Origin of the sequence: Flavobacterium taihuense, from assembly GCF_019351435.1 — a bacterium.
Taxonomy (GTDB): domain Bacteria; phylum Bacteroidota; class Bacteroidia; order Flavobacteriales; family Flavobacteriaceae; genus Flavobacterium; species Flavobacterium taihuense.
The window spans coordinates 57,672-109,436 of the sequence record NZ_JAHWYN010000008.1 but is presented as its reverse complement, the minus strand read 5'-3'; the positions used below and the strand labels follow the sequence as shown (position 1 = coordinate 109,436).

The window sequence follows — 51,765 nt, the reverse complement described above, 5'->3', positions numbered from 1 at the left end:
ACGTAACGGCTCCATTGGCTGACGTTGCCGCACTTTCCGATGTAACGGGCGAATGCTCTGCAACGGTTACCGCACCTACAGCCACCGACAACTGCGCAGGAGTCATCACCGCGACAACGCTAGACCCGGTTTCCTATTCCGCACAGGGAACCTATACCATTCATTGGACTTATAATGACGGCAACGGGAATACTTCTGCGCAAACGCAGACAGTAATTGTCAAAGACGTAACGGCGCCATTGGCTGACGTTGCCACGCTTGCCGACGTAACGGGGGAATGCTCTGCAACGGCTACCGCGCCTACGGCCACCGACAACTGCGCAGGAGTCATCACCGCGACAACGCTAGACCCGGTTTCCTATTTCGCACAGGGAACCTATACCATTCATTGGAATTATAGTGATGGCAACGGGAACACTTCGGCGCAAACGCAGACAGTAATTGTAAAAGACGTAACGGCGCCTACGATAATTTGTCCCGCAGATATAGCGTTGTCAACTTGTATGAGTACGGCAACATGGTCCGTGCCAAATACTTATGATAACTGTTCTGCCGTTACAGTTTTACAAACAGCTGGGCCTGCACCAGGGTCATCTAATTTTGGTATTGGTACTACTGTGATTACTTATACAGCAACAGATACGGGTGGTAATACAACAACTTGTTCGTTTAATGTTATAAGAGCTACAGCATTAAGTGCTAGTATTACAACTGATAAATCTATGCTTTACTTTGGTTATACAGGTGATCAGACTGCAAATATAACAGCAACACCATCAGGAGGAACTGCTCCATATATTGTAAAAATTACTATGGTAAACGGTGCAACACCTATAGTGGCTCCTGCTGCAGTGCGAACAAATGGTCAACTGATCTGTGGTTTTATTAATGCATCAGGTAAGGAGGTTTGGACACCGGGATTATCTACAAATGTTGGTCTTTCGACAGGTATTAGTTGTTCAACAAATTCTGTAACTGCTTCATCTACTTCATATTCTATTAACGGCAGTTATTCCGTAAATGTGGCGCTTTTGGCCGATGCACGATTCTTAGCAACGGTAATAGATGCCAATGGCTGTACTTATACAACTCCTTATGATTTAGCAGCAAGAGTGGATGCAGAAGATGTACGTTGTTTCGCTGGTAATAGTGGTGTGGTTAAAGTAGCGATATGTCATCAAACAGGAAGTGCTAAGAATCCTTGTACGGCGATTTGTGTTGATCAGTCGGCAGTGCAGGAACATCTTAATCACGGAGATTTTTTGGGTAAATGTACGAGTACTTGCAAGGCTCCAGCATCTAATGCAAAAACACCTCATTCTGACAAAATACTTGTTGAAGCAACAGCTACAGATATAGAACCTGTTGAATTTGTCGTAAAAGTTTTCCCTAATCCAACCGACAATCAGTTTACTTTAGTTTTGGAAGGTGGCAGTTCTGAAAAAATTGAGGTATTGGTTTATGATATGCTTGCGCGTAAGGTGAAAAGTATCGAAAAAAATAAGAATCAAGCAATTATTTTCGGAGAAGAGTTCCCTGTCGGAGAATATATTGTCTTAATAAGACAGGGAGACAATGCAAAAACATTGAATCTGATAAAAAAATAAATTGCTTAATGAGTTTTAAGTTAAAGCCTTCCGGATTTTATTTTGGAAGGCTTTTTTTAAAAGGAGATTGTTAGTTTGTAAAGAACGAAGTGTACTCATATAGAATTGAATGGTAAAAGATGTTATTCTTTTTAGTTTTGAAAAATGCTTGTGAAATGAAAAGGTATTAGTTATAACGAAATAATCTGATCGAATACTGATGCCGCGTAAAGGGTAGAAGCAGGCTACCGAAGTAGCGCGGATGACCTGACCGCATAAGAGAAAGGGGCGAATAAAGACAACGATGAGTAAGCCCCTTTTACTTATGGGGTTACGCTCACATGAATTTTGGGGAACTGATCAGGTAAATAATGTTTTTATTTTTCGAAAATTACTGTACTTGCTGTGGCGCCTAGATCTAATAGGTTGTTTGTGATATTTTTTACAAATTCGGTGGGACCGCATACGTAAAAGTTTTGACCGAAGTCTGAAATGGTTTCGATTAGAAAATTGCGATCTATTCTTTTTTCTTGAAATCCGACTACATTTTCTCGGGTATAGATATTTAAAAAATCTCTCTTTAGCATTTTTTTTAATTCTTCGGACATAATTACATCTTCCGATGTTTTGTTGCTGTAAATGAGTTTGTTGCCTAGTATGTGTTGTTTTTTGTACAAATCACGAAAGATAGAAATGAATGGGGTAATACCTGCACCTCCAGCAATAAAAGTTCCTTTTCCTTTGTATTGTATAGCCCCGAAAACATCATGTAGAATCAATTCGGCTCCAGTATTAATGCTTCCTAGCTTATTGGTCACTCCTTCATGGTCTTTGTATATTTTAATCATGAATTCGAGATAATTCTGTTCCCTTAAATTGGTGAAAGTAAAAGGGCGTAATTTTTCGTTCCATTCAGGTAGATTTATGGAAACACTGGTAGCTTGCCCCGGAATAAAATCATATCCTGTGGGTTTTTCTAGGACAAAGCATTTTACATCATGTGTGATATAAAAAGCTTTCAATATTTTAACGATTGCGGTATTCATTTCGTTATTGGGTTGTTTTTTTTTCGTCGATTAGTTTTGTAAAACTTTTTGCTGCACTTGTAAAGTCAGATGGAATCAGAATTACTGTAGTAGTATTATTGTCAATACCTATTTCAGCCAGCATTTGCATACGCCTTAATTCAAGTGCAATTGGACTTTCCTCCATTTTTTTTGCACCTTGGGTTAGTTTTATTGAAGCTTCTAACTCGGCTTCCGCTTTTACGATTCTCGCTCTTTTTTCCCTGATGGCTTCTGCTTCACGCGCCATGGCTCTTTGCATAGCTTCTGGGATTTCGACATCTTTCATTTCTACCATTTCGATTTTAATTCCCCATGGCTCGGTTGCTGTATCTACAATTTTTTGCAGCGTTCCATTGATTTGTTCTCTTTCTCTCAATACTTCGTCAAGAGAGTGTTGTCCGATGATGTTTCTTAATGCGGTGACTGAAAATTGATAAACAGCTTTATTGTAGTCGGCTACTTTAATAATTGCATTTTCAGGATTGGTTATTTTGAACCATAGGACTGCATTTACTTTAATCGTTACGCTGTCCTTTGTTATGGTTTCTTGTTGTTCGAGGTCGACAGTTTTTGTCCTGATATCAACCCGTTGTTGTCTCTCTATGAAAGGAATAATCCAATAAATACCAGGGCCTTTTATGTTTTTGAAGCGGCCAAGTCTAAAAACTACTGCACGTTGGTATTCTTGTGCAATGCGAATTCCTCCTATAACGAACATTGCTAATAAGATTTCGGCAATTTGTATAGATGTCATAAGTATTTGTTTTTTTAGCGTTATGTTTATTGTATGTTGTATGTGTTGTTTTAGAGGGCCTAAAAGACTAGTCAGTCTTTTTAAAATTTATAATATGATAATGGTTTTTATTTTTCTCCATAAATAACAAGTGCGCTTGAGTCAATAATGACTTGGTCGTCCGGATATTTTTGATTTATTAATTCATATACTTCTTTTTTTATTTTTCCCTTCATTGCCTCGTCTGCTTTACTAAGGGCAGCAACTACAGGGGCGGCAATATCATTCATTAGATTCCAGTACACATCTATCGTTTTGCAATTTAATTTCCCTGTAACTTCATTTTCAGAAATATTTTTTAAACCTGCCTGTGAAAATAAGTTTGTCATGAATCCTTCTTTTGCACAACGAAACATTCCTGGTGCCCCAGGAGGAGGTGGCGGTATTTCTATATTTTTATTGATAGTTCCCATGGTAGCCGTTACCCAGAAATTTTTTTCGGGAATATTCCAAACGGCAGTGGCAATTTTGCCTCCAGGTTTAAGGACTCTTGTCATTTCTTTTAGGGCTAATGACATATCAGGAAAAAACATAAAGCCAAAACGACAACTAATAGCGTCAAAAGTATTATTTGCAAATGGGAGCTCACTTACGTCGCACACCATGGTTTCAAAATTTTTTATTCCTCTTTTTTTTGCATTTTCCTGAGCTACTTCAAGCATTCCTTCAGCTAAGTCTGTAGAAATTACTTTACCACTGTTCAAATGCGATGCAATTGTGAGACCAGGCTCTCCTGTTCCCGCAGCGACATCCAAGACGATATCGTCGTCTTTTAAATTGAGTAGTTTAATTATTTCATCTCCCATTGGTTTTAGAAAATCCATTGTGAGTTCGTCCCATTTTTTCCAGCCAGATGAAAACTTATTCCAAGTTTCTCTCTGTTGGTTCCTGATTTGTTCGATTTCTAGTTCCATAACAGTTTGATTTATTGTTTTTAATTATATCGTCAGCGACATAACTTTGTAGGAAAGAAATGAGAAAGATTGAAGAGTGATTATTGTTCTGAAATGGGGTAATAAATTTAGGAATATAATGGCAGTGTATCTGTTAAAATCATCATATATTTTTTAATAAATGGAAGGGTGATTTATATAAAAAAAAAACACTCTAAAATAAATTCTAGAGTGTTTTTAGTATTTGAAAATTGAGTTTTATAGGAATTCTCCGTGTTGAGAAATATCTAATCCTAATTCTTCTTTTTCTTCAGTAACTCTTAACGGAGTTATTTTATTTACAATGAAGAATAAAGCATAAGAAATTGTGAAAGCAAATATTGAAACCAGAACCAATGCTTTCAATTGTATTAAAAACAAAGTTGGGTCACCAAAAATTAAACCTTGGTTATCACCTACAATTGGGTTTATGGCTTTTGATGCAAAAACTCCAGTCAAGAGCATACCTACCATACCTCCAACACCATGACAGGCAAATACATCTAAGGCATCGTCAATTTTTCCTTTTGGAAATTTGCTTACGACAAGGTTGCTTATAACACTTGCAATAATACCGATTGCCATAGCATGAGGAATGCTTACAAATCCTGCTGCGGGCGTAATGGCAACTAGTCCTACTACAGCTCCGATAGAAGCACCCATAGCCGAAAGTTTGTGTCCAAGAATTTTGTCTAAAAAGACCCATCCCATGGCAGCGGCAGCGGCAGCTACAGTTGTAGTTCCCAATGCTTGAGCAGCAAGACTACCAGCTCCTACGGCAGATCCTGCATTGAAACCGAACCAACCGAACCATAATAAACCAGTACCTAGTAATACATAAGTAATACGAGCTGGGTTTGTTTTTTGTACTTTTCTTTTTCCTAAGAAGATAGCTCCAGCCAAAGCAGCCCAACCAGCACTCATGTGAACTACAGTTCCACCGGCAAAATCTAATACTCCCATTTTGAAGAACATTCCGTCAGGATGCCAAGTCATGTGGCATAATGGCGCATATACAAATAGTATAAACAATACCATAAATAATAGGTAAGCCCAGAAACGTACTCTTTCAGCAAAAGCACCTGTGATTAAAGCTGGAGTGATGATAGCAAATTTTGCCTGAAATAAAGCAAATAAAATAAAAGGAATAGTTGGTGCTAATTCCCAAGCTGTGTTTGCACTTACTCCATTAAAGAACAGATTTGAGGATGGGTCACCTATAAAGCCTCCGATTGAAGGTCCAAAACATAATCCAAATCCAATTACAACCCATAGTACGGTTACTATAACCATAGCCATAAAGCTTTGTAACATGGTACTAATAACATTTTTTTTGCCTACCATTCCACCATAAAAGAATCCGAGTCCTGGCGTCATTAATAATACAAGCGCTGTGGCTACAATCATCCAAGCCGTGTCTCCTGTGTCTAACTTTAATTCTACAATGTGTGCTCCTAATGTTGGTGATTCAACAAGGAAATGAATTGAAAAAATGGATAATACCAGCATTGTGATTAGTATCACACTTAAAATAATTTTTCGCATAGTTTTTGGTTTTAATTTTTTATAAAAGTATTAAATGATTGACTACCCTCCAAAAATTATGGGTGTATATGGTTATTTTTATGAATATTGTATTAACAGCCTGTCTATTTTGAGGGGTGTTCAATTTTTAAAGTAAAAATATAGAATGTGTTAATAGGGATTTAAGTTTTTTTTAAGATTTTTTTTTTAAATGACTGCATTTTTATGAAATAATCGCCTATTTTGGTAGTTGGACGAGAGTTTTGTTAATGATAGCTTAAAAAATCGTTTATAATGATTTGTTTTTTAGAAGCGATTTGGTTTTGTCTTCTTAAGGAGGTTTGAAGAAGTTTGAGGGTAAATTTTCGTAAAGTTGTTTTTTTTTTCATCGGAAGTAAATTTGTTAAATTTATTAAAAATTTGTTAAATATTAAAAAATTAGATTAGTGTTTATTTGATTTTATAGGTTTGTCTATATGATGTGTATGAGCGTTTTTTAATTGGAATTGAATCAAAGGGGATTGCTATTAACATGATGGTTTGGCAGAATGCAAAAAAAAACACCCTAAAAAATAGAGTGTTTTGGTTTTGTAATTAAAAGATGTTATAAATATTCTCCGTGTTGTGAGATGTCTAATCCTAATTCTTCTTTTTCTTCGGATACTCTTAAAGGAGTTATTTTATTAACAATATAGAAAAGAAAGTAGGACATTGTAAAAGCAAATATAGAAACGCCAACTAAAGCAATCATTTGGTGAGTGAATAATTTAGTTTCGCCAAAAGCAAGTCCTTGATCGATAACAGCAGGATTGATGTCTTTAGATGCAAAAACGCCTGTCAAAACCATACCAACCATTCCGCCAACACCGTGACAAGCAAATACATCTAAGGCATCATCAATTTTTCCTTTTGGAAATTTGCTTACCATAATGTTACTGACAAGACTTCCAAGAATCCCGATGGTGATTGCGTGTGGTATACTGACATATCCAGCAGCGGGCGTGATAGTCACCAGTCCTACTACAGCACCAATACAGGCGCCCATAGCCGAAAGTTTGTGTCCCATGATTTTATCAAGAAATACCCACGCCATTGAAGCTGATGCAGCTGCTACGGTTGTTGTCCCTAATGCTTGTGCAGCAAGCCCATTTGCTCCCATGGCAGATCCAGCATTGAAGCCGAACCAGCCAAACCATAATAAACCAGTTCCTAATAATACATAAGTGATACGAGCTGGGTTAGCTTTAGGTACTTTTCGTTTTCCAAGGAACATTGCACCGGCAAGAGCTGCCCATCCTGCGCTCATGTGTACAACTGTTCCTCCTGCGAAATCCAATACTCCTAAATTGTATAACAACCCATCAGGATGCCAAGTCATGTGAGCTAACGGAGTGTATACAAATAAAATGAATAAAACCATAAATAAAAGGTAGGCCCAAAAACGAATGCGTTCTGCGAATGCTCCTGTTACAATAGCTGGAGTTATAATGGCAAATTTTGCTTGAAATAAAGCAAATAATAAAAAGGGAATTGTCGGTGCTAACTTCCATGAAGTACCAATGCCTACACCCTGGAATAATAGATTTGGCAGTGGATTTCCAATTATGCCTCCTATTGATGGCCCGAAAGATAGCCCGAAAGCAATTAAAACCCATAGAACTGTTACGATGATCATGGCCATGAAACTCTGAAGCATGGTACTAATGACATTTTTTTTGCCGACCATGCCTCCATAAAAAAAGCCTAGTCCAGGGGTCATTAATAAAACCAATGCCGAAGCAACTAGCATCCACGCCGTATCTCCAGTATTGAATTTTGAAATTTCGGAAAGGTTTGTTGGGTTCTTTGTTAAAAAGTAATTAGAGCAATAGGATAGTACCAAAATCGTGATGAGAATCACACTTAAAACTATTTTTCGCATTTTAGATTAAATTTTTATTTTTTTTATGCAAAAATAAAAAATCATTTCAATCACCATCTTAAAATGGGTATTGATATGTCATTTTTATCATTTTTATATTTTGACCCCTAAAAATTTGGGGTAGGTGATGCAAAATGTACTTAAAAATAACAATAATTTAATTTAATACGTTTTTAAGGTGTTAATTCAATCATGTGCTTTTGGGAATTGTAGCTGTTTATTTCGATTACTGGATGTATTATCAGTTTTGAGTTATAAATATAATAAGTCTGTCGTTTATTGTTATAAAATTATAGCTCTATTGATTGAATTTGGGGAAGTTTATTCTTTTTTGTCTTAATCACTACAGCACAAATCGAATGTCACCTTCAGAATCAGCACGTAGTTGTGTAAAAATATTTAATTGTTGTATCATTATGTCTAAATCCTCTTTGGTATGATGGGCACTAATGACAATCCTACTTAATTTTCCTGATGTTGTTGGATAAGGAAATGAGGTTGGAATAATGTTGTTTTCCAGCAGTAGTTGTAGTAATTCCTCTTGGTCAAAATAGATGGCAGGATAGGTGGAGGTAAAAGTAAAGGCCTTGTTGGGAATAAGATTTTCAGCAACATAATTTAAATTGTCGTTTAGTTGTTTTCTCTGTAAATGATAGATATTTTGAGCATTTACAAAAGTTTCCAAAAAAGCTGGATTCATTCCAGAAGCACCAACAAAGTTTTGTTGTTTTTTTATTTCGTCTATAAATAAAGAATCTCCTGCAATAACCCCACCCGAAAGACCCATGGCTTTTCCGAGGGATGCGATACTAATTTTTTGATGAACATTTGAAGGAAGTTCGTATTGATTTAAAACGCCTTGTCCTTCGTTGCCTAGAATTCCGATGCTATGTGATTCATCAAGTAGCAAGGTTATGATTTTAGAACTTGGAATATCTTTTAGTATCCTCAAATCAATGGGAGTAACCTCTAGTGAGGGAATAGCATCAGCTACGATTCCGATTCTTGAAACAGTAGGGTCTAAAAGAAATGGATTCAGTTTCCCGTTTTGAATCAAAGGAAGTGAAAAAGGATGTAATAAAGCGGGATGCGTATTAGGGAAATGAAAAACCAAATCGGTGATATGTTGTAATTGTTCAAGAACCAATTTTCCAGCAAGCATACCTGATGAAACGGTAACAGCTGCTTCGGTTCCTATTTGTTTGGCTAGTAAATCTTCGGCAATTTTATAAATTCCTAGTTGAATGTTGGCCGAACGGGAACTCCCATAACTTGTTCCCCATTTTTGAAGACTATCCGATAGAATATTTTGAAACTCGGGTAGGGTGGTAACACCTAGGTAATTGGTACCACCAAAGTAGAAAAACTCTTCGCCTTCCTTATAAAATACTCTATTGGGAATCTCGTTTAGTTGCATTAGTTTAGCGATTTATTAATGAAGCACCTATTCCATTCGAATCGACATAATGAATAATTCCATCGGTAATGGTAACACCAGTAGCAATGTCTTCGGATAGTAATAATGCGCCATCCATATCCACATAATCCAATTCTGGTAATAAATGAGCAATGGCTGAAATGCCAATCGAGGATTCAGTCATACAACCCACCATTGCTTTCATTCCAAAGTGTTTAGCTTCTGCGATCATTCTTCTTGCTGGCGTAAGGCCTCCACATTTTACTAATTTTATATTGACTCCATGAAAATGATTGTGACATTTGGCCACATCTTCTTCTACAATGCAACTCTCGTCGGCAATAATTGGCAAGACAGAGTGCTTGAAAACCTCTTTGTGTGCGGCCCATTGATCTGCTTTAATGGGCTGTTCGAGAAACTCGACCCCTAGTTTTTTTAGTGCAATTGCATTATTAATCGTTTCAGTAACCGTCCAGCCACAATTGGCATCTATTCGGAAACGGGCGTCGGTATGTTTGCGCAATTCGGTGACAATGGCAATGTCGTCTTTGGTGCCTAATTTAATTTTGTAGATAGGCCAAGGCATTTCTTTCAGCTTCGTCACCATTTTATCTATTTTATCAATCCCAATGGTGTAATCTGTTTTGGGATTGTGCAAAGGAGAATTTCCCCAAAGTTCGTATAGTTTTTTGCCTTTTTTTTGGGCATACAAATCATGGTAAGCCATGTCCAAAGCACATAATGCAAACCTATCATTCTTTAATAAAGCCGAAGCACTATCCCAGAATTCCTCGGGAGTTTCGTCATTATGGGATTCTATAAACGGAATAATAGCTTCCAAGTTCGCTCTCATGCTGTCCACCGTGATATTATAGTACGGATTCGAAGTCGCCTCACCAAAACCCGAAAATCCATCACTTTGCAATTCGACAATCAGTGTAGGTTGTATATCGTGTGACTCTCTCGAAATCGTAAAAGTGTGCTTTAGTTTGAGCTTAAAAGTGCGAATGATTATTTTCATAGTATGCAGGTTTTAAGAGGGTTGAGATGAAAAAAACAAGAAACAAGAAGAAAGTATGAAGAGAAATCAATTCAATTTAGAAACCCACATCCAAAAATCTTTCTTCTTGACTCTTTTTTCTCTTTCTTTAATCTAATTTATTTCAAAATATGTTGACTCAGGATTTGATACACTTCGTTGATGTTATTACCGCCTTTACCAAATTGTTTAGAAATGGGAGCATCTTCGCCAGTGAGCCAAATCTTCAATTCGGCATCCATGTCAAGGATTCCTGCGCTTTCTTTAGAGAATTTTTTAATAGACGAATACGGAATCGAAAGGTAATCAACCTTACTGCCTACTAGTTGTTTTTCAACCAAAATCAGTCTTTTGTTGGTAAAAACAAACATATCCTTAATCACTTTGTAGCCTTTCTCGATCGTTTCACCGGCTATCATTAAAGGTTCAAATTCTTTCGAAAGATTTTCTGTGTTTACTTCGGATGCATTGCCCAGAATGGCATTAAATAGTCCCATAGTATTTTCTTTAAGTTGTAAGACTCAAATTTAAAGAATTTACTTGTTTTAACACTATAATTTGGCACAAAATCATAAACTAATGCTTTTCATTGTCCCGTGAGAATATGTAACCTATTCTTTGGTATTTCATTTCTGTTCCCTTTACGCAAAGTGAATATGTTCCATTGTCTTTCTGTTCAGAAATAGTGATTAATGTAACATCTGTAATGGCGCAATTATTTTCTTTAGCAACCTGTTTTTTTAAATAATCGGTTGTTGCATTGTATCTTTTTAGCCAAGAGTTGATTCCTTTATCGCTTTTGGGTTCAAGAAAATTTTCGCCTAAATCACATGCCTTGCCGGGAATCTTTTTTTCTTCACTAATTACAGGTAAATCTAAGTATTCCCAAGTTTTATCTGCTTTTAAAACCACTTTTTTACCACTTTTTGTTGTTACAATCTCACTTTGAGCAAATGAAATTGTTGATATAAATAATAAGTAATACAGGATAATTTTTTTCATAGTATAGAATTTTAAAGTTTTTTTAAATGCGGTATAGATCTTTTTAAATTGTTGTTTAATAATTGTTTTAAGTTGATAGTTCTCCCAAATACGATTTAAAATAAAATCTCCCTAAATGCTTCGTTCTGACAAAATATCAGCTATTCTGTTTATTTACTTTTGTGAAGTACTGTTGAAGGTAACTGGTATTGTTCAAAACAAAATCTTTTGTATATTGACCGTTTGTGTCTAAATCTGGATCCAAAATAGCAATTTCAAAACCAGTTAGTTTGTCGCTTTTGAATAAGCGATAGGTCAATAGATTAAATTCTTCATGCATTAGTCCATCCACTGTTCTGCTGCCAACACATGGTATTATGGTCTCATTGAATACATCAACGTTTATATGAAGCCATAATCCAATTAGTTGTTTATTCTCAGTTTCTCTGAGGAAGGACTGCACACAATTTAGAATACCTTCTTTTCGCAACATTTCCAGGGGTATATATTTTACATTACAATTACGAATCTCATTTTTGTATTCATCATCATATTCTCGGTTTCCAGCGAACCAAAGGTTTTCTTGTTTTATATAAAGGGATAAATTTAAAATATTACCCACTTTTTAATGTTCATAACCAGTTGTCAATGAAGCTGCCATTCTGCCAGCACTATACCGGTTTCTGAAAATGAAATATTCATAAAATCAGTATGTCTATCTAGATAAGGTAAGGTATAATTTTCATGCTGTTTTAGAGCAATGGCTGTGCCAATCAGAATGCTACAATCACTACCAATTACAAAAGGAAATTTATTGTCAGTAAGCAAACCTTATATCTAGAGTTAAATTGAGCGTTATCTTTGAGTTTGTCAAATTTCCTCAAATATAAAACCAGTTTATATTAAGCCAATTGCCCAAATCCATTATAATAGCTGTTAGCGGATGCCATTATTGGTTAAATCCTTACTTTGTCAAATGGACTGATTTTGTAATTCATAAATTTAGTATGTCGAGGAATATTTTTATTTATTTTTGTTTTCGATTACTTGTTTCATTTTTTTTATTACCATTTTCCAATTTTCCGTTGAATGTTCTTTTTCCTTTTCTGTAGCGTTATTATCCTGAGTGAGAGTTATGACAGTTTTGTCATTATGTGTGGCTATTTTGTAAGTGACAAGATTATAATTTTCTGCCCTGTCTTCTTTTCCTGTCATAGAACTTAAATAAGTGCTTTGTAATGTTTTTTTAGGTACTATTTTTTTGATAATTCCTTTGTCATGATACTTTTTGCCTTCGTATTCACCATCATAAGTAATTGTGCTGCCTTCTTTCCAATCTGTACTAACATCTGTCCCCTTCAAATATTTTTTTATCAGTTTAGGTGTTATTAATGCTTCCCAAACTTGTACAGGACTGGCGTTAACGCTAATAGAAGTTTTGGTGACTAGTGAGTTTTTCATTTTATGTGATTAAATATATTTTGGAAATCATTTTAAAATTGGAAACAATAATTAAAGGTAGTACTTAAATCTTATAAAAGTGTTGTATAGTTTATGAAAATAAGCATATTAATTTCCACATACTTCTCTTTAAAAAAGGACTGTCAAAAAACTTCTATAAATATTTCTTCTGTCATTTGATTCTGTTTTATTATTGATTTCTCTACTGGTGAAGAGGTTTTAAGCTAACTATCGTATATGCTTGACTCATATATTCATGTACACCCTATTTTGGGAGTAGTCTATAACACTTGGTTGTCTCTTTTTCAAATATAAATAATAAACCTACTAACCGTAATTTTTGCTTGTTTTTACCCTCAGCAACTTAAAACAAGGCATTTGTAAGAGAAAAAATATTATGGTCTCTATTAATATACTTTCTAAAATTTAGTTATTTTAAAAAAACTATATTTGTTTAACAATAGCTTTTGATTCCAAAATGAACAATAGTAAGACCAATAAAATCTCGGCAGAGATTCAAATAGTAGGAGTGAATCAGTTCGTGTTTTTATCAGATACTGTTTTGGATTTAATTTTTCGACAAGCGAATAAAGACAAAGGAAAAATCCCTGTAAAAATTAAATTAGAAGGTTGTTAATTGGTTTAAACCTTAATAAAATATAGCTGGATATTGGCATTATTCTTAAATAAACCCATGCGAAAAATGGTTGAAAAAGAAGTGGGTGATACTGTTGATTTTAAAATTGCTTTTGATCCATCCATCGATAAAAATGTTTTGAGAGCTGTGAGCTTTTTATTCGCAAAAGAAAGATTCATCGGACGAGATAAACCTTAATATTGATGAATAAGAGCATGTGACAATGAAATAATCATAATAGCATTGCCAATTTTAACCGCAAATCTTTGCGAACTTAGCGTAATTCTTTGCTAGTCTCAGGGTAATTTTTTTTAGACTTACACCATTAAATACAATTAGAAATTTATTCAAAAATCTTATATTTACGTGTTTTTAAGAGTACCTGTAATGAAAAAGAATATAAAAATAAAATGGGGAATTGTAGGTTTGGGCCATATCGCGGAACAATTTGCCAGCGAATTGCAATTGGTTGAATCAGCAGAGCTTTTCGCTGTAGCTTCCAGAAGTTTGGACAAAGCTCGAGATTTTGCCAATCGGTTCCAATGTCCAAATGCCTATGGTTCTTATGATGAACTTTTTCAAGACGAAAATATCGACATTCTTTATATTGCCACACCTCACGATTCACATGCTGAATTAACTATTAAGGCATTGCAAAGCAACAAACATGTACTGTGTGAAAAGCCAATCGCTTTGCATTATCAAGATGCTTTGCAAATGATTAAAACGTCCAAACAATTCAATAAGTTTTTTATGGAAGCGTTTTGGACGCGATTCAATCCTTCAGTGCGTGAAGCTTTGTTACACGTTCAAAATGGATTAATTGGTGATGTAAAATACCTTAATGCAGATTTTGCTTTTGCAGTCGAAAATCTCGAAGGCAACAGAATGACTGATATAAAACTGGGCGGCGGTTCATTGATGGATGTTGGTGTGTATCCGTTGTTTTTGGCCTATTTAATGTTGGGAATTCCAAAAGAGATTGTAGCCAAATCTAATTTCCATTCCACTGGTGCCGACTTGCAAACATCTATCATTTTACAATATGAAACGGCACAAGCGATATTGCACTCCAGTTTTTTATCTTCTTCTAATCTTAAAGCTACCATAAGTGCTACGCAAGGCCGAATTAATCTAAACTCTCCGTGGTATATGACAGAATCTTATACTTTGATACAAGACGACCATAAAGAAAAGTTCAAAAGACCAACGCTTGGCAAAGGCTACACTTACGAAATTGAGGAATGTCATACTTGCATCCGTGCAAATAGAATTGAAAGTGAACTTTGGTCTCATCAAAATAGTTTGGATCTCATTACAATCGTGGATGAAGTGAGGAAGCAAATTGGGTTGGTGTATTCTTAATTTTCTGCGCACAGTAACATAGAATTGTTATATAAGTAAGAATTTAGTTAATTATTTTAGGTTTAAAGTAAAATTGTTTTTACATTTAAGCCAAACTATTATATATGCTAATCAAAGTTTATGGAAGTGCTGTTTTTGGGGTTGAAGCCACAACTATCACTGTTGAAGTGAATATTGATAAAGGAATAGGTTACCACTTGGTAGGTTTGCCGGATAATGCGATAAAAGAAAGCAGTTACCGTATTGCCGCCGCCTTAAAAAATAATGGTTACAATCTTCCAGTTAAAAAAATAACCATCAATATGGCACCCGCCGATTTACGCAAGGAAGGATCAGCCTATGATTTGACACTTGCTATTGGGATTCTTGCCGCATCGGGACAGATCAAATCCGATGAGGTGGATAAATACCTCATTATGGGAGAACTTTCGCTGGACGGAAGTTTGCAGCCTATAAAAGGGGGACTTCCTATTGCCATTAAAGCCAAAGAAGAAGGTTTTAAAGGTTTCTTCCTTCCCAAGCAAAACGTAAAAGAAGCAGCAATTGTAGCTGGCCTTGACGTTTATGGTGTGGAAAATGTATTGGAAGTCATTGATTTTTTTGAAGGAAAGGGAACAATTGAGCCTACGGTTATTAATACACGGGATGAATTTTATAAAACCTTAGATTTTCCGGAATTTGATTTCTCCGAAGTACGTGGTCAAGAATCTATAAAACGGTGTATGGAAATTGCGGCTGCTGGGGGACATAATATAATTCTCATTGGTCCTCCTGGCTCAGGAAAAACTATGATTGCTAAAAGATTGCCTAGTATTTTGCCTCCAATGACTTTGAAAGAAGCTCTGGAAACTACAAAAATTCACAGTGTTGCTGGAAAAGTAAAGGATGTGGGATTGATGAATCAGCGTCCGTTTCGCAGTCCGCATCATACAGCTTCATCAGTGGCGCTTGTGGGCGGGGGGAGTTATCCGCAACCAGGCGAAATTTCGTTGGCGCACAATGGGGTTTTGTTTTTGGATGAATTGCCCGAATTCAAACGCGAGGTGCTGGAAGTAATGCGACAGCCATTGGAAGATAGAGAAGTAACCATTTCGAGGGCAAAATTTACGATAACTTATCCCTCGTCATTTATGTTGGTGGCAAGTATGAACCCGAGTCCGAGCGGATTTTTCAATGATCCGGATTCTCCCAACACTTCATCGCCTCATGAAATGACCCGCTATTTGAGTAAGATTTCCGGTCCTTTGTTGGATAGAATTGATATTCATATTGAAGTAACGCCGGTACCTTTTGATAAATTGACCGAAAAAAGAAATGGGGAAAGTAGTGTAGAAATCAGAAAACGTGTTACTTCGGCTCGTGAAATCCAATCCAAAAGATTTGAAGAAATAGATCATATTCATTATAATGCACAAATGAGTTCGAAACAAATTAGGGAGCATTGCGCACTTGATGACGCATCATTGCTCTTATTGAAAACTGCTATGGAAAGATTGAATCTTTCTGCCCGGGCTTTTGACAGGATTCTCAAAGTCTCTAGAACGATAGCCGATTTAGAAGGAGCAGATGTGGTGGGTTCCGGACATATCGCCGAGGCGATTCAATATAGAAGTTTGGATCGTGATGGGTGGTTGGGGTAAAAGAAATTTTAGATTTCAGAATTTAGATTTCAGAAAATTTGAAAGAAGTAAAAAACGTGTATTTTAGACCCGATAGAAACGATAGTCCTTGTGGGGGTTTGCATTTTGCCCCCCATAAGATTACTTCATTTAGTATTTATTTTGATTGGAGTTCAGTGAACTTCGTTTGTAGTGGATAGTGGGAGGAATCTTCAAAAGAAACGAAATTCTCTGCTTCTAAAAAAGTATTAAAATCAGGCTCTTAGATAATTTTAGATGTTATTTGGTAGAACGTCTGTCATTATTTTGACTTGGGCGTCTTGGACCAAAACTATTACTAGTGCTTCTGTTTGGATTATCATTTTTTGGTTTCTTAGGAGTTGAATTGCGTTGCTGTCTCTCTTGACCTTGTTTGATTGGTTCTGTTGATGCGTTTGGGTCTGGTTCAAAACCTTTGATGTTTTCTTTAGGTAATTTCAAGCCAACCAATTTCTCGATATCGCGTAAAAAAATGGTTTCGTCTGGACTAAATAAAGAAATAGCTTCTCCGCTTGCTCCAGCTCTTCCTGTTCTTCCAATTCGGTGAACGTAATCTTCAGGAATATTAGGTAATTCAAAATTAATAACATGCGGTAATAACGGGATATCCAAACCTCGTGCTGCAATATCTGTAGCGACCAAAGCGGTTAGACTTCCGTTTTTGAAACCAGCTAGGGCTTTGGTTCTGGCGCCTTGACCTTTATTTCCATGAATTGCAGCAGCTTTAATGCCTGCACTAATCATGCTTTCAGTCAACTTGTTGGCGCCTTGTTTGGTACGCGTAAACACCAAAATCTGTTTCCAGTTGCCTTCAGTAATCAATTTAATGATCAATTCTGTTTTTTTCTCTTTTGCAACAGGATATATTTTTTGAGCAATAGCATCAACTGTTGTGTTTTCGGGTGTAGCTTCAACCTGAACTGGATGGTGCAAGATACCCATTGCTAATTTCTTAATGTCTTTGGAGAAGGTTGCCGAGAACATCAAATTTTGTCTTTTTGAAGGCAATACTTTCATGACGCGTTCAATGTCTCGTAAAAAACCCATGTCGAGCATTCGGTCTGCTTCATCCAGAACCAAGATTTCTACTTTCGAAAGTGAAATTAAACCTTGATTTTGTAAATCAATTAATCGACCAGGAGTTGCTACTAAAATATCAACACCTTGACGCAATTGACTAACTTGTGGGTTTTGATTTACACCACCAAAAATGACGGTGCTGCGTATATCTAAAAATTCGCTGTATTCTTTTATATTCGCTAATATTTGAGCAGCTAATTCTCTTGTTGGTGTCAAAATTAAGGCACGAATTGGTCTGTGACTTAAATGTTTTCCTTGGGATAATAATTGTAATATGGGTAATGTAAAACCAGCTGTTTTTCCTGTTCCCGTTTGTGCAGATGCTAATACATCTTTGCCTTCTAAGACTGGTGGAATCGCTTTTTGTTGTATTGGAGAAGGAGTTGTATATCCTTTTTTGCTGACTGCTTTTAATAGAGCATCAGATAAGCCTAATGATTGAAATGACATAAATTGTGTTTATGAAGTAGACTGTAATTAATTTAGTTTACCCCTTTAAGTTGGCGCAAAGGTACTGTTATTTTATTCGTTGTGCCTTTGATTGCTTACTTTGTTTGTTTAAAGACAGATAGTATGTTGTTTGAAGTCCTTTCAAATCATGGCTGAGTTGCAAATAATATATGAAAATTGATGTTGAAAATGCATCCTAATTCAATTCCGAAAAAGTATCTCCTTGTCTAATGTCTCCAGTATTGTATCCTTTCATAAACCAGAATTTTCGTTGTTCGGATGTTCCATGAGTAAAGGATTCTGGAACTACATGTCCTTGCATTTTTTTCTGAATAGCATCGTCTCCAACTGCTTGTGCGGCACTTAATGCTTCGTCAATATCACCAACATCTAGATTTTCTTTATTGTATTTTGCCCAAACGCCAGCATAAAAATCTGCTTGTAATTCTAATGCTACGGATAATTTATTGGCTTCAGCTTCAGTTTTACCTTCTTGGGCTTGACGCATTTTGTCTGATGTACCTAATAAAGTTTGAATGTGATGCCCTACTTCATGGGCAATTACATAAGCAGTGGCAAAATCGCCACCTGAGGCTCCAAATCTAGTTTGCAATTCGTCAAAAAAGGCTAAATCCATATATACTTTTTGATCTCTAGGGCAATAGAAAGGACCTGATGCTGATGAAGCGCCTCCGCAAGCTGTTTCTACTGAACCTGTAAATAAAACCATTTTAGGTTTCTCATATTGTAGATTGTTTTCCTCAAATATTTTAGTCCAAATTACTTCAGTATCTTTAAAAACAACCCTAGGGAATACTGCTAATTTTTCTTCTTCTTCCGTCAACGGTCTTGATTCGGTTTGGGTGGTTTGTTGTTGATTGAATTGTTCTAAAATGGGTGTAATCATTTGAGCATTTTCACCGCCAAAAGCATTTATAAGAAAAATAATGATACCAATTATGCCACCACCTACTATGGTTTTGCCACCCGAGGACATACCTCTTCGGTCTTCTACATTTTCGCTTTGTCTTCTACCAATCCATTTCATATAAAGTTACTTTTTGTGATTAACCATTTTTCTAAAATATCTTCAAGAGTTTTCTTTACGATAGGTTTTGGAACATAATCATTCATACCTGCTTCTATGCATTTTTCTTTTTCTCCCATGACCGTTCCCGCAGTAAGTGCAATAATAATGATATCTTTAAATTCTTTGTTTTTGCGAATCAGTTTCGTTGCTTCATATCCATTTATTAGAGGCATTTGAATGTCCATTAAAATAATATTGGGTTGAATTTCCAATGCTTTTTCAATTGCCTTTTCCCCATCAATAGCTTCATGAATAATGCATTTTGGAATGATCTGTTTGACTAATGTTTTGGTCAAAAGCATATTGATTTTATTGTCTTCCACTATCAATATTGAAGGTTCTTCGTTTTCAAACTCAACTATTGAATTTTCAAAAATGAAGCTTTGGTTGTCTATTGTTTTTCCCTGTTTTGATTTATTACTGCTTTTTAGTTTTATATCAAAGAAAAAAGTACTTCCTATGTTATATTGGCTGGTAATCTGTAATTTACTATTCATTAAACCTAATAATTGATTTGAAATAGTCAATCCCAATCCTGTTCCTCCAAACTTTTTAGTAGTGGAACTGTCTTCTTGTGAAAAGGCTTGAAAAATTATTTTTTGATTGCTTTTTCGAATTCCAATTCCAGTGTCTTTTACTGAAAACCGCAGTGTAGTTTGACTTTTTTGAATCTCTAATACTGAAATGGTAAGGTCGATATTACCAACATGGGTAAATTTAACTGCGTTTGTTAATAGGTTAATGAGTACTTGTTTTAAACGAATGTAATCTACCCAAATGTATTTTGGTACATCTTCATTAATGTAGTAGTTTATTTCTAAATTTTTTGAATGAGCTTGATAATTGATCAATTCCTTTATTTGAAGAATGATATCCTCAGTACGGTATTTTTCTATATTGATTTCTAATTTTCCCGATTCAATTTTTGAAAAATCCAAAATATCATTTACCACTTCCAGTAATATATTGGCAGATTGATTGATGGTATTCATGTACTGTTTTTGAGTACTTTCCAAATTGGAGTTCATTAACAAATCAGTGTAACCAATGATACCGTTTAGTGGAGTTCGTATTTCATGGCTCATATTGGCCAGAAATTCAGATTTGGCTTTATTGGCAGCTTCCGCAAATTCTTTCTCTTTGACAATGGATTCATTATTTTTCTTTTCAGTAATGTCGATAATAATGCCTTCCATGAAAGCAATTTCACCATTTTTTATTATAGAATCTCCAAACTCTTCAACCCAAACAAGAGAATCGTTTTTATGTTTAATTCGGTAAATGATATGCAATGGTTTTTTTTCTTCTAAAGCAATTTTATTTGCCATTAAAACATTTTCTAGATCCTCACGAAATATTAAGTCTATAAAAAATATTTTATTCTCTAAGAAATCTGATTTAGGGTAACCTGTCAATTTCTCAATTTCGTCGTTAAGATAGATTTTTGTGTATTTTTCATCATAATTGGACAAAAAAACAGTGCCCGGGATGTTATTAGCCAATAATCTAAATCTTTCTTCGCTTTCTTCAATAATTGATTCGTTTATGTTTCTTTCTATGGATGAGGAAATGTTTTTTACTAATAATTGTAAAATTGAAATTTCATCGGTACTCCAAATACGCTCTTTGGTTGAATCATCAAAAACAAAAAAACCGTCAAATTCATTTTTTATAAAAACGGGGAAAAATAATATTGAATCAGGGTTCAGTCGACTCAAAAATATTTTTATTCTTTCAGTTAGAATGTTGTCTTTTATGTATTCGAAGAACTGTTTGGCAGGCAAATCTTTTATGTTATTATCAAATTTAGAAAATTCAATATTTTGTAATTTAGGACTTATGGTATCAAAATCTTGTAATTGATTTGTCCACATGCATTTTTGGTCAAATAATTGGGTTTTTGGATCCTTTTTGAAATAGGAAATTCGTTCGGATTGGGTTACTATTCCAAGTTCATTTATAATTCCCTTAATTAGTTTACTAGTGCTTTTTTGCAATAAAAATTGATTGGTATTTTTATTGATCACTAAGAGCAATTCACTTTTATAAGCAAGTCTTTGTTCTATTTCCAATCGCATTTGTGACGCTATTGCAATTACAATTAAATCAGAAATGGATTTAGCAAAATTAATGTCTTCATTGTCCCAGTTTTTAATTTGTTGGGTTGCTTCGAACGATAGTATTCCTTTTAATTTGCCGTCGATGAAGACAGGAGTGTCTAGTATTGAAAAGATATTATGTTTGTAAATGTAACTATCATTTTTTTTGTTATTTGTAGAATGAGATCTAATGTTTGATAAAACAACTTGGTTTTTGTTTTCAATTTTTTTAAAATAGCCAGCATTTTCAATTTTGTAAAAATAAATGTCATTTTCAAAAATCTTCGCAGTTGAATCATATAAATTACTGCAGCTGATTCCATCTTCTTGATATGTCCAATAACCAGCTCTATTAACACCTAATGTAGAGGCTGTGATTTTTAAAATTGTATTGATTGTTTGATCGAAATTTTCATTTTTGGAATGATTTAATATAGCAATATCTTTGAGTGTTTTACTGTATTTTTCGATTTTATCCTGTCTCTTCGATTTTTCATCTTCTATATCTTTTAATAAAGTGATATCTCGTGCAATACCGGAGTACCCATCAATTTCTCCAAAACTATTTCTTCGGATAAATACATTTTGGGAGATCCATACTTCTTCACCATTTTTTTTAAGAATGGGGAATTCCAGTGTTGTAAAATTATCTTCAATATCTAAAATATTTTGATAAAAACTCATGGTGTTGGTAATATAGTCCTTGCGAATTAAGGAGGAGAAATTTTTGGAAATAAATTCTTCTTTGGTATATCCTAGAAGTTTGATTGCATAATCATTTACGAAAGTAATGTCACCTCTATAATTAGCTTCAAAAATGATATCTACTGCTGTTTGAATTAAGGTTTCGTATTGTTTTCTTATTTTAATTTCATTGGTCACATCTTGTCCAATCCCTATAATGGAGTCTTCTGCAAACTTTTTATCAATCCATTGAATGAATTTGTATTCTCCATTTTTACATTTCAATTTTCGAATGTATAAACGGTTATCCACAAAGTTTTCATGATATTCAGAACCGATAAATTCAGGGTCCTCGGTCAGTTTCCAAAATCCAAATCCCATTACTTCATTTGGCGTATACCCTAAAATGGATGTTATAGTGTCACTGCAAAAGGTTACTTTTCCCTCTTTATTTGTTGCTATTGTAAGGGAATTTCCTTTGTTTACAATTTCATTGGTGAAGTTAAATTTTTCTTGGATTTTTGTTAATGAAACATGTCTGATGTGATTGATAATGAATACCATAATGCCGTAATTGATCAGAATAACGGCTCTTTTAACAGGAACTAAATCAAAAGCATAAAGTAAAATCAAATAACAAAAAACAAAACCCGAAAATATCCAATATTTTTTTATGGGTTTAATGATGATATATGAGAAGAAAAATAAAACGATAAATGCATATGTAGGGATAATGTCTTGTTGAAGAAATATGATATTATATCCAACCAACAGCGAATAGACATAAAACAAGAAAATATAAATAGTTTTGATTCTATTATATAAATATTTTGATTTTTCGCTTATTAAAAATAATAACAGAAAAAAACAACCTATTGAAAAATTGTTGATTAATAAGCTTTTGGGTCTAACATGAAATAATTCAAACAGAATTTCCAAAAATGGAATAACCAAACCTAGAAACAACAAATAAAGTTGGTATTCTCTTTTGTCTGATTCCTCAGTCGAAAGGTTATCTACGTTTTTTAAAATAGAACTTATTTTGGAGTTAGAATACAATAATGCAATTACTAAAATAACCAAGAATACATACAGAATAACATTTCTGTTGTTTGTGAGTATCAAATTTGTTTTTTCTAAACTTAACGGCATAGCAATACAAGCCAAACTTGGAAAAGAAAAGTGGAAGGTAAAAAATAATAATATGTTACAAAATAATGACATAGTTTATCGGTTGGGAACTAATCAGTTATATTCGTTGTTGTAAATTTGATTGATACTATATGTTCTTTTTGGTTTATATGATACTACTTCCTGTTTAAAATTGCTTACTCTGTATCTTGAGGTGCATCTATTCCAACAATAGCGGTATAGATTGCATAATTCATGGAATAGAGAAACGGTATGGTAAAAAATAGGCCAATGCAACATCCCATAATGCCCACAAAGGCACCAATTATCGCTACAACCATTAATCCTATCAAAACGATAGGTTGTTTAATAACAATCAAAATGCTGTGCTTGATTGCTGGGATTGCTTTTAAGTCTCCAAAAATAATAAGGGGAATGGTTAAAAAAGTAAGAACATATACAAAAAAGGATACAGAATAATTGGCAAGAAGAGTTAATCCAAATTGATTAATATTTATCAAATTCAACAGTGAAATAATAGTTGTAGAAATCAACATATTTATGATAGCATTCAAAATTGTTGCTATTATAATATTAATAAAATAGGGATTTCTATAAAAATTGAACATATTTATAAATTTAAATTCTTTATCATGATCTGCATGTTCAGCCATTTTGTAAAAACCAGCACTGAATGGAGCCATTAATAACGATAAAATTAAAATCGAAAATACCATGGATACCAATGGTGCATCAAGACTTTTTTGATGTTGTAAATTTTCTATTAATTGATTGTTTACGTTATCTAAACTAATTGATTTTAAATATAATCCAAAACTCATAAAGTAAATTAGAGTAAAAATGAATGCAAATATAAAGATCACCAATCCAGCATATAAAGCAATTTTTTTATAATTTTCGAAAGCATGATTAAATACATTGGCAAAATCTAATTGATATCCATTTTTTTCGATATCGTGTAATCTCTCTATTGTTTGATTCATTTTAATTTGATAATTATATTCGTTAGATTGAGTTATATTTTAAAATAGACTTCTTCAAAGGGAACTCGAAAGCGTTCGCCATAAATTCCATTTTCTTCTCTGATGCCACAACCCAAAATCATTGTGATTTCTGAACAAGACGGCAAATTTACTATTTTTTTTACTCTTAGAGAGTCAAAACCTTCCATTGGGCAAGTGTCATAATTAATGGCAGCCATACTAATCATGAAATTTTGAGCTGCGAGGGCAGCACTTTTGTGCGCCACAATCCGCATATCACTTTCTCTGGCCTGTCTATATATTGGTTTGAATAGTCCAATGATTTGAAATGCGAAGTACTTCATATATCCCAGAATTCCTAAAAAATCAAAATAAATAGTGGGTACAATTTTCTTATAATAATTTAAGGCAAATTTTTCTCTTGTGGAATATTCACTTTCTGGTTTAGAACCAAATTGTTTTTTCAAAAAAGCGATGTTCGACTGTACCCTTTTTTTCCATAAATCCTTGCGGGCAACAATTAAAACCAGTTGTTGAGCAGTTTTGGCTCCATTTTGATCAAAACAGGCTGTTGTAATTTGACTAATAATTTCGGGAGAAGTGATATGATAAAATTCCCAAAGTTGCATGTTACTACTAGTAGCAGCCAAGGCAGCTAGTTGGAGACATTCTTTTACTTTGAGTTCATCAATAGAATCTTTTTTAAAAACACGTACCGATCGGCGGTATTTTATGGCTTCACTTACCGTTTTCTCATTTATTACAGCCATTTTAATAATTTCTTTAAGGTATCTATTTTATTGGTATAAGGTGCGTACCTTAAATTTAAATCCAACCAATTCGCTTTTTTTACAACTCCTTTGTGATGCGAAAAAATATCAAAACTCAATTGACCATGATAAGCACCTATTCCACTATGGCCTACACCACCAAAAGGGAGTCTTTTGTTGGCAAAATGAATAACGGTGTCATTGACACAGCCTCCGCCAAAGGAAAAATTGGTAATTGTTTTTCTAGCAAATTTTCTATCATCGGTGAATACGTATAATGCCAGTGGTTTTTCGTATTTTGAAATGGTTTGAGTTATTTCTTTTTCGTGTTTATAGGTGATTATTGGTAGTATTGGTCCGAAGATTTCTTCTTGCATAAGTGCACTGTCAAGATCATTTTCTTCAATCAATGTCGGAGCAATATAGCAATCTTCAACAGCGGTTTCTCCTCCAAAAATCACCTTTTCTGGCTCAATCATGCTCATTAATCGATGCCAATTTTTTTCGTTTACGATACGAGCAAAATCTGGAGATTCTTTTGGGTTTTTACCATAGGCATTCGTGATTTCATTTTTCATAAAATCGACAAAATGGCTTTTCATATCTTCTTGAATCAAAATATAATCAGGAGCAATACAGGTTTGACCTGCATTCAAAAATTTACCCCAAACAATTCGTTTGGCAGCTAGTTTCAAATTGGCAGTTTCATCAATGATACAAGGATTTTTGCCGCCTAATTCAAGAGTTATTGGAGTCAGATGCTCTGCGGCTGCTTTGGCGACAATTTTTCCAACTGGAACACTTCCTGTAAAAAAAATATAATCCCAACGTTGGGCTAGTAGTTTTTGTGTTACTTCAACACCACCTTCGATTACTTTTACATGTTGATGTTGAAAAACTTTTTCGACAATCATTAGTATTATTGCTGAAGTTTTTGGTGTTAATTCTGATGGTTTTAAAACCACTTGATTACCCGCAGCAACAGCGGAAATCATAGGACAAATTGCTAATTGAAAAGGATAATTCCAAGGCGCTATGATTAAAACTTTGCCGTAAGGCTCTTTTACAATATAATCTGTAGAAGGAAAATTAAGAATGGATGGCGTAATTTTTTTAATTTTAGCCCATTTGTCTATATGTTTTATAGTGTCTTTTAATTCCGAAATAATATAACTGGTTTCGGTAGCAATTGACTCAAAGGGAGGTTTTTTGAAATCATCATATAAAGCCTGAATGATTTCGTTTTCATGCTTGATAATTACATCCAACAATTTGATTAAAGCTTCTTTTCTAGAACTAATGTTTAATTTGTAACTCATGGCAAAAAAAGTTTTAAAAGCGTTATGCAATATAAATTTTAAAATTCAAATAAATCTCTTTTTAAACTAAAATTTAAATGGCTTTCCAAATAACTTCTTCTGGAGTTGGAGCAATAATGGTTATGTTTTCTTTGGAAACAGGATGAATAAAAACCAATTTTCTGGCATGTAGGTGAATGCCTCCATCGGGATTACTTCTGTCAAAACCGTATTTTAAATCGCCTTTTATTGGAGATCCTATGGCAGCGAGTTGTGCACGTATTTGATGATGTCTGCCTGTATGCAACTGAATTTCCAGGCCAAAATAATTATCAAGTTCTTTGATGATTTTATATTCTAAACTTGCCATTTTACTGTCCGGAACTTCTTTGAGATGTGCTTTTGAAGTATTGTTTTTTTCGTTTCTTTTGATGTAATGAACGAGGGTATCTTCGTTTTTGGAGGGTTTGTTTTTGACTACGGCCCAATATGTTTTTTGAGTTTCTCTATTGCTGAATAATTCATTCATGCGAGTCAAAGCTTTGCTGGTTCGAGCAAATACTACGATTCCTGTTGTAGGTCGGTCTAAGCGATGCACCACTCCTAAAAATACCTCGCCTGGTTTGTTGTATTTGTCTTTGATGTATTCTTTTACAACATCGCTTAGTGGTTTATCTCCGGTTTTGTCTCCTTGCACAATATCACCTACACGCTTATTGACCACGATTAGGTGATTGTCTTCGTGTAGAATTTGGAGATTGTTTTTATTTGAAATTACTTTCATTAGATTTTTTGAGTTACTGAGAGACTAAGACGCTAAGTTCCTAAGATAAAACAAACTTAGAAACTTAGCAGCTTAGGAACTTAGTGTCTTAATATTGCTCTTTCTCGTTTGGAAAATCTTTCGATTTTACATCTTCTACATATTGACTAATTGCAGTTGTCATTCCTTCGTATAAATTCATGTAACGTCTCAAGAAACGAGGACTGAATTCATTATTCATACCCAACATATCATGTATTACCAATACTTGTCCATCTACACCCCCGCCAGCACCAATACCAATAACAGGAATCGAAATACTTTCAGCAACTTGTTTGGCTAAATGTGCCGGAATTTTTTCAAGCACTAATGCAAAACATCCTAAATGTTCCAATAATTTGGCATCTTCAATTAATTTTTCAGCTTCTTGCTCTTCTTTGGCACGAACGGTATAAGTACCAAATTTATAAATAGACTGTGGTGTTAATCCTAAATGTCCCATAACAGGAATTCCGGCATTTAAGATTTTTTTTATCGATTCTTTGATTTCTTTACCACCTTCCAATTTTACGGCGTGACCACCGCTTTCTTTCATAATTCTGATTGAAGACCGTAAGGCTTCTTTAGAATCGGATTGGTAACTTCCAAAAGGTAAATCAACAACAACCAAAGCTCTTTCTACAGCTCTAACCACAGAGGAAGCATGGTAAATCATTTGATCCAAAGTGATAGGAAGTGTTGTTTCGTGACCCGCCATAACATTCGAAGCTGAATCTCCCACAAGGATTACATCAATCCCAGCGGTATCCACAATTTTGGCCATGGTATAGTCATAAGCCGTTAGCATAGAGATTTTTTCTCCATTGGATTTCATCTCGATTAAAGACTTAGTAGTAATTCTCTTGTAATCTTTTTTAATTGCAGACATTGTGATTTATGATTTTAATTCCGATACGCTCGGTATTGATTTTATTTTTAGAGTGTAAAAGTAATAAATTGAATTTTTTTAAATTGAATTTTTAGAAGGAATATCAAAAATGGGACTTAGTAAATTATGGTATTACCATTTAAACTAACAATTTTAAAGGATTCTTATAATAAATCGTTAGGGTGATTTTGTTACTTACGATAAATAATACCCCCTTTTGATTCAAAAAAAAATCTTTATAAAATCTTTATATCGAAGTAAGTTATATTATAAAATACTTACATGATATGATTTAACTTTGTCCTATCAAATAAATGCAAAGATTATGAATAGTATTTTGAACCAAATAAAAATCAAAAATCAATATTTAATAAGCGTTTTATCTGTGGGTATAGTTGCTTCATTGTGTTTGTTTATTCGAGATTTTTTGGATTATAAAATTGTAGGTTATCTTTTACTGGTGGTAGTATCGGTCTTGTCAATGTTTTTGGCCATCAAACCATTACTTCTTAGCGCTATTTTGAGTGCATTGATATTAAATTTTTTCTTCATTCAACCGTATTACACTTTTCATATTAGTGATGCTGAGGATTCATTACTTTTGGTGCTATTCTTTATTATCGCACTTGTGAATGCGGTTTTAACCCATAAAATTAGAAGAGCCGAAAAGATTTTGCAGGTAAAAGAAGTAAGAGTTAATACTATGAAACTTTACAATGCTTTACTGGATTCTTTATCACATGAATTAAGAACTCCTATATCTACTATAATGGGAGCTATCGATACAATTCAAAGCAAATCGGTACATATTTCGGAAGAAAATAAATAAAATTTATATAGCGAAATTGAAAAAGCTTCCTTGCGATTGAATCACCAAGTAGAAAATTTACTCAATATGTCTCGTTTGGAATCGGGTGTTATTGAGCCCAAAATGGATTGGTGTGATTTGGAGGAGTTGATTTATAATGTTTTGGATCATTTGAAAGACGATTTGCAATTTCATAAAGTGGTTGTAAATACAGACGAAAATTTACCGCTTTTTAAATTGGATTATGGTTTAATGCAACAGATAATTTTTAATTTGGTTTTTAATGCCTCACAATACACACCCAAAGGTGCTAAAATAGAAATCAAGGTTTCTTATAATCTGGATGTCGATTTTGAATACAATCCCGATAAATTATGTCCTTGCGTAATTACAATTGCCGATGACGGCATTGGTTTTCCAGAAAATGAAATTGATAAAGTGTTTGATAAATTTTATCGCCTTCATAATTCCAAAACAGGTGGAACAGGACTTGGATTATCAATTGTAAAAGGGTTTGTTGAGGCACAGCATGGAAAAGTAACACTCGAAAACAGGGAAGAAGGCGGTTCGGTTTTTACGCTTCGTTTTCAAACTTTAATAATGAATACTAAAGAAATTTCAAATGAATAATAGTGCTCAAATTCTAGTTATTGATGATGAGATTCAAATTAGAAAACTACTTGAAATCACTTTGAATTCAAATGACTATAGAACAATTTTTGCGGTAAATGCAAAAGAAGGAATGGCTATGGTGGCTAACCACCAACCTGATTTAGTCATTCTTGATTTGGGATTACCAGATGAAGACGGGCAAGTTGTTTTGAAACGATTGCGAGAGTGGTATAGCAATCCCATAATAATTTTAACGGTAAAAAGTGCCGAAGATGAAATTGTAAAAGCCCTTGATAATGGCGCAAATGATTATTTAACCAAACCGTTTCGTACACAAGAATTACTAGCTAGAATTCGAACTGCTTTGCGAAATTTGGTTCCGAAGGAGAAGGAACCTATAATCGAGTTTGGTAACGTTTCAATTGATTTAGCTTCTAGAATAGTGAGATTAAACAATGAAATTTTGAAGCTCACAACCACTGAATACAACCTGCTTTCTATTTTTATAAAAAATGAAGGAAGAGTATTGACCCATCAATATTTGCTGAAACAGGTTTGGGGAAATAGTTATGCTGATCAAACGCAATACTTACGCGTATTTGTTGCGCAACTTCGAAAGAAAATTGAAGTAGATCCTAATCGACCTAAATTTATTGTTACAGAATCGGGGGTAGGATACCGATTTAATACTTGTTAAAATCAATTAAACAGTTATAAAACAAATATAGTTTGAAGTGTGCGATACACATCAAACAGGACTATTTATGTCCTGAAATTAATGAATTAAAATTAAATTAAAATGAATAAATCAACAGTTCAAAAAGTAACTGCAGCGTCACTTTTGGTAGCACTAGGTATCATTTATGGTGATATCGGAACCAGTCCTTTATATGTTATGAAAGCCATTATTGGCCAAAGAGAAATTTCAAAATTACTGGTCTACGGAGGTATTTCGTGCATATTTTGGACACTTACTTTTCAAACCACTTTTAAGTATGTATTGCTAACACTTTCTGCCGATAATCATGGAGAAGGAGGTGTTTTTTCTCTTTATGCTTTGGTGAAACGATTTGGAAAAGGAAAGTTAATCATTCCAACTATTTTGGGAGCCACTACACTTTTGGCAGATGGTATTATTACTCCGCCTATTTCTGTAACTTCAGCTGTTGAGGGGTTGGGGGACATCGTTCCTAATATTCCTATTTTGCCAATTGTCATTGTTATTATTTCAGGACTATTCTTTTTTCAGCGTTTTGGTACTCAAAAAGTGGGGTTCTTTTTTGGCCCAGCCATGGTAGTTTGGTTTTCTATGCTTTTTGTTTTGGGATTTGCGCAAATCTTGCAGCATCCCGCAATCTTGACCGCTTTGAATCCGATGTATGCTTATGAATTATTAGTAGAATATCCGCATGGATTTTGGCTTTTAGGAGCAGTTTTTCTTTGTACCACCGGAGCAGAAGCATTGTATTCGGATTTGGGACATTGTGGAAAGGGTAATATTAGAACTACTTGGGTCTTTGTTAAAATAGCATTGGTGGTTAATTATTTGGGTCAAGCCTCTTGGTTAATGAACCAAAGCAATCATTTCTTGGAGGGTAGAAATCCTTTTTATACCATTATGCCCCATTGGTTCGTCTTATCGGGTGTTATTATCTCAACTTTTGCTGCAATAATAGCTTCTCAAGCATTGATAAGTGGATCATTTACCTTAATAAACGAAGCTGTATCACTTAACTTTTGGCCGCGTGTGACTATGAAGAACCCGACGAATTTGAAAGGTCAAATCTATATTCCATCGGTAAATACAATTTTATGGATTGGATGTATTTTGATGGTTTTGTATTTTAGAACCTCTTCCAATATGGAAGCAGCTTATGGATTTTCGATAACCATAGCAATGTTAATGACCACAGTGCTTTTAAATTATTATTTGATTTACATCAAAAAACTAAATAGAATTCTTATTGCTGTAATCATCACCATTTTTGCAATTATTGAAATTGCCTTTTTTGCAGCTAATATTGTTAAAATCAAAGAACGTTGGATGTTTTTGTTTTTTGAGCTTTTCATATTTATGACCATGTACGTATGGTTCTTTTCTAGAAAAATTAATAACAAGTTAGTGAAATTCACCAATTTGACGGAACATACCGCTAAGTTGCAGGAATTGAGTAATGATACTTCGATTCCCATGTATTCTACTCATTTAATTTATTTGTCTAAAGCAGACAGAAATTATGAAGTTGAAGAGAAAATTTTAAATTCTATTTTTGCCAAAAAGCCTAAAAGGGCAGATGTTTATTGGTTTTTCCATATCAATAGAACCAATTCTCCTTTTGATTTGAATTATGAAGTTATAGAGTTGTTAGACGATAAAGTAATCAAGATTGTTTTGAATATTGGTTTTAGAATTCAACCGAAAGTGGAATTGTATTTTAAAAAAATTGTTCAAAATTTGATAGACAATAAAGAACTGAATTTGCATATTAAATCCGATGGTTCAACCAAATACAACTCAGAACCGGATTTTAAATTTGTAATTATTGAAAAGTTTTTATCGGTTGAAAACGAGTTTGCCGTAAGAGATGGCCTTTTATTACACTCTTATTATATGTTGAAAAATATGTCACTTTCAGATACCAGAGCCTTTGGTTTGGACAAAAGTGATGTCGTTATCGAAGAAATTCCTATCGTATATCAACCTATTACTAAATTAGAATTAGAGAGAAAAGTGGTTAGTTAGGAGTTTTTAGAAGGCAGGAGGCAGAAGGCAGAAGGCAGATTTCATAATGTAAAAAAAAGATTTCAGATTAGAAGAATAACCTTCTTGTTCTGAAATCTTTTTTTTATTCTTTATTCTGAAATCTGTCATCTGAAATCTATGATTTCAAAAAACTAACAGTCAGCCATATTTACTGCAATTGCAAGTCCTCCTTCGGAAGTTTCTTTGTATTTGGAGTTCATATCTTTGGCGGTTTGCCACATCGTGTCAATTACTTTATCCAAAGATACTTTAGCGTTTTTAGCGTCAGTTTCTAAGGCGAGTTCAGCGGCATTAATGGCTTTGATAGCACCCATCGTATTTCTTTCGATGCAAGGAATTTGAACCAAACCACCAATAGGATCACAGGTTAAACCTAAGTGATGTTCCATAGCAATTTCGGCGGCCATTAAGACTTGGTCTGGAGTTCCTCCCATCAATTCGCATAAGGCACCGGCAGCCATGGCACTGGAAACGCCAATTTCGGCTTGACATCCACCCATTGCGGCTGAAATAGTAGATCCTTTTTTGAAGATACTGCCAATTTCCCCTGCGACCATCAAAAATTGTTTGATTTCATTTTCGCCTGCCTGATGATTTTCAATAACCAAATAATACATCAAAACGGCAGGAATTACACCGGCACTTCCGTTGGTTGGTGCGGTAACCACTCTGCCTAGTGCTGCGTTTACTTCGTTTACTGCTAGGGCAAAACAACTTACCCATTTTAGAATTTGACGAAATTTCACTTCGGTTTTTCTAATTTCTTCAAGCCATTCTTGTGGATTTGAGTAATTGGATAACCCAATTAAGTTTTGATGCATGTCGAATGCACGTCTACGAACATGCAATCCGCCAGGGAGTATGCCTTCGGAGTGACAACCGATGTACATACATTCTAGCATGGTATGCCAAATACGCATCAATTCATGATGGATTACTGCTTCGGAACGCATCGATTTTTCGTTCTCATAAATGATTTCCGAAATTAATTTGTTTTCTTTTGTACAATAGGCTAATAGCTCAGTGGCTTTGTCTATCGGGAAAGGGAAAGCACATTTTATCGCTTCTTTCTTATGGGCATTATCACGTTCTTCCTTGACAACAAAACCTCCACCTATGGAGTAAAAGGTCGAACTGTATTCAGTTTCATTATTAAAGTAAGCAGTAAAGGTTAATCCATTAGCATGAAATGGGAGGAAGTTTTTGTTGAAAACAATATCTTGAAGGGTATAAAAAGGAATAAGAATTTGGTTCCCCAAATGTATTTCGTTTTTGCTTTCTATTGATTTGATAATTCCGTCGATGTTTTGAACTGGAATATATTCAGGATCTTGACCACTTAAACCTAGCATGATAGCTAAATCAGTTGCATGTCCTTTTCCTGTCAATGAAAGAGAACCATATAAATCAACTTTTACTCTGTTTATTGTGTTAATGTCATATTCGTTTCTTAATTCATTTAAAAAACGTTCTGCCGCTCGCCAAGGACCAAGTGTGTGCGAACTAGAAGGACCAACACCAATTTTTAACATATCAAAAACAGAGATACATTCTTCCATAAATCTTTAATTTTATTGTAAAACAAATATAACTATTAATTGATGTATAGTGTATTGTTTTTAAGTTAAAAATGATAATTTGATAAAATTATTGTCAAATGGCTGGAATACTTTAGGGTATTGTTAAAAACGATTAAGCGTGAATTTAGATTTTACTTTTTTTTGACACCAAAATAAAAAGGTGTATTTTAATTGAAGTTCTAAAGAATTTAGTTTTTTAAAACGGCATAGTATTGATAATTGTACTTTGCTGCAACACAAAAAGCACCACTGATTAATACAAGATTTTTGATAATGTATTGACCCACCAAAGTTGGACAGTAAGGAAAAGAGTCAAAACAGATTTTAGGCAATATAAAAAGAGGAAAAAACGTGGCTGCCATGTGTAGCAATAAAATTATAATGGTTACCGGAATTAATTTTTTGAATAAAAAGCCAATGCCGATGCATACTTCAACAAAACCTAATGCTGGAATAAAAATTTCAGGTTTAAACCAAAAAACAGTCTTTTCAACAAGCTCACCAGCTGGACTCATTCCAATTAATTTTAATGTTCCAAACCAGATATAAACAATTGCTAAAGCATAGCGCATCAATTCGACGCTGTGTTTTTCCATTTTTTTACTAATTTGAAAATAGATAGAATGGAATGGTTGGTTCATAGTTTTTTTTTCGGATAAGCAACAATACGTAAAGTAAAGTAAAAAAAAGTAATTACTAATAAGTTTTTTTTGTGATTACATGTGTTTTTTTTGTTAAAAAAAGAATTAATTTTTTGAGTACCAGTTAGTAAAGTTATGCTGTTTGTTTCTAATTTTTAGAAACTTAAATTAATTTAAAAATTCCTTTATAGTTTTTGCTGATTTTATTGGTGCGAAAAGATTTAAAACTTATATTTGTCGCTACATTCAAAAATTCCGGAAAACATGTTTGAATTTCAACAGTATTTAGGCTTTTTACTTTTCTTAACCATCCTAACAATGGGATTTTGGTTAATGTTTTTCCTAGTTGGTTTCGTATCCTATTGGGTAGGTGGAGCAACTTGGGAAGCTTATAAAGAAAAGAAAGCAAAACAAAAAGAAGAAGAAGCTTAGTATTATTTTTCTTTGCACAAAAAAAAAGGATTCGTAAAACGAATCCTTTTTTTTATCTGATATTTAGACTTACGCTTACCCTGGGAAATCACCGCCATTTTCTTCTTGCATCTTTTTAGGCTGCTGTTTTTCCTTGTCATTTTTTCCTTTGTTAAAACGATAGGTGAACGATAAATTGAATTGACGTTTGCGGAATTGCATTTCACTATATGATGTTTGGTTTTCCAGATACGTATAAGATCTCATAATCCTCGTGTTGAAAACATCACTAATATTGAAAGCAATTGTTGCTTTGTCTTTTAGTAAATCTTTGCTGAAAGCGGTGTTCATACTAAATTGATCTAAACTTTTTCCTTGTGCCGTTTTTTGAGCTCCATTGTAGTTAGCATTCAATTGCCAGTCGATTTTGTATGGTAATGTTAGTTTTGAACTAACTCTTGCGGACCAAGTATTGGCTTGGTTGTCCAGATTTTGTACTATAAGATCGCCTTTTGTATCCGTATAACTGTGTTCGCCAGTTGTTTTTACATTATATAAATTGAAATTACTATTTATTCTCCATATTTTGAATGGATTGTAATTTAAAGTAAATTCAAAACCATATTTTTGTTCTTTTCCTAAGTTAATTGGTTGGCTTTTAATTACTGGAATTCCATTTACATTATCTCCCGTAGGAGATCTCACAAAGCTGAAAACATCTTTTGTGTTTTCAAAATATGCAGAAGTATTAAATGTTACCTTGTCCCAGCGTTTGATATAGCCAATATCAAATTTATCAGTGAGGGAAGGATCTAGATCAGGATTCCCTTGAAAAATATTAACGTTACTTGAATAGTTTACGGCGGGGTTCATGAAACGTCCTCTTGGTCTTGTTAGACGTTTACTGTAGCTTGTCGTCAAGTTGCTTTGATCTGAAATTTCATAACTGATAAAAGCACTCGGAAACAAGTTATTGTACTTTTTAGTATTAAAATTGTTAGTATCTAATAGGTTTACTTGAACATTAGTGTCTTCCCAACGTAAGCCAAATAAATAAGAGAATTTATTTTTTTTGAAACCATACTGAGTATAAAGTGCGTTGATGTTTTCTTTGTATTCCAAAGTATTTGACAAATTATCTATTCTTATTCCTTGATCGTCAAGGACATAGTATTCATTGTTTAAATCGCCAAAACTTCCTTTATATCCTGCTTCAAACTGACTTCCTTCTCCTAGTGGGAGTACATAATCAGCCTGTAATTGTGCTTGTTTTTGAACCTGATTATTTAAGGTATTGTTATAATTGTCTGAGCCTGTAATAATACTTTGGCTATCATCAGTATTTCTTGAAATGGAAGCATCAACTGTAAGTTTGTGTCCTTTGTCGTTGAAGTTTTTAATTAAATTTGAATTAAATGAGGTGTTTTCACTGCCAGTATCTCCATTGTTTAAACGGTATGTTGTACCTGTAAAATTATGAGAGGCGTCATAGTTGCTGTAATTGATTAAATCATTGTCTTCACCAGTATTCTTTTCGTAATTTATGGCATTTGTCCAATACGTATCTGGTGCTACAGTCCATTCAACACCAACTCTTCCATTAAAACCATCTCTTGTTCTTTTTGTTTCACGATTTTCATCTAAAAAGTTTTTAACGGTACCGTCTTCATTAAAATATTCTGAATTGGTTTTACCGCCGCCTTCATTTGTTCTGTGATTGTAACCCGCAGTAGTGAAGTAGTTTAATTTTTCTGTTTTATAATTCACATTAGCACTTAATCCATAAGCCTCAGGAATACCTGTTGAAGCTATAAGAGTTCCGTTGAAACCCTGATTTTTACCTTTTTTAAGGATGATATTGATTATTCCGGAACCACCTTCCGCATCATATCGTGCAGATGGATTAGTAATAACTTCAACTTTATCAATAGCATCAGCAGGAAGTTGTTTTAATGCTTCTGCAATATTTACAGCATAGGATGGTCTTCCATCAATTAAAATTCGAACATTATCACTTCCTCTTAAGCTTACATTTCCTTCAACATCAACAGAAACTGAAGGAACATTGTCTAGAACATCACTTACGGTTCCGCCTTTTACCATCATATCTTGACCAACATTGTATACTTTTTTGTCCAGTTTTATTTCAACTGATGATTTTTCGGCACGAACAACTACTTCGTTTAATTGTGAAGCATCCTCTTCGAGTCCAATTGTCCCTAGTGAAGTTTTTTCGGTTATATTTTTTCCTTTTAATTCGACATGTTTAAACGAAATGAATTCAATAGTGATATCATATATTCCTGGAATAACATCAGCTTCAAATTCTCCTTTGTTATTTGTAATTCCGCCAGTAAGAGCTTTCTGGATTTTGGTGTTTTTTAGTGTAATAGTAGCGTATTCAAGGGGTTGTTTGCTAGTTTTGTCTACTATTTTTCCAGTAACTTTAATTTTGTTAATTGTTGGAGGGCCTTGCTGTGCAAAGTTGGGTAGTCCCAAAAATAGAAATAAAAGAACTACAGTAAGGTTGAAATTTTTCATTAGTAATAAATATGATTTCCTCTTTGGATAAAGAAAACTATAAAAGGTTTAAAGTTGTTTTCTTAAAGTTATGTTAATGTCTGTAAAAATGGAATTACGTTGTCTAAATCTCTTCCTATAATCGCTTGATTTCCTTTGACTACAATTGGTCTTTCGATAAGAATAGGGTTTTCAGCCATTGCTTCAATGATATCATCTGGAGTTAGTGTTTTTCCTTTGTAATTCTCTATCCAGATTTTTTCTTTTTGGCGAACAAGTTCCATGGGTGAAAAATTAAGTTTTTGCAATAAAATTTTTAATTCAGCAACTGTTGGCCTTGTAATTAGGTAATTGATGATTTCAAATTCTTCTTTGGATTTTTCCAAAAGTAACAAACAATTTCTTGATTTTCCGCAACGTTGATTGTGGTATATTTGCATCATTATTAGGTATGATTTGGTTTCTACTAAACAAAAAAAACTATTTTAGTTGGAGCAAAAATAAGACTTGAAATACCATTCGAAGTATAATTATAGAAAAAAATAACAAATGTTTTTACAACAAGGAATTAGTAATAAGAATAAATTTTGGAAGTATATTCTAGGTTCAATATTCATAATTGGGGCTTCACTTTTAGGGCAATTGCCCATGTTGGCAGCAATATTGTTTCAAACGATGTTTCAAGGGAAAATTTATCCAACTAATGATGCGGAAATAATGCATTTTTTTGACCCTAACTTGAATTTGTTTTTGCTTCTTATTTCTTTTGTATTTGCTTTGGGCGGAATTTATTTTGTTGTCCGTTTGTTGCACCATCAAAAGTTGCTTTCTATTATAACGACCAGAAAAAGAATAGATTGGAGAAGAGTTTTGTTTTCTTTTTTGATTTGGTCATTATTTACAATAGTCTCGACAGTTGTAATGTTTTATTTAAACCCGGCAGATTTTGAAATTAATTTTCAACTCATTCCCTTTTTGATTTTAGTTGTTATTGCCATATTGTTAGTTCCGATCCAGACAAGCGTTGAAGAATTAATTTTTAGGGGTTATTTAATGCAAGGATTTGCCAATTTATCCAAGAATAAATGGTTTCCATTGCTTATGACCTCTTGCATTTTTGGTATAATGCATCTTTCTAATCCAGAAGTTTCGAAGATGGGAAATATAGTGATGGTTTATTATATTGGTACAGGATTGCTGTTGGGAGTTATTACATTAATGGATGATGGGATGGAATTGGCATTGGGATTTCATGCAGCCAATAACTTAGTAGGAGCACTATTAGTGACATCAGATTGGTCTGCTTTTCAAACCTATTCTGTTTTTAAAGATGTTTCTGAACCAGAGGCTGGATTTGATATTATCTTTCCTGTAATTGTTATTTATCCTATACTTTTATTTATATTTGGCTTAAAATACAATTGGTCAGGTTGGAAAGTAAAGCTAACGGGGAAGATTGAATAAAGGCTAAAAATAAATCAAAAAACAATCAATATAATTATCATGAGTACAGTAACATACAAGAATGTACATAACCTTTTTAAATTAAATGGTTATCATTTAACAAAAGAAGATTTATGTAGAGTAGCCTATAGTTTTATAAAAGAAGGAGAAGATTTCGAACAATCAGTTGGGGATTTTTTATTGGATTGGTTTGATGACAAATCATATATTGATATGTTTACTTCTGGAACCACAGGGGATCCAAAAACAATAAGAGTCGAAAAAGATGCGATGGTTCAATCGGCTATTGCTACGGGGGATTTTTTCGGATTGCAACCTGGTAATAGGGTATTGCATTGTTTGCCAACTAATTATGTTGCTGGTAAAATGATGTTTGTTCGTTCTTTTATTTTAGGTTTGGATATGGACTTTGTAGCGCCAAGTTCAAACCCTCTAGAACATAATGATGAAAAATATGATTTTGCAGCTATGGTACCTCTTCAGGCTAAAAATTCAATCAAAAAATTAACCAATATCAAAAAAATAATTATTGGAGGGGTGAAAATTCATAAATCATTAGAACAAGAATTGGTTAAACTGCCGATTGAGATTTATGAAACGTATGGTATGACAGAGACAATCACTCATATTGCCGCCAAGAAAGTTGGAGTAGAAGCTTTTACTACATTGCCTCACGTAACTGTTTCTGTTAATGAAAATCAATGTTTAGAAATTATAGCCAAAAATATTGGTAACGAAAAAATTGTAACTAATGATATTGTGAAATTAATTTCTGACACTCAATTTGTTTGGTTAGGACGTTTTGATAATGTAATCAATAGTGGAGGTATAAAAATCATGCCAGAACAGGTTGAGAGTAAATTGTCAACGTTAATTCCAAGACGCTATTTTGTAAATGGGGCACCAGATGATACTTTAGGCGAAAAAGTGGTACTTTATGTAGAAGGCGAAAAAATGGATATTGATCATTCGGTATTTGATGTCTTGGATAAATATGAAAAACCAAAAGAGATTGTATTTATTCCTAAATTCAAAGAAACAGCTACTGGTAAAATAATGAGAGAAGAAAGCAAGAAGTTAGTGATAGCTTAATATTTATTTCCAAACAATGTAAAAACAAAGAAAGAGAGGTTGATTCCTCTCTTTTTTTGTTTTCGTTTTAGGGTAGATCAGAATTTTTAGAATTTAAAATTATTGTTCCATTTTAAAAAAATAATCTGCTGAATTTTTTCCACTACCATAGATTAAAAAGAATACACAAACACCTAAAGATAATAGTGCTAGAAGTAAGTTTTGGTGGTGCATAAATCCCATAAAATTAATAATAATGGCGCAAATTAAAATAGGTAATTGTGCTATAATAGCCCAGCGCGTCAATAAACCAAAAAAGATTAAAATTCCACCTACCAAATGTGCGGGAGCTATATAATGAAGCAAAAACATTCCTCCTCCAATTTTTTCAATTGGGGATATTAAATCTACCAAATATTGGATGTTTGAAACAAAATAAACTCCTTTCATGAATAGAAAAACACCAAGAGCCATTCGTAAAACATCTACTGGCAAATAAGTATGCGCATTGGCCCACTTATTTAAGCTTTTTACATTGTTCATAATATCATATTATTTAAATTATTACTACTAAGGTATTAATAATTAGCGATATATGAATAATATTTGGTCATTTTTATTGAGGGTACTATTGGTTTAAGGTGATTGTTTTTACTTTTTGATTTTCGGAGTTAATGACAGCATTTTTCTTGATGTCTTCTAAAATCCAATTTAGTTCAGGATCTTTTCCCCCTATATAATCATTAAGTGTTGGTAAAATTTCTTTATCAGGAAAAATACCTCGGCCTTCAATTTTAGTTTTATAAAATGGGGCAACAACCATCAATCCAATTGTTACCTTAATTTTGGAATGAGGTAATTTAAGAACAGGCATTATTCCTGCTACTGTTCCATTGTACCCGCCTCCGGTTTCTTCTCCTACAAAAGTGGCTCTTTTTGAACCTTTTAAATTGGATGATAGTATACTAGCTGCCGAAAATGTACTTCCGTTAATCATTACATACATTTTACCCTTAAACGCATTCTTGCTTATTGGTTTAATTTTAGAATGTGAGTTTGATGTATAATAATTGCCATTGTCTGCTTTGTGAACAGAAAAATAAGAAAAAGGAGCATACAAAGGCATCATTAAAACTTTTGCCACTAGCGGAGCTTTGTTGAATGGTGTTTTTTTAATCAAACTGGTTTTGGATGTTACTTCAAAAGGTTCTATGAAAACAAAAGTAGAATCAGACAAATAGCGGTATAAATTTGCAATTTCCTTGAGTTCGCCACCCGTATTATTTCTTAAATCAATAATTAGTGTTTTAGTTTTATTTAGTTGTAATTTGCCGAAACTTTCTTCATAAAAACGGGATGAATTACCCAAATTAAAATGTTTGATTTTGAGTAGAGCAATACTGCTGTCCGGCTCCATAAACTTTAATTCTCTATTGTTTGTTTTTGTAAGTTCATTATAACCATATACGCTTTTATTGTTTTTTATTATTTTCTTTTGTTTGGAGTCAAGTTTTACTACAGTCTCTTTTTCACCCTCTCTTTTTGTTTTTGAAGGGACTATTTTTTTTCTGTTGATGCATATTGCTTTTAAAGAATCATTTTGTTTGAAAGAATACTGTATGCTATCTTGAACTCCATTTTCATTGGTATAAAATGTAGGTAACATAAAAGACATTCTTTTTTGTTTAAAGGTCTTATTATGTCCATCTGATGTGAATAATGAATTGTAATCGTGAATTAGGTCACTTACTTTTTTGTTGTTTATACTAACAACTTCAGCACCTGGAAGAATCGACTTGTTGTCTGATTTGTTTTTTGTAACATACAATTTATCATTTACTACTTGAAAATCAAATTGGGAGAATGGACCAATTCCTTTGTCTTTAAGTGCCTTTTTTTCTGTTTTGCTCAAAATTTTAAATGACGGAGATACACTCAAATGGCCTTGACGAATTGAAGTAATTACAGGAGTTATTTTTTTATAAAATTCAAAACTACTCATCGGTTTTGTGATAGTAGTTTTCAAACTGTCAAATTTGTAATCAAGTTCTTTTTTGGAAATGTACCAATACAATTTGGGTTGTAATCGTTGCAGTTTATTATAGGTGAAATCCACATCGCTTTTTAGGTCTTTTTCTGTAATCAAGTCGTTAATGTGCTCATTATGGTATTTGGTGGATGTACATTGAATGAATAGTAAACTGATTACAGCAAGTGAAATGTATTTTTTCATTAATTTATAAAAGTAAGATTGTTGTTTTTTTGAAATTAAATAATTTATTTCGTATAAATATAATATTTTTAATATGTATTTAATATAGATGTTAAGTTATTTTTTTTGAATTTTATATATAAAAAAAAACACTCCTAATTAAAAAGAGTGCTTTTGAGATTGTTTTAATGTTGGGATGTTTTTTATACCTGAATCACACCTAGATTGAATTTCTTTTCAATAGGGGAGTGATTGGCTGCTTCGATACCCATAGAAATCCAAGTTCTTGTTTCCAGCGGGTCAATAATGGCATCTGTCCACAAATGCGCGGCCGCATAATAAGGAGAAACTTGCTCGTCATAACGGGCTTTTATTTTGGCAAATAATTCGGCTTCTTTAGCTTCATCTACAATTTCTCCCTTTCCCTTTAAAGAAGAAGCTTCAATTTGTGCCAATACTTTTGCGGCTTGTGTGCCTCCCATAACGGCGAGTTCGGCACTTGGCCAAGCAAAAATTAATCTTGGGTCAAATGCTTTACCGCACATGGCATAGTTTCCAGCTCCATAAGAGTTTCCTACTACGACAGTGAATTTTGGTACTACCGAATTGGAAACGGCATTCACCATCTTTGCACCGTCTTTGATGATGCCGCCATGTTCGGATTTGGAGCCGACCATAAAACCAGTTACATCCTGAACGAAAACCAAAGGGATTTTCTTTTGGTTGCAATTGGCTATAAAACGAGTCGCTTTGTCTGCTGAATCAGAATAAATAACACCGCCAAATTGCATTTCGCCTTTGGTTGTTTTGACTACTTTTCTTTGATTGGCAACTATTCCCACGGCCCAACCGTCAATTCTGGCATAACCGGTAATAAGTGATTGACCGTAACCGTCTTTGTAAGCTTCAAACTCTGAATTGTCAACCAATCGATTGATGATCTCCATCATGTCGTATTGTTCGTTTCTGGCTTTTGGCAAAATACCATAGATATCTTTTTCGTTCAAAGCTGGTTTCTCAGATTTTATGCGATTGTATCCTGCTTTGTCAAAATCACCGATTTTATCAACAATATTTTTTATTTTGTCCAATGCATCTTTGTCGTCTTTTGCCTTGTAATCTGTTACTCCCGAAATCTCACAATGTGTAGTTGCTCCGCCCAAAGTTTCATTATCGATGCTTTCACCTATGGCCGCTTTGACCAAATAACTTCCCGCCAAGAAAATACTTCCCGTTTTATCTACAATCAGAGCTTCGTCACTCATAATGGGAAGGTAGGCACCACCTGCAACACAACTGCCCATTACCGCTGCAATTTGAGTAATTCCCATGCTGCTCATTATAGCGTTGTTTCTAAAAATGCGTCCAAAATGTTCCTTGTCTGGGAAAATTTCGTCTTGCAATGGCAAATAAACACCAGCACTATCAACCAAATAGATGATTGGTAAACGATTTTCCATCGCGATTTCCTGCGCTCTTAGGTTTTTCTTTGCGGTAATAGGAAACCAGGCGCCCGCTTTTACAGTAGCATCATTAGCCACGACGATGCATTGTTTTCCTTTAATGTATCCTATTTTTACAATTACGCCTCCTGATGGGCATCCGCCATGCTCAGTGTACATTTTTTTGCCTGCAAAAGCACCAATCTCAATAGATTTTGCATTCTCGTCCAACAGATAGTCAATACGTTCCCGAGCGGTCATTTTGCCTTCTGCATGAAGTTTTTCGATTCTTTTTTCACCGCCTCCAAGCTTGACTTTGGCGAATTTTTGTCTCAATTCAGACAGTAAAAGTTTATTGTGATCTTCGTTTTTATTGAAGTTTAAATCCATAGGTGTAAAATATATTTTTTGTAACGAGTGCTAATTTACGAAAACGATTGAATTTTTTTAATTTATATGAATAATTTTAAATTTTTAGCAATTTAATGTTCTTTAAAATCATATAAAAATAAAAACCTCGCTATTTTTCCAGATAACGAGGTTCAGTATTTCTCTTTAATTCCAAAAGTATGGATTTAGTTATACATTTTTGTATAGTATTCATCGACCATTCGGGCAGAATCAAAAAATGGTACAATTTGTTTCATACTGGTTTCTACTAAATCCCACCAATCTTCGGGAGTGTCATAATACAGAGGTAATATTTCCTCTTCCAGCATTCGATACAAATTATCTAAGTCCATTTGGTCTTGCTGATATGTTGGAATATTGTGATCGACAATTGGTAACACAAACGAATTTTGGGTTTCATTTAAATCTTTGAATTCTCGTACCCATCCGTCATTGGTCGAAAAATTAATAGAGCCATTCATGGCAGCAGTCACCCCAGATGTTCCAGAAGCTTCGCGCGTTACCCTTGGATTGTTTAACCAAACATCGGACCCTTTTTTTAATTGACGGGATAATTTTAATTCATGACCTATAAGTACCGCCATATTTTTGAATTCCTTGCTGATGTGTGAAAGATTATCAAAATTGTGAATGGCTCCATAATCAGTAGGGTATGGTTTTCCTGCAAAAATAATTTGAATTGGTCTTTTGGTGTCTGTCATTAGACTTCTGAATTTTTCAATATTTCTAGTGATTAAATCAGGTCTTTTGTAATCAGCAAATCGTCTTGCCCATACAATAGTAAGAACTTCAGGGTCAAATATTTTTCCTGTTTGGTCGGCTACAACTTCAAATAGCTTGGTTTTAAGTCTCTTTTTTCTATTTATTAACTCTTCTCGGTCTTTGCTTGCATGAGCATCATCTAGCCATGGATCGACCCAGTATTTTTTGTTTTGGGCATTGGTAATATGTGTTATTGGGCAAATTCCTGCGAAATCTTTCCACATTTCCCTAGAAACTTCTCCGTGTAATTTGGACACTCCATTTGCTTTATGACTCAATCGCAATGCCACGAGCGAATGGTTGAAAGTGTTATCCTGAATACCTGTTATTTCTCTGACCGTTTCTAGTGGTATGCCATCAAAAAAACTTAAATTTTCAAGTAAATAAATATCGTGTTTTTCGTTTCCGGCTTCTTCAGGAGTGTGTGTAGTAAAAACCATTTTTTCTTTGATTTTCTCCACACTTTTGTATTTGTTGTACAAATGAAAAACGGAGGAAACAGCATGTGCTTCATTTAAATGATAAATATCTGGTTCGTAGTCCAAAGCGTCCAAAAGTTTGGCTCCGCCTAATCCCAATACCATCGTTTGGGCTATTTTGGCACTCGGATCTGAATCGTATAGCCTGAATGTTGTTGATTTGGCCAGATAATCATTTTCGGGTAAGTCTGTCGAAAGAAAAAACATAGGTACTGTTCCAAAGATTTCCGGTTTCAGGAAATAAGCCTTAATCCAGACATCATGATTGTTTATTTTTATGGTGAATCGTATGTTGGTATCTTCAAGGAAGCTGTAATTCTTTTCTCTAAAAAGAGAACCCATCGAAAGATCCTCTTTCAGGTATTGGTCATAATATCCTTTTTTCCATAAAATGCCAATTCCGATTAAATTTTGTTTCAAATCGTATGCCGAACGCATATGTGATCCCGCCAGAAAACCTAATCCCCCGGAGTAAATTTTTAGGCATTGATCAATCGCAAATTCCATGGAGAAATAGACGGCTGATTTTTTATATTTTTTGTCAAATGTATAGGGATGTCTGTATTTTTCAGGTAAAATCTTGCTCATATTATGTTGCTTTTTAAAGTTTGATACCTAACAAATTTAAATAATTTGTTTGTAAAAAAGGCTTTTTAAAGGTTATATGTTTTGGATGTAATGCATTATTTATCAGTTTCTTGAACGATATCGTTTTAGGAATATTTATTATAAAAGCTGAACGGGATTTTTTAATAAAAAGAACTTGGTTGTGTCCTGAATTTTAAATTATTCTTAATTGTTTTTTGCAAAATTTAAAAAAACTTAAATTAAAACGTGAATTATATAATTTTTAAAACGAAATGTATAACAGCGAGTGTTTATCCGAAATCTAACTTTGGATAAAATTTAAAGCTGTGCAAAAAACATTATTATTCATTTTATTTTTCTTTTCTGTTTTTTTATCAAATGCTCAAGTTCAAGCTTTATTTAATGATAAAGTAGAACTCAAAACCATGGTTGCCCGTTGGGAATTAGACTCAACTGCGGCGAGAGGAACTTTCTTGGTTACTCCTTACAAAGCTATTTATGTTTTGCCTTTCGTATGGACCAGTAATCCAAATGAGCAACCCCATTCAGGAAATACTTCACCAGAATATATTCCGCCAGCTAAGGTTGATTATGATGTTGTGGAGATGAAATTTCAATTGAGTTTTAAGACAAAAATTCTTCAAGGTTTTTTATGGGGGCATGCCGATTTGTGGGTTGCTTATACCCAAATTTCACATTGGCAGATTTATAATACAGAATTATCCCGTCCGTTTAGGGAAATTAATTACGAACCCGAAGTGATTCTTAATTTTCCAGTTAAATTTAAGGTTTTGGGATTTAAAACTAGGATGGTTGGGGTTTCATTCAATCACGAATCTAACGGAAAAAGTTATCCCAATACCAGAAGTTGGAACAGAGTTATTTTGATGACAGGTTTCGAACGGAAAAATTGGAATATTTACATAAGACCTTGGTATGTTATTCCAGAATCCAAAGGAGATAATCCTGATATTTCTAGCTACATAGGCAACGCTGATGTGAATGTTATTTATTCTAAAAACAAGAGTGTTTATACTTTTATAGGAAGTCATAATTTTAATTTGCAAGGAAACATGAGAGGAAGTTCCACTTTTTCTTGGGCATATCCCATAAAAGGAAATCTTAGAGGTTATTTGCAAGTTTCACACGGTTATGGAAGTTCATTGATTGATTATAATCACAATCAAACTACTGTGGGTGTTGGGGTTTCATTGATTGAATGGCAATAGAAAGAATATTAATTTGTATAATTCAAATGTTTTTACTTTTATTTTATTCGTATGTTTGCGAATAGATAATTGTAAAATTAATTGATGAAAAAAAATACAAAAGAAGACTATTTTACAGTTGATCAGAAACAATTGGCTCGTTTTGCCAAAGCTTTGGGACATCCCGTTCGGATTGCTATTTTAGAATTATTAGACGCTCAGTCTTGTTGTTATCATGGCGATATGGCCGAAGAATTGCCTATTGCAAAATCTACTTTGTCCCAACATTTGAATGAATTGAAAGACGCTGGTCTTATTCAAGGGGATATTACACCTCCTACAGTTAAATATTGTATAAACAAAGATAATTGGCTTTTGGCAAAAAAACTCTTTGTCACTTTCTTAAAATAAATTTCTAAAATATTATTCGTAAAAGAAAGAATATTAGAACAATTGTTCGTAATTTTACGAATGATTTATAAAAGAAAAAATAATGAAAACTATTAAGGTTTTAGGTCCCGGTTGTCCAAAGTGTAAAGCAACATTTCGAAATACTGAACAAGCGGTAAATCAATTAGGTATTGAAGCTCAAGTAATCAAAATTGAAGATATTGAAGAAATGATGCGGTATAATATCTTGACGACTCCTGTATTAATGATTGATGAAGTTGTAAAAGTAAAAGGAAGGATTGCGCAGATTGATGAAATTAAAGAATTTTTAAAATAAGAATGCAATGGAAAATCAAGCTTTAGTAAAAGAAATTTGTCCTACCAAAACACAACTGTTGATTAAAAATGGAGCTTTGTTGGTAGATGTTCGAGAAAGAGAGGAAGTAGCTCAATTGGCATACAATGTGCCTAATATTGTGAATATCCCACTAACCGAATTCGAAGAACGATTTACTGAAATTCCGAGAGATAGGGAAGTAGTGGTTGTTTGTAAAAGTGGTGTACGTAGTTTAAGAGCTACTGCCTTTTTGAAAAATCACGGTTATAACCATGTAGTGAATATGAAACATGGAATCATTCGTTGGGTACAGAAAGGATTTCCAACCATAGGTGATGAATCTTTTGTTTTGGTTGATGAAAATACTCATTCTTGTTCGTGCTCTGGTTGTTAATTTAAATAACTTGTTATGTTTGATTGGCTGCAACATTTTGCCGATTGGCTTATATATTCCGTTTTCTCAATTGAACAACATACCAAATTTGGAGATGCTCTAAATTTCTTTGTTTTTGATACCTTAAAAATTGCTTTATTGCTTTTTGTAATCACAACGGTAATGGGTATTGTGAATTCTTATTTTCCAGTAGATAAAGTTCGAAATTTTTTAAGTCGAAATAAATTGTACGGATTAGAATATCTGTTTGCTTCTGCTTTTGGGGTTATCACTCCTTTTTGTTCGTGTTCATCCGTTCCATTATTTATTGGTTTTGTAAAAGGAGGCATTCCACTTGGGATTACTTTTACCTATTTGATTACTGCTCCATTAGTAAATGAAGTGGCAATTGCTATTTTTTTAGGCGCTTTTGGATTTAAGATAACGGCAATCTATGTTATTTCAGGTATTGTTTTAGGAGTAATAGGCGGCTTTACGTTAGGTAAATTAAAATTGGAAAAAGAATTATCTCCTTGGGTTCAAAATATAATTGCAAACGCTCAAACAGAAGACGAATTGGAAGAAGATAGGCTAACATTAGTGCAACGATTTCCTGCTATTTTAAAAGAAGCTTTTGGTATTGTAAAAGGAGTTTCTCTTTATATTATTATCGGTATTGCCATTGGCGGATTAATGCATGGATTTTTGCCAACAGGTTTTTTTGAGCAATACATCAATAAAGGACAATGGTATGCGGTGCCTTTGGCAGTAATCATTGGTGTTCCGATGTATAGTAATGCTGCAGGTGTTATTCCGGTTGTTCAAGTTTTGGTTGCAAAGGGAGTTCCTCTTGGAACAGCTATTGCTTTTATGATGGGAGTAATTGGTCTGTCATTACCAGAAGCAATGCTGCTTAAAAAAGTAATGAATTTAAAAATGATAGCTATTTATTTTGGAACTATTGCCTTCTTTATGATTTTGTCAGGTTATTTATTCAATATAATTTTATAATACTACTATGGAAAAAATAATTTTTGGAATCGTATTACTTCATATAATAGCAGGCTTTGGTTGGATAGTTTATAAACTTCAATTTCAGAAAAAGAAATCAAACGATGAATCTAAAAGCAATGAGAATAATAATAACAATAATTAATTGAGCAACATATAAAAACTAATAAAAATGAAAAAGTATATCTTACTGCCTGTTTTTTTAACTTCAATACTTCTGTTTGTAACTGTAATTATAGTTGCTCAAGGTAAAACAGCAGTTATATTAAAAAGCAAAGTTCCTGCAACAATTGAAGTGATCCAATTTCATTCTGAACATCGTTGTGTGACCTGCATTAAGATAGAGGAATTGACTCGGGAAACGCTTAAAAGCTATCCGACTGTTCCTTTTTTATTAGTGAATGTTGATGATAAAAAAAATGAAAAAATAGCGATGCAATTTGAAGCTGCAGGAACTGCATTATTTCTTTATAACCCAAAAAGCAAGAACAAACAAGATATCTCGGATATGGCTTTTATGAATGCAGGCGATAAAACCAAATTCATGAAAGAGCTGATAAAAAAAATAGAAGCCTTTCAATAATATGGAATGGTTGAATCAACTGGCTCAGAATAATGATGTGCCACTTTTGACTGCTTTTGCCTTAGGATTGCTTACGGCGATCAGTCCTTGCCCTTTGGCAACAAATATTACTGCTACAGCCTACATTGCCAAAACTGTAAATAGTAAATATGAGGTAATTTTGAGTGGGTTGCTATATGCTTTTGGAAGGGTTTTCACCTATACTTCAATTGGTACACTTGTTTATTTTGGGTTTAGTAAATTTCAAGTTGCCAAATTACTTCAAGGGAATGGAGAAAAATTGATAGGTCCAGTAATGATTGTAATTGGTTTTATATTACTGGATGTTATTAAATTGAATTTTTTATCCAATATAAATCTGACCGAGAAATTATCTGAAAAGTTTAGAACTCAAGGTATTTTTGGCTCTTTTCTTTTAGGCGCTTTGTTTGCTTTGGCTTTTTGTCCTTACAGTGGCGCATTATTTTTTGGAATGCTTATTCCGATGACACTTTCGGCAAACGAAGGTTTGGCTTTGCCAATTGTATTTGCTTTGGGAACTGGGTTGCCAGTGTTATTTTTTGCTTTTGTAATTGCCTTTAGTTTGGAGAAATTAGGAAAGTACTTTCATGCGATCCGAAAAGTGGAGAAAGTCATGCGGTTAATTGCAGGATTTACTTTTATAGTTACAGGAGTGTATTATATAAATATTTATTTAAAAATTATTGGTTAGTGGTACGATTGTTAAATTGTATTGATAAAAAAAAATGCCTTTCAAAATTTTTGAAAGGCATTTTTTGTATAAACTGAAAACTAACAACTACTCCTCTTCACGTTGCCCCATCATCATGAGGTATGCTTTTAGAAAACCGTCGATGTTTCCGTTCATCACGCCGTCAACATCGCTAGTTTCGTGACCGGTTCGGACGTCTTTGACTAGTTTATAAGGTTGCATTACGTAATTGCGTATTTGCGACCCCCATTCAATTTTCATCTTTCCAGCTTCGATGTCAGAACGTTGCTCTTGTTGCTTTTTCAACTCAATTTCATACAATTGCGAACGTAACATTTGCATCGCTCGATTTCTATTATCATGTTGCGAACGCGTTTCGGAACACTGAATCTGAATTCCGGTTGGTTTGTGGGTCAGTTGTACTTTGGTTTCTACCTTGTTTACATTTTGACCACCCGCACCACTGGAACGAGCCGTAATGATTTCGATATCGGCGGGGTTGATTTCAATTTCGATAGTATCATCAACCAATGGATATACATAAACCGATGCGAATGAAGTATGTCTTTTGGCATTACTGTCAAAAGGAGAAATACGAACTAATCGATGAACTCCATTTTCGCCTTTGAGATATCCAAAAGAATAATCGCCTTCTATTTCTAGAGTGACGGTTTTTATTCCTGCTGCGTCTCCTTTTTGAAAATTCAGTTCCCTGATTTTGTAACCTTCTTTTTCGGCCCACATCATGTACATACGCATGAGCATTTCGGCCCAATCACAACTTTCGGTACCACCGGCTCCTGCGGTAATTTGAAGTACTGCACTCAAAGAATCGCCTTCTTCCGAAAGCATATTTTTGAATTCTATTGCTTCAATATGAGCTTGAGTTAAATCGTGCTGACTGTCTAGTTCTTCGATAGTTAGCTCTCCTTCTTTGTAAAAATCATAAGCGAGTTGCAACTCGTCTGTCATATCGACAGCTTTGTTGTAATCTTCAATCCATTTCTTTTTACCTCTAAGGTTTTTTACAATGATTTCGGCATCTTTTGCATTGTTCCAAAAGTCGGGAGCAAAAGTTTTCTCTTCTTCGTTGGCTATTTCGATAAGTTTGGCATCAACGTCAAAGATACCTCCTCAACGCACCAAGGCGCTCCACAATACCTTTAATTTGTTCGGTAGTTGTCATAAATTTATAGTAATTTTGTTTCGAAAATTATTGGGTTAGCCCTTTTTTAGCCCTGATAGTAGTGAAAATCCTTTTCTATTTTTTTCTTTAAAAAATAGAAAAGATTGTAACGAATAGCAGGATTAGCTTCTAATAATTTCATTAGTTTTGAATGCAAAAATAGGATTTAGTTTTTAGATTATGGAAATAAATTTGATTAGCGATACGATTACTAAGCCATCGGTTGAAATGTTGCAATACATGTTTAATGCCGAAGTGGGGGACGATGTGTACAAACAAGATCCTACGGTAATAGCTCTTGAGGCACGATTGGCGGCGATGTTTGGTATGGAAGCGGGGCTATTTTTTCCGTCTGGAACTATGGCCAATCAAACGGCAATCAAGTTGCATACGCAGCCTGGTGAGCAGTTGATTGCCGATAAATATGCTCATGTGTATCATTATGAAGGAGGCGGTGTTTCATTTAATAGTGGCGTTTCGTGTTGTTTATTGGACGGAAATCGAGGAATGATTACCGCCGAG

At 34.0% G+C, this 51,765-nt stretch carries 48 protein-coding genes (1 of these 48 cut by a window edge); 20 read left to right on the top strand and 28 right to left on the bottom strand.

From position 1 onward, the window contains the following. Positions 1-1,607: HYR domain-containing protein (locus tag KZH69_RS10905; protein WP_219317474.1), on the top strand; the 1,607-nt coding region annotated here is incomplete at its 5' end. Between the two features lie 356 nt (positions 1,608-1,963). On the opposite strand, the gene KZH69_RS10900 is transcribed toward KZH69_RS10905, so the two are convergent. The 11 genes from KZH69_RS10900 to KZH69_RS10850 all read right to left on the bottom strand — a co-directional run bounded on the left by KZH69_RS10900 (position 1,964) and on the right by KZH69_RS10850 (position 12,721). After that, positions 1,964-2,632: an FAD-binding oxidoreductase gene (locus KZH69_RS10900; RefSeq protein WP_219317473.1), complete on the bottom strand. Its 669-nt coding sequence runs from the start codon at positions 2,630-2,632 to the stop codon at positions 1,964-1,966. Between the two features lie 4 nt (positions 2,633-2,636). Next, on the bottom strand, positions 2,637-3,407 hold the full coding sequence (locus KZH69_RS10895; RefSeq protein WP_219317472.1) for a slipin family protein: 771 nt from the start codon (positions 3,405-3,407) through the stop codon (positions 2,637-2,639). Between the two features lie 107 nt (positions 3,408-3,514). Then, complete coding sequence (locus tag KZH69_RS10890) at positions 3,515-4,360, bottom strand: class I SAM-dependent methyltransferase (protein ID WP_219317471.1); 846 nt, start codon at positions 4,358-4,360, stop codon at positions 3,515-3,517. A gap of 237 nt (positions 4,361-4,597) precedes the next feature. Next, on the bottom strand, positions 4,598-5,923 hold the full coding sequence (locus KZH69_RS10885; RefSeq protein ID WP_219317470.1) for an ammonium transporter: 1,326 nt from the start codon (positions 5,921-5,923) through the stop codon (positions 4,598-4,600). Positions 5,924-6,506: 583 nt separating this feature from the next. Then, the gene (locus tag KZH69_RS10880; protein WP_219317469.1) at positions 6,507-7,823 is read right to left on the bottom strand and encodes an ammonium transporter; all 1,317 of its coding nucleotides are present in this window, start codon (positions 7,821-7,823) and stop codon (positions 6,507-6,509) included. 343 nt (positions 7,824-8,166) lie between these two features. Then, on the bottom strand, positions 8,167-9,240 hold the full coding sequence (locus KZH69_RS10875) for an aminotransferase class I/II-fold pyridoxal phosphate-dependent enzyme (RefSeq protein ID WP_219317468.1): 1,074 nt from the start codon (positions 9,238-9,240) through the stop codon (positions 8,167-8,169). A 4-nt stretch (positions 9,241-9,244) separates the two neighbouring features. After that, on the bottom strand, positions 9,245-10,261 hold the full coding sequence (locus KZH69_RS10870; RefSeq protein WP_219317467.1) for a dipeptide epimerase: 1,017 nt from the start codon (positions 10,259-10,261) through the stop codon (positions 9,245-9,247). A gap of 137 nt (positions 10,262-10,398) precedes the next feature. Beyond that, positions 10,399-10,776: a PH domain-containing protein gene (locus tag KZH69_RS10865; RefSeq protein ID WP_219317466.1), complete on the bottom strand. Its 378-nt coding sequence runs from the start codon at positions 10,774-10,776 to the stop codon at positions 10,399-10,401. Positions 10,777-10,855: 79 nt separating this feature from the next. Next, a complete protein-coding gene (locus tag KZH69_RS10860) occupies positions 10,856-11,281 on the bottom strand; it encodes a DUF3157 family protein (protein ID WP_219317465.1) in 426 nt (141 codons plus the stop codon). 136 nt (positions 11,282-11,417) lie between these two features. Beyond that, complete coding sequence (locus KZH69_RS20515; protein ID WP_369410659.1) at positions 11,418-11,882, bottom strand: arginase family protein; 465 nt, start codon at positions 11,880-11,882, stop codon at positions 11,418-11,420. Positions 11,883-12,283: 401 nt separating this feature from the next. Beyond that, positions 12,284-12,721 (bottom strand): SRPBCC family protein, encoded by a 438-nt coding sequence (locus KZH69_RS10850; RefSeq protein WP_219317464.1) that lies wholly within the window; start codon positions 12,719-12,721, stop codon positions 12,284-12,286. A gap of 478 nt (positions 12,722-13,199) precedes the next feature. On the opposite strand from KZH69_RS10850, the gene KZH69_RS10845 reads away from it, so the two are divergent. The 4 genes from KZH69_RS10845 to KZH69_RS10830 all read left to right on the top strand — a co-directional run bounded on the left by KZH69_RS10845 (position 13,200) and on the right by KZH69_RS10830 (position 16,363). Beyond that, positions 13,200-13,358: a hypothetical protein gene (locus tag KZH69_RS10845; protein WP_219317463.1), complete on the top strand. Its 159-nt coding sequence runs from the start codon at positions 13,200-13,202 to the stop codon at positions 13,356-13,358. A 57-nt stretch (positions 13,359-13,415) separates the two neighbouring features. After that, complete coding sequence (locus KZH69_RS10840; protein WP_219317462.1) at positions 13,416-13,556, top strand: hypothetical protein; 141 nt, start codon at positions 13,416-13,418, stop codon at positions 13,554-13,556. A gap of 189 nt (positions 13,557-13,745) precedes the next feature. After that, positions 13,746-14,723 (top strand): Gfo/Idh/MocA family protein, encoded by a 978-nt coding sequence (locus tag KZH69_RS10835; protein WP_219317461.1) that lies wholly within the window; start codon positions 13,746-13,748, stop codon positions 14,721-14,723. A gap of 104 nt (positions 14,724-14,827) precedes the next feature. Continuing rightward, positions 14,828-16,363 (top strand): YifB family Mg chelatase-like AAA ATPase, encoded by a 1,536-nt coding sequence (locus KZH69_RS10830; RefSeq protein WP_219317460.1) that lies wholly within the window; start codon positions 14,828-14,830, stop codon positions 16,361-16,363. Between the two features lie 258 nt (positions 16,364-16,621). Here KZH69_RS10830 and KZH69_RS10825 read toward each other — a convergent pair whose 3' ends face one another. From KZH69_RS10825 to panB, 8 genes are all read right to left on the bottom strand, one after another. After that, positions 16,622-17,911 (bottom strand): DEAD/DEAH box helicase, encoded by a 1,290-nt coding sequence (locus KZH69_RS10825; protein WP_219317459.1) that lies wholly within the window; start codon positions 17,909-17,911, stop codon positions 16,622-16,624. A gap of 196 nt (positions 17,912-18,107) precedes the next feature. Further along, complete coding sequence (gene ypfJ, locus KZH69_RS10820; protein ID WP_219317458.1) at positions 18,108-18,959, bottom strand: KPN_02809 family neutral zinc metallopeptidase; 852 nt, start codon at positions 18,957-18,959, stop codon at positions 18,108-18,110. Beyond that, the gene (locus KZH69_RS10815) at positions 18,956-22,909 is read right to left on the bottom strand and encodes a PAS domain S-box protein (protein WP_219317457.1); all 3,954 of its coding nucleotides are present in this window, start codon (positions 22,907-22,909) and stop codon (positions 18,956-18,958) included. Before KZH69_RS10815 ends, ypfJ begins: the two co-directional genes overlap by 4 nt. Positions 22,910-23,112: 203 nt before the next feature. Further along, positions 23,113-23,919, bottom strand: coding sequence for a hypothetical protein (locus tag KZH69_RS10810; RefSeq protein WP_219317456.1), 807 nt, complete (start codon positions 23,917-23,919; stop codon positions 23,113-23,115). 32 nt (positions 23,920-23,951) lie between these two features. Beyond that, on the bottom strand, positions 23,952-24,689 hold the full coding sequence (locus tag KZH69_RS10805; protein WP_219317455.1) for a nitroreductase family protein: 738 nt from the start codon (positions 24,687-24,689) through the stop codon (positions 23,952-23,954). Then, positions 24,680-26,008: an aldehyde dehydrogenase gene (locus KZH69_RS10800; RefSeq protein ID WP_219317454.1), complete on the bottom strand. Its 1,329-nt coding sequence runs from the start codon at positions 26,006-26,008 to the stop codon at positions 24,680-24,682. The genes KZH69_RS10805 and KZH69_RS10800 overlap by 10 nt, the downstream gene beginning before the upstream one ends. Before the next feature lie 73 nt (positions 26,009-26,081). Then, positions 26,082-26,771 (bottom strand): RluA family pseudouridine synthase, encoded by a 690-nt coding sequence (locus tag KZH69_RS10795; RefSeq protein ID WP_219317453.1) that lies wholly within the window; start codon positions 26,769-26,771, stop codon positions 26,082-26,084. Between the two features lie 88 nt (positions 26,772-26,859). Beyond that, entirely contained in the window at positions 26,860-27,678 is an 819-nt protein-coding gene (gene panB, locus KZH69_RS10790; RefSeq protein WP_219317452.1) for a 3-methyl-2-oxobutanoate hydroxymethyltransferase, read from the bottom strand. A 325-nt stretch (positions 27,679-28,003) separates the two neighbouring features. Between panB and KZH69_RS20510 the strand changes: the two genes are divergently transcribed. From KZH69_RS20510 to KZH69_RS10775, 4 genes are all read left to right on the top strand, one after another. Next, complete coding sequence (locus KZH69_RS20510; protein WP_255557818.1) at positions 28,004-28,507, top strand: DUF4118 domain-containing protein; 504 nt, start codon at positions 28,004-28,006, stop codon at positions 28,505-28,507. A gap of 36 nt (positions 28,508-28,543) precedes the next feature. Further along, entirely contained in the window at positions 28,544-29,116 is a 573-nt protein-coding gene (locus KZH69_RS20505; protein WP_255557817.1) for a sensor histidine kinase, read from the top strand. Next, the gene (locus KZH69_RS10780; RefSeq protein ID WP_219317451.1) at positions 29,109-29,795 is read left to right on the top strand and encodes a response regulator; all 687 of its coding nucleotides are present in this window, start codon (positions 29,109-29,111) and stop codon (positions 29,793-29,795) included. Before KZH69_RS20505 ends, KZH69_RS10780 begins: the two co-directional genes overlap by 8 nt. Positions 29,796-29,897: 102 nt before the next feature. Next, positions 29,898-31,841 carry a KUP/HAK/KT family potassium transporter gene (locus KZH69_RS10775; protein WP_219317450.1) on the top strand — a complete coding sequence of 648 codons (1,944 nt, stop codon included), beginning with the start codon at positions 29,898-29,900 and terminating at the stop codon, positions 31,839-31,841. Between the two features lie 152 nt (positions 31,842-31,993). On the opposite strand, the gene KZH69_RS10770 is transcribed toward KZH69_RS10775, so the two are convergent. After that, complete coding sequence (locus KZH69_RS10770; RefSeq protein ID WP_219317449.1) at positions 31,994-33,421, bottom strand: L-serine ammonia-lyase; 1,428 nt, start codon at positions 33,419-33,421, stop codon at positions 31,994-31,996. A 209-nt stretch (positions 33,422-33,630) separates the two neighbouring features. Next, a complete protein-coding gene (locus tag KZH69_RS10765) occupies positions 33,631-34,038 on the bottom strand; it encodes a hypothetical protein (protein WP_255557815.1) in 408 nt (135 codons plus the stop codon). A 309-nt stretch (positions 34,039-34,347) separates the two neighbouring features. On the opposite strand from KZH69_RS10765, the gene KZH69_RS10760 reads away from it, so the two are divergent. Beyond that, positions 34,348-34,515: a hypothetical protein gene (locus KZH69_RS10760; protein ID WP_115810362.1), complete on the top strand. Its 168-nt coding sequence runs from the start codon at positions 34,348-34,350 to the stop codon at positions 34,513-34,515. Positions 34,516-34,590: 75 nt separating this feature from the next. On the opposite strand, the gene KZH69_RS10755 is transcribed toward KZH69_RS10760, so the two are convergent. Together KZH69_RS10755 and KZH69_RS10750 are read right to left on the bottom strand one after the other, a co-directional pair. Next, positions 34,591-37,035 carry a TonB-dependent receptor gene (locus KZH69_RS10755; RefSeq protein ID WP_219317447.1) on the bottom strand — a complete coding sequence of 815 codons (2,445 nt, stop codon included), beginning with the start codon at positions 37,033-37,035 and terminating at the stop codon, positions 34,591-34,593. 68 nt (positions 37,036-37,103) lie between these two features. Further along, a complete protein-coding gene (locus KZH69_RS10750; RefSeq protein WP_219317446.1) occupies positions 37,104-37,457 on the bottom strand; it encodes an arsenate reductase family protein in 354 nt (117 codons plus the stop codon). Between the two features lie 106 nt (positions 37,458-37,563). Between KZH69_RS10750 and KZH69_RS10745 the strand changes: the two genes are divergently transcribed. Then, on the top strand, positions 37,564-38,478 hold the full coding sequence (locus KZH69_RS10745; protein WP_219317445.1) for a CPBP family intramembrane glutamic endopeptidase: 915 nt from the start codon (positions 37,564-37,566) through the stop codon (positions 38,476-38,478). 39 nt (positions 38,479-38,517) lie between these two features. Continuing rightward, positions 38,518-39,570, top strand: coding sequence for an AMP-binding protein (locus KZH69_RS10740; protein ID WP_219317444.1), 1,053 nt, complete (start codon positions 38,518-38,520; stop codon positions 39,568-39,570). Between the two features lie 99 nt (positions 39,571-39,669). On the opposite strand, the gene KZH69_RS10735 is transcribed toward KZH69_RS10740, so the two are convergent. The 4 genes from KZH69_RS10735 to glgP all read right to left on the bottom strand — a co-directional run bounded on the left by KZH69_RS10735 (position 39,670) and on the right by glgP (position 45,443). After that, complete coding sequence (locus KZH69_RS10735; RefSeq protein ID WP_219317443.1) at positions 39,670-40,092, bottom strand: DoxX family protein; 423 nt, start codon at positions 40,090-40,092, stop codon at positions 39,670-39,672. 85 nt (positions 40,093-40,177) lie between these two features. Beyond that, positions 40,178-41,782, bottom strand: a complete 1,605-nt coding sequence (locus KZH69_RS10730; RefSeq protein WP_219317442.1) for a S41 family peptidase — start codon at positions 41,780-41,782, stop codon at positions 40,178-40,180. Positions 41,783-41,964: 182 nt separating this feature from the next. Continuing rightward, positions 41,965-43,593, bottom strand: a complete 1,629-nt coding sequence (locus KZH69_RS10725; RefSeq protein WP_219317441.1) for an acyl-CoA carboxylase subunit beta — start codon at positions 43,591-43,593, stop codon at positions 41,965-41,967. A 185-nt stretch (positions 43,594-43,778) separates the two neighbouring features. Then, complete coding sequence (gene glgP / locus KZH69_RS10720) at positions 43,779-45,443, bottom strand: alpha-glucan family phosphorylase (protein WP_219317440.1); 1,665 nt, start codon at positions 45,441-45,443, stop codon at positions 43,779-43,781. Positions 45,444-45,769: 326 nt separating this feature from the next. On the opposite strand from glgP, the gene KZH69_RS10715 reads away from it, so the two are divergent. The 7 genes from KZH69_RS10715 (at position 45,770) to KZH69_RS10685 (ending at position 50,057) form a co-directional block, all read left to right on the top strand. Continuing rightward, entirely contained in the window at positions 45,770-46,672 is a 903-nt protein-coding gene (locus KZH69_RS10715; protein WP_369410658.1) for a phospholipase A, read from the top strand. Positions 46,673-46,756: 84 nt separating this feature from the next. After that, positions 46,757-47,062 (top strand): ArsR/SmtB family transcription factor, encoded by a 306-nt coding sequence (locus tag KZH69_RS10710; protein WP_219317439.1) that lies wholly within the window; start codon positions 46,757-46,759, stop codon positions 47,060-47,062. An 82-nt stretch (positions 47,063-47,144) separates the two neighbouring features. Continuing rightward, a complete protein-coding gene (locus KZH69_RS10705) occupies positions 47,145-47,378 on the top strand; it encodes a thioredoxin family protein (protein WP_219317438.1) in 234 nt (77 codons plus the stop codon). Positions 47,379-47,385: 7 nt separating this feature from the next. Further along, entirely contained in the window at positions 47,386-47,772 is a 387-nt protein-coding gene (locus tag KZH69_RS10700) for a rhodanese-like domain-containing protein (protein WP_219317437.1), read from the top strand. A gap of 15 nt (positions 47,773-47,787) precedes the next feature. Continuing rightward, positions 47,788-48,762, top strand: a complete 975-nt coding sequence (locus tag KZH69_RS10695; protein WP_219317436.1) for a permease — start codon at positions 47,788-47,790, stop codon at positions 48,760-48,762. A 172-nt stretch (positions 48,763-48,934) separates the two neighbouring features. After that, entirely contained in the window at positions 48,935-49,345 is a 411-nt protein-coding gene (locus KZH69_RS10690; RefSeq protein ID WP_219317435.1) for a nitrophenyl compound nitroreductase subunit ArsF family protein, read from the top strand. Between the two features lies 1 nt (position 49,346). After that, positions 49,347-50,057: an aromatic aminobenezylarsenical efflux permease ArsG family transporter gene (locus KZH69_RS10685; protein ID WP_219317434.1), complete on the top strand. Its 711-nt coding sequence runs from the start codon at positions 49,347-49,349 to the stop codon at positions 50,055-50,057. An 87-nt stretch (positions 50,058-50,144) separates the two neighbouring features. On the opposite strand, the gene prfB is transcribed toward KZH69_RS10685, so the two are convergent. Beyond that, positions 50,145-51,243 (bottom strand): peptide chain release factor 2 gene (gene prfB / locus KZH69_RS10680; protein WP_219317433.1). Its coding sequence is split into 2 segments (ribosomal slippage): positions 50,145-51,179 and positions 51,181-51,243, totalling 1,098 coding nucleotides; the frame shifts between segments, so codons are not numbered across the junction. 180 nt (positions 51,244-51,423) lie between these two features. Here prfB and KZH69_RS10675 point away from each other — a divergent pair. Next, a protein-coding gene (locus KZH69_RS10675; protein WP_219317432.1) for a threonine aldolase family protein crosses the window boundary here: on the top strand, positions 51,424-51,765 show its start. The gene runs 684 nt beyond the window's last position; only the first 342 of its 1,026 coding nucleotides appear in the window; its start codon is at positions 51,424-51,426; the stop codon falls past the right edge of the window.

Coding starts and splice junctions, on each gene's coding strand:
- KZH69_RS10900 (WP_219317473.1), bottom strand. CDS start 2,632: ATGAATACCGCAATCGTTAAAATATTGAAAGCTTTTTATATCACACAT.
- KZH69_RS10895 (WP_219317472.1), bottom strand. CDS start 3,407: ATGACATCTATACAAATTGCCGAAATCTTATTAGCAATGTTCGTTATA.
- KZH69_RS10890 (WP_219317471.1), bottom strand. CDS start 4,360: ATGGAACTAGAAATCGAACAAATCAGGAACCAACAGAGAGAAACTTGG.
- KZH69_RS10885 (WP_219317470.1), bottom strand. CDS start 5,923: ATGCGAAAAATTATTTTAAGTGTGATACTAATCACAATGCTGGTATTA.
- KZH69_RS10880 (WP_219317469.1), bottom strand. CDS start 7,823: ATGCGAAAAATAGTTTTAAGTGTGATTCTCATCACGATTTTGGTACTA.
- KZH69_RS10875 (WP_219317468.1), bottom strand. CDS start 9,240: ATGCAACTAAACGAGATTCCCAATAGAGTATTTTATAAGGAAGGCGAA.
- KZH69_RS10870 (WP_219317467.1), bottom strand. CDS start 10,261: ATGAAAATAATCATTCGCACTTTTAAGCTCAAACTAAAGCACACTTTT.
- KZH69_RS10865 (WP_219317466.1), bottom strand. CDS start 10,776: ATGGGACTATTTAATGCCATTCTGGGCAATGCATCCGAAGTAAACACA.
- KZH69_RS10860 (WP_219317465.1), bottom strand. CDS start 11,281: ATGAAAAAAATTATCCTGTATTACTTATTATTTATATCAACAATTTCA.
- KZH69_RS10850 (WP_219317464.1), bottom strand. CDS start 12,721: ATGAAAAACTCACTAGTCACCAAAACTTCTATTAGCGTTAACGCCAGT.
- KZH69_RS10845 (WP_219317463.1), top strand. CDS start 13,200: ATGAACAATAGTAAGACCAATAAAATCTCGGCAGAGATTCAAATAGTA.
- KZH69_RS10840 (WP_219317462.1), top strand. CDS start 13,416: ATGCGAAAAATGGTTGAAAAAGAAGTGGGTGATACTGTTGATTTTAAA.
- KZH69_RS10835 (WP_219317461.1), top strand. CDS start 13,746: ATGAAAAAGAATATAAAAATAAAATGGGGAATTGTAGGTTTGGGCCAT.
- KZH69_RS10830 (WP_219317460.1), top strand. CDS start 14,828: ATGCTAATCAAAGTTTATGGAAGTGCTGTTTTTGGGGTTGAAGCCACA.
- KZH69_RS10825 (WP_219317459.1), bottom strand. CDS start 17,911: ATGTCATTTCAATCATTAGGCTTATCTGATGCTCTATTAAAAGCAGTC.
- ypfJ (WP_219317458.1), bottom strand. CDS start 18,959: ATGAAATGGATTGGTAGAAGACAAAGCGAAAATGTAGAAGACCGAAGA.
- KZH69_RS10810 (WP_219317456.1), bottom strand. CDS start 23,919: ATGAATCAAACAATAGAGAGATTACACGATATCGAAAAAAATGGATAT.
- KZH69_RS10805 (WP_219317455.1), bottom strand. CDS start 24,689: ATGGCTGTAATAAATGAGAAAACGGTAAGTGAAGCCATAAAATACCGC.
- KZH69_RS10800 (WP_219317454.1), bottom strand. CDS start 26,008: ATGAGTTACAAATTAAACATTAGTTCTAGAAAAGAAGCTTTAATCAAA.
- KZH69_RS10795 (WP_219317453.1), bottom strand. CDS start 26,771: ATGAAAGTAATTTCAAATAAAAACAATCTCCAAATTCTACACGAAGAC.
- panB (WP_219317452.1), bottom strand. CDS start 27,678: ATGTCTGCAATTAAAAAAGATTACAAGAGAATTACTACTAAGTCTTTA.
- KZH69_RS20510 (WP_255557818.1), top strand. CDS start 28,004: ATGAATAGTATTTTGAACCAAATAAAAATCAAAAATCAATATTTAATA.
- KZH69_RS10780 (WP_219317451.1), top strand. CDS start 29,109: ATGAATAATAGTGCTCAAATTCTAGTTATTGATGATGAGATTCAAATT.
- KZH69_RS10775 (WP_219317450.1), top strand. CDS start 29,898: ATGAATAAATCAACAGTTCAAAAAGTAACTGCAGCGTCACTTTTGGTA.
- KZH69_RS10770 (WP_219317449.1), bottom strand. CDS start 33,421: ATGGAAGAATGTATCTCTGTTTTTGATATGTTAAAAATTGGTGTTGGT.
- KZH69_RS10765 (WP_255557815.1), bottom strand. CDS start 34,038: ATGGAAAAACACAGCGTCGAATTGATGCGCTATGCTTTAGCAATTGTT.
- KZH69_RS10760 (WP_115810362.1), top strand. CDS start 34,348: ATGTTTGAATTTCAACAGTATTTAGGCTTTTTACTTTTCTTAACCATC.
- KZH69_RS10755 (WP_219317447.1), bottom strand. CDS start 37,035: ATGAAAAATTTCAACCTTACTGTAGTTCTTTTATTTCTATTTTTGGGA.
- KZH69_RS10750 (WP_219317446.1), bottom strand. CDS start 37,457: ATGATGCAAATATACCACAATCAACGTTGCGGAAAATCAAGAAATTGT.
- KZH69_RS10745 (WP_219317445.1), top strand. CDS start 37,564: ATGTTTTTACAACAAGGAATTAGTAATAAGAATAAATTTTGGAAGTAT.
- KZH69_RS10740 (WP_219317444.1), top strand. CDS start 38,518: ATGAGTACAGTAACATACAAGAATGTACATAACCTTTTTAAATTAAAT.
- KZH69_RS10735 (WP_219317443.1), bottom strand. CDS start 40,092: ATGAACAATGTAAAAAGCTTAAATAAGTGGGCCAATGCGCATACTTAT.
- KZH69_RS10730 (WP_219317442.1), bottom strand. CDS start 41,782: ATGAAAAAATACATTTCACTTGCTGTAATCAGTTTACTATTCATTCAA.
- KZH69_RS10725 (WP_219317441.1), bottom strand. CDS start 43,593: ATGGATTTAAACTTCAATAAAAACGAAGATCACAATAAACTTTTACTG.
- glgP (WP_219317440.1), bottom strand. CDS start 45,443: ATGAGCAAGATTTTACCTGAAAAATACAGACATCCCTATACATTTGAC.
- KZH69_RS10710 (WP_219317439.1), top strand. CDS start 46,757: ATGAAAAAAAATACAAAAGAAGACTATTTTACAGTTGATCAGAAACAA.
- KZH69_RS10705 (WP_219317438.1), top strand. CDS start 47,145: ATGAAAACTATTAAGGTTTTAGGTCCCGGTTGTCCAAAGTGTAAAGCA.
- KZH69_RS10700 (WP_219317437.1), top strand. CDS start 47,386: ATGGAAAATCAAGCTTTAGTAAAAGAAATTTGTCCTACCAAAACACAA.
- KZH69_RS10695 (WP_219317436.1), top strand. CDS start 47,788: ATGTTTGATTGGCTGCAACATTTTGCCGATTGGCTTATATATTCCGTT.
- KZH69_RS10690 (WP_219317435.1), top strand. CDS start 48,935: ATGAAAAAGTATATCTTACTGCCTGTTTTTTTAACTTCAATACTTCTG.
- KZH69_RS10685 (WP_219317434.1), top strand. CDS start 49,347: ATGGAATGGTTGAATCAACTGGCTCAGAATAATGATGTGCCACTTTTG.